The 56,094-nt window shown below is 73.5% G+C and carries 57 protein-coding genes (2 of these 57 running past the window's edge); 16 read left to right on the forward strand and 41 right to left on the reverse strand.

The window, feature by feature from the left end; all coding sequences use genetic code 11:
• The 10 genes from H7X46_RS22060 to H7X46_RS22105 form a co-directional block, all read right to left on the reverse strand.
• Positions 1-104, reverse strand: partial view of an EthD family reductase gene (locus H7X46_RS22060; RefSeq protein WP_186361214.1) — the beginning only. The gene continues 205 nt to the left of window position 1, outside the view; the window shows 104 of its 309 coding nt (coding positions 1-104); its start codon is at positions 102-104; its stop codon lies beyond the left edge, outside the window.
• Between the two features lie 34 nt (positions 105-138).
• Positions 139-1,383 carry an acetyl-CoA acetyltransferase gene (locus tag H7X46_RS22065; protein ID WP_370588903.1) on the reverse strand — a complete coding sequence of 415 codons (1,245 nt, stop codon included), beginning with the start codon at positions 1,381-1,383 and terminating at the stop codon, positions 139-141.
• 73 nt (positions 1,384-1,456) lie between these two features.
• Positions 1,457-2,872, reverse strand: coding sequence for an NADP-dependent oxidoreductase (locus H7X46_RS22070; RefSeq protein ID WP_255426194.1), 1,416 nt, complete (start codon positions 2,870-2,872; stop codon positions 1,457-1,459).
• Entirely contained in the window at positions 2,869-3,723 is an 855-nt protein-coding gene (locus H7X46_RS22075; RefSeq protein WP_186361216.1) for an enoyl-CoA hydratase, read from the reverse strand. The genes H7X46_RS22070 and H7X46_RS22075 overlap by 4 nt, the downstream gene beginning before the upstream one ends.
• A complete protein-coding gene (locus tag H7X46_RS22080) occupies positions 3,720-5,216 on the reverse strand; it encodes an aldehyde dehydrogenase family protein (RefSeq protein WP_186361217.1) in 1,497 nt (498 codons plus the stop codon). The genes H7X46_RS22075 and H7X46_RS22080 overlap by 4 nt, the downstream gene beginning before the upstream one ends.
• Positions 5,217-5,231: 15 nt before the next feature.
• Entirely contained in the window at positions 5,232-6,884 is a 1,653-nt protein-coding gene (locus H7X46_RS22085; protein ID WP_186361218.1) for an AMP-binding protein, read from the reverse strand.
• Between the two features lie 10 nt (positions 6,885-6,894).
• Complete coding sequence (locus H7X46_RS22090; protein WP_186361219.1) at positions 6,895-8,586, reverse strand: thiamine pyrophosphate-requiring protein; 1,692 nt, start codon at positions 8,584-8,586, stop codon at positions 6,895-6,897.
• Between the two features lie 14 nt (positions 8,587-8,600).
• Positions 8,601-9,539: an LLM class F420-dependent oxidoreductase gene (locus H7X46_RS22095; protein WP_186361220.1), complete on the reverse strand. Its 939-nt coding sequence runs from the start codon at positions 9,537-9,539 to the stop codon at positions 8,601-8,603.
• Positions 9,540-9,833: 294 nt separating this feature from the next.
• Positions 9,834-10,475, reverse strand: a complete 642-nt coding sequence (locus tag H7X46_RS22100) for a TetR/AcrR family transcriptional regulator (protein WP_186361221.1) — start codon at positions 10,473-10,475, stop codon at positions 9,834-9,836.
• 102 nt (positions 10,476-10,577) lie between these two features.
• Positions 10,578-11,774, reverse strand: coding sequence for an amidohydrolase family protein (locus H7X46_RS22105; protein WP_186361222.1), 1,197 nt, complete (start codon positions 11,772-11,774; stop codon positions 10,578-10,580).
• A 304-nt stretch (positions 11,775-12,078) separates the two neighbouring features.
• Here H7X46_RS22105 and H7X46_RS22110 point away from each other — a divergent pair, with 304 nt between their 5' ends.
• A complete protein-coding gene (locus H7X46_RS22110; RefSeq protein ID WP_186361223.1) occupies positions 12,079-12,591 on the forward strand; it encodes a VOC family protein in 513 nt (170 codons plus the stop codon).
• A gap of 174 nt (positions 12,592-12,765) precedes the next feature.
• Here H7X46_RS22110 and H7X46_RS22115 read toward each other — a convergent pair whose 3' ends face one another.
• Both H7X46_RS22115 and H7X46_RS22120 read right to left on the reverse strand, forming a co-directional pair.
• Complete coding sequence (locus H7X46_RS22115; protein ID WP_186361224.1) at positions 12,766-13,755, reverse strand: oxidoreductase; 990 nt, start codon at positions 13,753-13,755, stop codon at positions 12,766-12,768.
• On the reverse strand, positions 13,748-14,287 hold the full coding sequence (locus tag H7X46_RS22120) for a hypothetical protein (protein WP_222131386.1): 540 nt from the start codon (positions 14,285-14,287) through the stop codon (positions 13,748-13,750). Before H7X46_RS22120 ends, H7X46_RS22115 begins: the two co-directional genes overlap by 8 nt.
• A 115-nt stretch (positions 14,288-14,402) precedes the next feature.
• On the opposite strand from H7X46_RS22120, the gene H7X46_RS22125 reads away from it, so the two are divergent.
• The 3 genes from H7X46_RS22125 to H7X46_RS22135 all read left to right on the forward strand — a co-directional run bounded on the left by H7X46_RS22125 (position 14,403) and on the right by H7X46_RS22135 (position 16,529).
• Complete coding sequence (locus H7X46_RS22125) at positions 14,403-14,738, forward strand: NIPSNAP family protein (protein ID WP_186361225.1); 336 nt, start codon at positions 14,403-14,405, stop codon at positions 14,736-14,738.
• 71 nt (positions 14,739-14,809) lie between these two features.
• Positions 14,810-15,310, forward strand: coding sequence for a flavin reductase family protein (locus H7X46_RS22130; protein ID WP_186361226.1), 501 nt, complete (start codon positions 14,810-14,812; stop codon positions 15,308-15,310).
• A 28-nt stretch (positions 15,311-15,338) separates the two neighbouring features.
• A complete protein-coding gene (locus H7X46_RS22135) occupies positions 15,339-16,529 on the forward strand; it encodes a hypothetical protein (RefSeq protein WP_186361227.1) in 1,191 nt (396 codons plus the stop codon).
• Between the two features lie 46 nt (positions 16,530-16,575).
• Here the strand turns inward: H7X46_RS22135 and H7X46_RS22140 are convergent, their stop codons facing one another.
• The 10 genes from H7X46_RS22140 to H7X46_RS22185 all read right to left on the reverse strand — a co-directional run bounded on the left by H7X46_RS22140 (position 16,576) and on the right by H7X46_RS22185 (position 27,509).
• Positions 16,576-17,226 carry a dTMP kinase gene (locus H7X46_RS22140; RefSeq protein ID WP_186361228.1) on the reverse strand — a complete coding sequence of 217 codons (651 nt, stop codon included), beginning with the start codon at positions 17,224-17,226 and terminating at the stop codon, positions 16,576-16,578.
• Between the two features lie 11 nt (positions 17,227-17,237).
• Complete coding sequence (locus H7X46_RS22145) at positions 17,238-17,717, reverse strand: NUDIX hydrolase (RefSeq protein WP_186361229.1); 480 nt, start codon at positions 17,715-17,717, stop codon at positions 17,238-17,240.
• Between the two features lie 137 nt (positions 17,718-17,854).
• Positions 17,855-19,357, reverse strand: coding sequence for an adenosylhomocysteinase (gene ahcY, locus H7X46_RS22150; RefSeq protein WP_186361230.1), 1,503 nt, complete (start codon positions 19,355-19,357; stop codon positions 17,855-17,857).
• A gap of 297 nt (positions 19,358-19,654) precedes the next feature.
• Positions 19,655-21,028, reverse strand: coding sequence for a glutamate mutase L (locus H7X46_RS22155; RefSeq protein WP_186361231.1), 1,374 nt, complete (start codon positions 21,026-21,028; stop codon positions 19,655-19,657).
• A gap of 115 nt (positions 21,029-21,143) precedes the next feature.
• Positions 21,144-22,637, reverse strand: coding sequence for an amino acid permease (locus H7X46_RS22160; protein WP_186361232.1), 1,494 nt, complete (start codon positions 22,635-22,637; stop codon positions 21,144-21,146).
• A gap of 360 nt (positions 22,638-22,997) precedes the next feature.
• Positions 22,998-24,212, reverse strand: a complete 1,215-nt coding sequence (gene manA, locus H7X46_RS22165; RefSeq protein WP_186361233.1) for a mannose-6-phosphate isomerase, class I — start codon at positions 24,210-24,212, stop codon at positions 22,998-23,000.
• 29 nt (positions 24,213-24,241) lie between these two features.
• Positions 24,242-25,339 (reverse strand): SIS domain-containing protein, encoded by a 1,098-nt coding sequence (locus H7X46_RS22170; RefSeq protein ID WP_370588904.1) that lies wholly within the window; start codon positions 25,337-25,339, stop codon positions 24,242-24,244.
• Positions 25,336-25,530 carry a Trm112 family protein gene (locus H7X46_RS22175; RefSeq protein WP_186361234.1) on the reverse strand — a complete coding sequence of 65 codons (195 nt, stop codon included), beginning with the start codon at positions 25,528-25,530 and terminating at the stop codon, positions 25,336-25,338. Before H7X46_RS22175 ends, H7X46_RS22170 begins: the two co-directional genes overlap by 4 nt.
• Positions 25,531-25,643: 113 nt before the next feature.
• A complete protein-coding gene (locus H7X46_RS22180; RefSeq protein WP_186361235.1) occupies positions 25,644-27,053 on the reverse strand; it encodes a phosphomannomutase/phosphoglucomutase in 1,410 nt (469 codons plus the stop codon).
• A 102-nt stretch (positions 27,054-27,155) separates the two neighbouring features.
• Positions 27,156-27,509: a DUF3499 domain-containing protein gene (locus H7X46_RS22185; protein WP_186362829.1), complete on the reverse strand. Its 354-nt coding sequence runs from the start codon at positions 27,507-27,509 to the stop codon at positions 27,156-27,158.
• Between the two features lie 133 nt (positions 27,510-27,642).
• Between H7X46_RS22185 and H7X46_RS22190 the strand changes: the two genes are divergently transcribed.
• Entirely contained in the window at positions 27,643-28,116 is a 474-nt protein-coding gene (locus H7X46_RS22190) for a metallopeptidase family protein (RefSeq protein ID WP_186361236.1), read from the forward strand.
• Between the two features lie 241 nt (positions 28,117-28,357).
• On the opposite strand, the gene H7X46_RS22195 is transcribed toward H7X46_RS22190, so the two are convergent.
• Complete coding sequence (locus tag H7X46_RS22195) at positions 28,358-28,621, reverse strand: WhiB family transcriptional regulator (RefSeq protein WP_186362830.1); 264 nt, start codon at positions 28,619-28,621, stop codon at positions 28,358-28,360.
• Between the two features lie 236 nt (positions 28,622-28,857).
• Here H7X46_RS22195 and H7X46_RS22200 point away from each other — a divergent pair, with 236 nt between their 5' ends.
• Complete coding sequence (locus tag H7X46_RS22200) at positions 28,858-29,628, forward strand: site-2 protease family protein (RefSeq protein ID WP_186361237.1); 771 nt, start codon at positions 28,858-28,860, stop codon at positions 29,626-29,628.
• On the opposite strand, the gene H7X46_RS22205 is transcribed toward H7X46_RS22200, so the two are convergent.
• The 6 genes from H7X46_RS22205 to H7X46_RS22230 form a co-directional block, all read right to left on the reverse strand.
• Complete coding sequence (locus tag H7X46_RS22205) at positions 29,597-30,151, reverse strand: NUDIX domain-containing protein (protein WP_186361238.1); 555 nt, start codon at positions 30,149-30,151, stop codon at positions 29,597-29,599. The two genes, H7X46_RS22200 and H7X46_RS22205, sit on opposite strands and share 32 nt — an antisense overlap.
• A 64-nt stretch (positions 30,152-30,215) precedes the next feature.
• A complete protein-coding gene (locus tag H7X46_RS22210) occupies positions 30,216-31,562 on the reverse strand; it encodes a coenzyme F420-0:L-glutamate ligase (RefSeq protein ID WP_186361239.1) in 1,347 nt (448 codons plus the stop codon).
• Complete coding sequence (gene cofD, locus H7X46_RS22215) at positions 31,552-32,574, reverse strand: 2-phospho-L-lactate transferase (RefSeq protein WP_186361240.1); 1,023 nt, start codon at positions 32,572-32,574, stop codon at positions 31,552-31,554. The genes H7X46_RS22210 and cofD overlap by 11 nt, the downstream gene beginning before the upstream one ends.
• 20 nt (positions 32,575-32,594) lie before the next feature.
• Positions 32,595-33,524 carry a DNA-3-methyladenine glycosylase 2 family protein gene (locus H7X46_RS22220; RefSeq protein ID WP_186361241.1) on the reverse strand — a complete coding sequence of 310 codons (930 nt, stop codon included), beginning with the start codon at positions 33,522-33,524 and terminating at the stop codon, positions 32,595-32,597.
• A 4-nt stretch (positions 33,525-33,528) separates the two neighbouring features.
• A complete protein-coding gene (locus H7X46_RS22225; protein WP_186361242.1) occupies positions 33,529-34,599 on the reverse strand; it encodes a sugar phosphate nucleotidyltransferase in 1,071 nt (356 codons plus the stop codon).
• Positions 34,600-34,641: 42 nt separating this feature from the next.
• A complete protein-coding gene (locus tag H7X46_RS22230; protein ID WP_370588905.1) occupies positions 34,642-35,520 on the reverse strand; it encodes a glycosyltransferase in 879 nt (292 codons plus the stop codon).
• A 431-nt stretch (positions 35,521-35,951) separates the two neighbouring features.
• Between H7X46_RS22230 and H7X46_RS22235 the strand changes: the two genes are divergently transcribed.
• From H7X46_RS22235 to ilvA, 3 genes are all read left to right on the forward strand, one after another.
• Positions 35,952-37,460 (forward strand): LCP family protein, encoded by a 1,509-nt coding sequence (locus H7X46_RS22235; protein WP_186361243.1) that lies wholly within the window; start codon positions 35,952-35,954, stop codon positions 37,458-37,460.
• Between the two features lie 32 nt (positions 37,461-37,492).
• Positions 37,493-38,248: a TIGR03089 family protein gene (locus tag H7X46_RS22240; protein ID WP_186361244.1), complete on the forward strand. Its 756-nt coding sequence runs from the start codon at positions 37,493-37,495 to the stop codon at positions 38,246-38,248.
• A 70-nt stretch (positions 38,249-38,318) separates the two neighbouring features.
• On the forward strand, positions 38,319-39,554 hold the full coding sequence (gene ilvA / locus H7X46_RS22245; RefSeq protein ID WP_186362832.1) for a threonine ammonia-lyase IlvA: 1,236 nt from the start codon (positions 38,319-38,321) through the stop codon (positions 39,552-39,554).
• Here the strand turns inward: ilvA and H7X46_RS22250 are convergent.
• Complete coding sequence (locus tag H7X46_RS22250; RefSeq protein WP_186361245.1) at positions 39,544-40,722, reverse strand: benzoate/H(+) symporter BenE family transporter; 1,179 nt, start codon at positions 40,720-40,722, stop codon at positions 39,544-39,546. The two genes, ilvA and H7X46_RS22250, sit on opposite strands and share 11 nt — an antisense overlap.
• A 56-nt stretch (positions 40,723-40,778) precedes the next feature.
• On the opposite strand from H7X46_RS22250, the gene H7X46_RS22255 reads away from it, so the two are divergent.
• Positions 40,779-41,312 carry a helix-turn-helix domain-containing protein gene (locus tag H7X46_RS22255; RefSeq protein WP_370588907.1) on the forward strand — a complete coding sequence of 178 codons (534 nt, stop codon included), beginning with the start codon at positions 40,779-40,781 and terminating at the stop codon, positions 41,310-41,312.
• On the opposite strand, the gene H7X46_RS22260 is transcribed toward H7X46_RS22255, so the two are convergent.
• Positions 41,305-42,459: an acyl-CoA dehydrogenase gene (locus H7X46_RS22260; protein WP_186361247.1), complete on the reverse strand. Its 1,155-nt coding sequence runs from the start codon at positions 42,457-42,459 to the stop codon at positions 41,305-41,307. The genes H7X46_RS22255 and H7X46_RS22260 overlap by 8 nt on opposite strands.
• Positions 42,460-42,519: 60 nt before the next feature.
• Here H7X46_RS22260 and H7X46_RS22265 point away from each other — a divergent pair, with 60 nt between their 5' ends.
• Positions 42,520-43,221, forward strand: a complete 702-nt coding sequence (locus H7X46_RS22265) for a TetR family transcriptional regulator (protein ID WP_186361248.1) — start codon at positions 42,520-42,522, stop codon at positions 43,219-43,221.
• Between the two features lie 898 nt (positions 43,222-44,119).
• Here the strand turns inward: H7X46_RS22265 and purE are convergent.
• Together purE and H7X46_RS22275 are read right to left on the reverse strand one after the other, a co-directional pair.
• Positions 44,120-44,641 (reverse strand): 5-(carboxyamino)imidazole ribonucleotide mutase, encoded by a 522-nt coding sequence (purE, locus tag H7X46_RS22270; protein WP_186361249.1) that lies wholly within the window; start codon positions 44,639-44,641, stop codon positions 44,120-44,122.
• On the reverse strand, positions 44,641-45,861 hold the full coding sequence (locus H7X46_RS22275) for a 5-(carboxyamino)imidazole ribonucleotide synthase (protein ID WP_370588908.1): 1,221 nt from the start codon (positions 45,859-45,861) through the stop codon (positions 44,641-44,643). The genes purE and H7X46_RS22275 overlap by 1 nt, the downstream gene beginning before the upstream one ends.
• A 34-nt stretch (positions 45,862-45,895) precedes the next feature.
• Here H7X46_RS22275 and H7X46_RS22280 point away from each other — a divergent pair, with 34 nt between their 5' ends.
• Positions 45,896-46,417 carry a GtrA family protein gene (locus H7X46_RS22280; RefSeq protein WP_186361250.1) on the forward strand — a complete coding sequence of 174 codons (522 nt, stop codon included), beginning with the start codon at positions 45,896-45,898 and terminating at the stop codon, positions 46,415-46,417.
• Positions 46,418-46,427: 10 nt separating this feature from the next.
• On the opposite strand, the gene H7X46_RS22285 is transcribed toward H7X46_RS22280, so the two are convergent.
• From H7X46_RS22285 to H7X46_RS22295, 3 genes are all read right to left on the reverse strand, one after another.
• Positions 46,428-46,841 (reverse strand): hypothetical protein, encoded by a 414-nt coding sequence (locus tag H7X46_RS22285; RefSeq protein WP_186361251.1) that lies wholly within the window; start codon positions 46,839-46,841, stop codon positions 46,428-46,430.
• Positions 46,842-46,948: 107 nt separating this feature from the next.
• Complete coding sequence (locus tag H7X46_RS22290; RefSeq protein WP_186361252.1) at positions 46,949-48,223, reverse strand: ATP-binding protein; 1,275 nt, start codon at positions 48,221-48,223, stop codon at positions 46,949-46,951.
• 5 nt (positions 48,224-48,228) lie between these two features.
• A complete protein-coding gene (locus H7X46_RS22295; protein WP_186361253.1) occupies positions 48,229-48,885 on the reverse strand; it encodes a response regulator transcription factor in 657 nt (218 codons plus the stop codon).
• Between the two features lie 66 nt (positions 48,886-48,951).
• On the opposite strand from H7X46_RS22295, the gene H7X46_RS22300 reads away from it, so the two are divergent.
• Both H7X46_RS22300 and H7X46_RS22305 read left to right on the forward strand, forming a co-directional pair.
• Positions 48,952-49,767 (forward strand): inositol monophosphatase family protein, encoded by an 816-nt coding sequence (locus tag H7X46_RS22300; RefSeq protein ID WP_186361254.1) that lies wholly within the window; start codon positions 48,952-48,954, stop codon positions 49,765-49,767.
• Entirely contained in the window at positions 49,760-50,233 is a 474-nt protein-coding gene (locus H7X46_RS22305) for a MaoC family dehydratase (protein WP_186361255.1), read from the forward strand. The genes H7X46_RS22300 and H7X46_RS22305 overlap by 8 nt, the downstream gene beginning before the upstream one ends.
• Here H7X46_RS22305 and H7X46_RS22310 read toward each other — a convergent pair.
• From H7X46_RS22310 to H7X46_RS22320, 3 genes are all read right to left on the reverse strand, one after another.
• Positions 50,214-51,143, reverse strand: a complete 930-nt coding sequence (locus H7X46_RS22310; RefSeq protein ID WP_186361256.1) for a hydroxymethylglutaryl-CoA lyase — start codon at positions 51,141-51,143, stop codon at positions 50,214-50,216. The genes H7X46_RS22305 and H7X46_RS22310 overlap by 20 nt on opposite strands.
• A complete protein-coding gene (locus H7X46_RS22315) occupies positions 51,140-51,769 on the reverse strand; it encodes a PH domain-containing protein (RefSeq protein ID WP_186361257.1) in 630 nt (209 codons plus the stop codon). The genes H7X46_RS22310 and H7X46_RS22315 overlap by 4 nt, the downstream gene beginning before the upstream one ends.
• Before the next feature lie 68 nt (positions 51,770-51,837).
• Positions 51,838-52,704: a biotin--[acetyl-CoA-carboxylase] ligase gene (locus H7X46_RS22320; protein WP_186361258.1), complete on the reverse strand. Its 867-nt coding sequence runs from the start codon at positions 52,702-52,704 to the stop codon at positions 51,838-51,840.
• A gap of 140 nt (positions 52,705-52,844) precedes the next feature.
• Here H7X46_RS22320 and H7X46_RS22325 point away from each other — a divergent pair, with 140 nt between their 5' ends.
• The gene (locus H7X46_RS22325; protein ID WP_186361259.1) at positions 52,845-54,494 is read left to right on the forward strand and encodes an acyl-CoA carboxylase subunit beta; all 1,650 of its coding nucleotides are present in this window, start codon (positions 52,845-52,847) and stop codon (positions 54,492-54,494) included.
• Positions 54,491-54,739, forward strand: coding sequence for an acyl-CoA carboxylase subunit epsilon (locus tag H7X46_RS22330; RefSeq protein WP_186361260.1), 249 nt, complete (start codon positions 54,491-54,493; stop codon positions 54,737-54,739). Before H7X46_RS22325 ends, H7X46_RS22330 begins: the two co-directional genes overlap by 4 nt.
• Positions 54,740-54,782: 43 nt before the next feature.
• On the opposite strand, the gene H7X46_RS22335 is transcribed toward H7X46_RS22330, so the two are convergent.
• Entirely contained in the window at positions 54,783-55,310 is a 528-nt protein-coding gene (locus tag H7X46_RS22335) for a zinc ribbon domain-containing protein (RefSeq protein WP_186361261.1), read from the reverse strand.
• 71 nt (positions 55,311-55,381) lie between these two features.
• Positions 55,382-56,094, reverse strand: the 3' portion of a protein-coding gene (locus H7X46_RS22340) for a hydroxyacid-oxoacid transhydrogenase (RefSeq protein ID WP_186361262.1). It continues 583 nt past the right edge of the window; only the last 713 of its 1,296 coding nucleotides appear in the window; its start codon lies off the right edge, out of view — the gene reads right to left on this strand; its stop codon occupies positions 55,382-55,384.

Raw genomic sequence — 56,094 nt, forward strand, 5'->3', positions numbered from 1 at the left:
ACGTGGGGAATGGCCTTGGCAAGCGGCACGTGGACGCCGAGGTAGTGACGTTCGAAGTCCTCCGGCGATTCCGGGTGCCCGAACAGGGCGGTGAGTTTGACCATCGATTTTCCTCGATCTCCTCGGTCCGGTGTGACCTCAGGCCACGCCGTCGGTGTCGACGACGAAGCACGCCGTCGTCGTCATGCTTCCGCCCATGTTCAGCACCGCTCCGCGCTGCGCACCCGGCACCTGGCAGTCACCCGCCGCGTCCTCGACCTGGCGGGCCACGTCGAGCAGCATGCGTACGCCGCTCGCACCGACGGGATGCCCGACTCCCAGCAGCCCGCCGGACGGGTTGATCGGCCACTTGCCGTCACGCGCGATGGCACCGCTGTCGACCGCCCGCCAGCTCTCCCCCGGGTCGGTGAGACCGAAGTGGTCGATCATCAGGTACTCGCTAATGCTGAAACAGTCATGGAGCTCGATCAGGTCGAGGGCCGCCGCATCGGGGATCCGGGCCCGGTCGAAGGCGTCGACGATGGCGCGCCGCAGGTGCGGCGCGACGTACGGCGAGTCGGCGGCGTCGGTGAGCTTGTCCGCGACCGCCATCCGCGAGGTGGTGTGCCCCCAGCCCGAGATGCGCGGGATGCCGTCGCTGCTCCGGCCACGGCGCGCTGCCCACTCCCGTGCGGCTGTCCCGGAGGCCAGGACGACCGCGGCGCCGCCGTCGGTGATCGGGCTGCAGTCCTGGCGGCGCAGCAGGCCGGCCATGGTGGGGTTGGCCTCGTCGTCCTCGGCGAACGCGCGGTCGTCGAAGGTCCAGTTGCGGGTCTGGGCCAGCGGGTTCTGCCGGGCGTTCGCGAGGTTGTTGGCCGCAATGGCGCCGAGATAGCGGTGGTCGAGCCCGTAGCGCCGGTCGTACTCCATGGCCACCGAGTTGAACTGGTGCGGCCACGGGAACTCGACTCCCTCGGTCTCGCGCGGCACCCAGGCACCGGCGGCGAGGAGCCGTTGCGACTCCGCACCGCGGCCGATCCGCATGATCTCCGCGCCCACGACCAGTGCGACGTCGTACCTGCCGGCCTCGATGTCGGCCATCGCCGCGAGAACGGCCATGCTGCCCGAGGCGCAGGCCGCTTCGTGCCGGGACGTCGGCATTCCCGCGAACGCCGGGTCGGCCTCCACCAGCAGCCCGCCCAGGTGTCCCTGGCCGAGATACAGCTCGCCCGCGAAGTTGCCGACGTGGCCGACCTGCACGTCGCCGGCGTCCACCCGGGCCGCGCCGAGCGCGTCCTGCACGACTTCCCGGATCAGGTCGGCGGCGTCGAGCCCCTCCCTGGTCCAGACCCGGCTGAAGTCGGTCTGGGCACCCCCGAGAACGAAAACTCCCTGTCCGGCCACCGTTGCCTCCATGCACCTCGGCCGACGACCGGGTGGGTCGGCCGGCCCGCGCCGGCCGACCCACCCGCCCGTCTCAGAACTCCAGGACCACGCGGCCCCGGATGCCCCCCGACTCGACGAGCCGGTGGGCCTCGGGAGCCTTCTCGGCCGGCAGCGTCCGGCCGACCCGCAGCGTCAGCCGGCCGTCCTCCACGTGCTGGCGGAGACGGTCGAGCTTGGCCTGCTCGCGGGCGTAGGTCGGCACGAACACCGCGCGGAAGTCGATGCCGCGGTCGGCGGGCGCGAGGAAGCCCCGCAGCGTGGCGACCGCGCCATGGTCACGGACCGCGGGGAGCACCGCATCGTCGAGGACGGCCGTGTCGACGACACCGTCCACCCCGCCCGGCGCGGCGTCGAGGATCCGCTGAGCGAAGTCGTCGCCGCGCGGCACGAACACGTCGGCGCCGAGCTCGGTGAGCAAGGGTTCGTCGGAGGGACGAGCCACGGCGACGACGCGAATTCCGTCCAGCTTGGCCAGCTCGACGACGTAGGCACCCACGGCGCCGGCCGCGCCGGTCACCGCCAGGGTGTCACCGGCCTGCAGCTCCAGCAGGTCGATCGCGAGGCGAGCCGTGAGGCCGTTCATCGGGATGGTGGTGGCCTCGACGTAGGTCGAGCCCTTGGGGGTCCGCGCCGTCGACGCGGCGGGGACCACGGCGTACTCGGCGTAGGCCCCCGCCGAGCCGACCGGGTGCACGACGGCCATCACGTCGTCGCCGACCTCCAGGTCGGTCGAGGTCCCCTCGCCGATCTTGTCCAGCACACCCGCGACCTCCATGCCGAGCACGTAGGGGCCGGGCGCGGCAGCCTTCGTCATCGGGCCGCGGAACCCCGCACGGGTCGCGGTGTCGACCGGGTTGACGGTCGCGGCCTTGACCCGGATCCGAACCTCGCCCTTGCCCGGCTCGGGAACCGGAAGTTCCACGATCTCCAGGGCCTCCGGTGCACCGAACTCCTCGACACCGACGGCTTTCATCACGCGCACCGGGTCGGTCTCGTCCGGCACGATCTTCGAGACACCCGGGATGTCGCCGAAGTCGGGACCGAGCTCGCGCGCCATGGACTCCGCGAAGGCGGAATCCATGTAGAGCCGCTCCCCGATGATGAGCTTGTCGACCGGGTCGTACGCGATGACGGCCATGTACTGGCCGGTGACGCGCCGCCCGTCGGGGGAGTTGAACATGACGAACGCCTCGCGGGCCAGGGTGTTCGGCCCGACGGCGTGGACCCGCTTCTCCGCCCACATCGCCTGCTTCAGGCCGCCCGGCAGCATGCGGCGGTAGAGCTCGGTCACCGCCTCCCGCCCGTCGATCTTCCAGCCCAGCGTCGGAAGTTCGTAGTGCGGGTTGGCGGTCAGGGTCGAGATGGTTCCGTCGAAGTCGTAGTTGAGTTCGTACTCCTCGTGCTTGTGGAGGAGTGCCTCCATCTCCTCGAGTGTCAGATCCGTCATTGGATTTCACCCTTTCTTCCGACGGGCGACCGGGCGAGGAAGCCCGGGTCGATGAGCATCCCGTGCACCTGCTGGTTGTGGCTGTGGCAGAGCTGGTGGTACGCGAACGAGGTCTGCATCGCGTTGTGCCGACCCTGGTTGTCCTGGGCGGCGTTGACTGCCTCCTTCGCCAGCTTGAGGGCGAACAGCGGTTTGGCGGCGACGCGGGACGCGAGTTCGAGGGCGACGTCGTCGAGCTCGTCCCGAGGGACGACGTGGTTGACCATGCCGAGCCGGTGCAGGTCCCGTGCCGAGAAGAAGTCGGAGGTGAACAGCATCTCCTTGGCCGTCCGGACACCGACCTCGAACGGGTGGTTGAAGAACTCCGCTCCGGAGACGCCCATGGACACGGTGTTGTCCGCGAAGGACGCATCCTCGGCGGCGACGATCAGGTCGCACGGCCAGACGAGCATGAGACCGCCGGCGATGACCTTGCCCTGCACCGCGGCGATGGTCGGCTTCGGCAGGTTGCGCCACCGCTCGGAGAGCCCGAGGTACATCTCCTTCTCGACGGCCATCTGCCCCTCGGCGCCGTCGCAGCCGAAGCCGCACCAGGTACCGACGCGGCGATGGCCCGCCACGACCTCACGGGCGTCCGCCTCGCGCAGGTCGTGCCCGGACGAGAAGTGCGGCCCGTTCGCGGCGAGGATGATCACGCTCACCGCATCGTCCTGGGCGGCCAGGTCGAAGGCGTCGTTGAGCTCGTGGAGCAGACGCATGCTCTGCGCGTTCCGCGCGTCCGGGCGGTTCAGGACGATCCGGGCGACCCTGTCCGCCGGCCGCTCGTAGAGGATGTGCTCGAACTCGCTCACGGCCGGTCCTGCCCGCCGGATCCGGCCGCCCGGGCGGCGACGGTGGCCGCCGCAGCGGCCGCGGTGGCGGCGACACCCTCGACCCGCTCCCGTGTCAGCGGCGGCACGAAGCCGGGGGCCATCGCGAAGTCCGCGTTCGTGTGGGCGACCGGCCGCCGGTGGGAGAACGTGTCGAACCCGGCCTTGCCATGGTAGCCACCCGAGCCGCTCATCCCCACCCCGCCGAACGGCGCAGCGTGGTTCATGTAGGCCAGGGCGAAGTCGTTGCGCGACACCGAACCCGACGTGGTGTCGCGGAGGAACCGCCGGAAGTCGGCACCGTCCTCGCCGTACCAGTACGACGCGAGCGGGTGCTCTCCCGCTCCGGCGTACGCGATGGCCTCGTCGATCCCGGTGTAGGTGTGCACGACGAGCACCGGCCCGAAGATCTCCTCACGGTGGATCGCGGCACCGGCCGGCACGTCGAGCAGGAGCGTCGGCGGGATGCGGCGGGCGGCCGCGGCCGGCAGCCGGTCCCGTTCGGCGTCGGGCACGATCACGATCTCGGCCGCACCCTTGGCCGTGGCGTCCGCGACCAGCCCGGTAACCCGCCGGTAGTTGGCCTCGTTGATGACCGCCACGACGTCGGGGTTGTCGACGAAGGTCGGGAAGTGCGCGAGCACGGCCTGCCGGTAGGCCTCGACGAAGGCCTCCCTTCCCTGCTCCGGGACGAAGACGTAGTCCGGGCAGAGACACACCTGGCCGCTGTTCACGAGACGGGCGGGTGCGATCCGCGCGGCGGCGTCGGCGACGTCGGCGTCGGGGGCGACGATCGCCGGGTTCTTGCCCCCGAGCTCGAGCGTCACCGGCACCAGGTTCCGGGCCGCAGCGGCGCCGACGATGCGACCGACCGCAGGCGATCCGGTGAAGAAGATGTGGTCGAACCGGAGCTCGCTGAACGCCTCGGCCGTGGCCCGGCCGCCGTTGACGACCGCGACCTCGTCGGCGTCCATCCGCGACGCGACCGCACGGGCGAACACCGTCCCGGTGTGCGGGGTCATGTCCGAGATCTTGATCATCACCCGGTTGCCGGCGGCGAGTGCTTCCACCGCGGGCAGGACCGCGAGCACGACCGGGAAGTTCCACGGGCCGATGACGCCGACGACGCCCTTCGGGCGGATCTCGATCGTGGTCGAGACGGCCCCTCCCAGTGCGGGGGGAACCTCGACCGGCCGCATCCAGTCCTCGAGGTTCTCGCGGGCGAAGGTGATCGCGTCCGTCGCGCCCAGGAGGTCGAGCTCGAGCGAGGTCGTCTCGGGGCGGCCGCCGAAGTCGGCGTCCAGCGCCTTGGCGAGCTCGTCGGCGTGTTCCAGGACGGCGGCCACGAAGCGGTCGATGCGGTTCCGGCGGGTCGCGGCGTCGGGGACCGGGTCGGCGGCCTGGGCGGCCCGTTGGGCATCGAGGAGCCGCTGCAGCTCGTCCGGCGTGACGTCGGTGACGGGTTCGGTGTTCATGTCGCCATTTCCTCCTCAGACGAGCGCGTTCTGCGCCGCGGTCTCCGTGGCCCAGCGGTAGTCGGCCTTGCCGGCAGGGCTCCGGACGACCGCGTCGACGCGGACGATGGCCTTGGGGAGCTTGTAGCGGGCGAGGGTCTTCCCGGCCCGGGCCAGCAGCTCCTCGTCGCTGGGGTCGTGCCCGTCCTCGATCTGGACGACGGCGACGACCTCGGTGCCCCAGCGCTCGCTCGGACGCCCGACGACGACCACGTCGCCGACGCCCGGGTGGTCCGCCAGTGCCGACTCGACCTCCTCGGCGAACACCTTCTCGCCGCCGGTGTTGATCGTCACCGAGTCGCGGCCGAGCAGCTCGATCGTGCCGTCGGCCAGGACCCGGGCCCGGTCACCGGGCAGCACGGTGCGGACGCCCTCGACGGTCGGGAAGGTGCGCTCGGTCTTGTCGCGGTCGCCGAGATAGCCCATGGGGATCGGGCCCTGCCGGCCCAGCCACCCGGTGGCCGGATCGCCGGGCTCGAGCAGGCGCGTCCGGCTCTCGTCCACCACACAGGTGCCCGCGGCTGCCGTGAACACACCGGACGTCGCCGGCGCCTGGCTGGTGCTGATGTTCGACAGCTGGGAGCCGCTCTCGGACGAGCCGGCCACGTCGACGACGACGACGTGCGGCAGGTTCCGCAGGATCCGGTCCTTCACCGGTGCGGTGGTCACGGCTCCACCGAGGCCGACCATCACCAGGGAGCTGCCGTCGTGCCCGCCGCGCTCGAACTCGTCGAGGACCGGGGTCGCGAACGCGTTGCCCACCATGTTGATCAGCTGGACGCCCTCGGCATCGATCGCCGTCCACACCGACTCCGGATCGAGACCGTCGACGACGTCGGGGAACACGACCTTCCCGCCGGTCAGGAAACCGGCCATCGCCAGCCACTGGGCCGCGGCGTGGATCAGCGGTGGCAGCGGCATCACCACGCGCGCAGGGCTGTCGACGACGATGGCGACTCCCTCCTCCAACGAGCCCGCGTCGAGCAGGCCCTCCGGGAGGAACGCCGCGATCGCGCTGTCGAGGATGTCGGCCTGCGTCCACGTCGTGCCCTTCGGCAGGCCCGTGGTGCCGCCGGTGTAGACCAGGTACAGGTCGTCGGGATCGGGCCGGACCGGCGGCGCCTCCGGGTCGGAGCCGGCCAGGGCCTCCTCGTAGTCGAGGGCGCCCGGGAGCAGTGCGTTGCCGGACCCATCGTCCACCTGGAGCAACAGCACCGGCCGCTCGGTCAGCGTGTCGAGGACGCCGGCCAGCGTGGGCGCGAAACACCCGTGGTAGATGACGGCGCGGGTCCCGGCGTCGTCGAGCAGGTGGGTGAGCTCGGCCTCGACGTACCGGTAGTTGCAGTTGAACGAGGCGGCCCGGGCGGCTGCGGCGCCGAGCATGCCCTCGACGTACTCGTTGCCGTTGTGCAGGTACAGCGCGACGTGGCCCTGACCCGAGTCCCAGGGCTCCAGCTCGGCGCGCTCCGTGTCGACGGTGACGCCGTGCGCCAGCAACAGGTTGGCCAGCCGGTTGACGCGAGCGGCGACGTCGCCGTAGCTCAGCCGCCGGTCCCGGAACACGATGCAGTCCCGCTCCGGGACCGCCGCGGCGACACCGGCGAACAGCGCTGCGTGGTTGTAACGCATCAGATCTCCTCTAGCTGCAGCGCACGTCGACGAGGGCCTGGCGACCCTGGTCGCGGACGACACGGAAGGCTTCCTCGAGCGCACCCCTGAGCTCGCGACGGTGGTGGACCGTCACGCCGTGGCCGCCCGACGCGGTGCAATACGACGCGAAGTCCGGCGAGGGCGACAGGTCGGAGAACCGCTCCTCCGCGCTGGTCATCGCGGTGCCGTTCGGATAGACCGAGTACGTCGCCGCGTCCACCGCCCACCACCCGCCGTTGTTGGCGATGACCGTCAGCACCGGCAGGTCGTGCTTCGCGGCCGCGTGATGGCAGGCTGCCGGGTTCGCGAACAGGTAGGCACCGTCGCCCAGCGTCGCCACCACGGTGCGGTCCGGTGCGGCGTACTTCGCGCCCAGAGCGGCGGGCAGACCCCAGCCGAGGCCACCCGCGGACGGCAGGAAGAAGTAGGTGCCGGGCTCGGTCCGGTGGAGCAGCTCGGGCACGCCGACGTACTCGTTGAAGACCAGGTCCTCGTCGTCGAGCAGCTCGCCGAGGACCGCCGAGATGGTCGCCTTGGTGATCGGCTGATCCGATTCCTCGAGCGCCCGGGTCCGCAGCGTGTCGACCGCGTCGCGGCTGGCGGCGGCACGGTCCCGGATCCGCGTGGTGCGGGCGGCCTCGTCCCTGACCGCACGGGTCTCGAGCTGGGCGCGCAGAGCGGTCAGGAACGCGACCGGTGTGGCACTGATGTTCAGGTCCGACCGGTGCGAGCGCATCGGGATGGAACCGTGGATCGGGTCGACGGCGACCTGGGCGATGAACGTCTCGTCACGCGGCGTCCAGTAGTGCTCGATCCAGGGGACGTCGCACTCCAGGAACACGATGAGGTCGGCTTCGGCGAAGACGGGCCCCGGGTCGGTGCCGACGTGGTGCGGGTGGTCGATCGACACCGTCAGGAACCGCGAGAACGAATCGGCGACACCGATGCCGAAGCGGGAGCAGACCTCACCGAGCAGCTCGGCGGACCCCCGCTCGGCACCCGACGCGGTCGAGACGACGACCGGGAACCTCGCGGCGGCGATCCGGTCGGCGAGCTCGGCCACGGCGGCGGGATCGGGTTGGACCGAGGCCGGCACGGCGGTGCGTGGGCGGTCGGCCACGAAGCCGGCGGCCGGCTCGGCGAGGACCTCGCGCGGCAGGGAGAGGTAGACCGGCCCGCGCGGGTGGGACTCGGCCACGCTCACGGCCCGGTCGACCACGTCCTCGACCTGCCGGGCGTCCCGCAGCTCGTAGTCCCACTTGACGAGCTCGCGCACCAGGCCGGCCTGGTCGAACATCTCCTGCGTCCAGTGGATCGGCAGGTCGCGTGCGCCGGTGGCACCGGCCTCCAGGACGGGCGAGCGCCCGGCGGTGACGAGGAGGGGGACGCGGTCGCGTGATGCGTTGGCGACCGCGCACGCCGCGTTGGCCGTACCGACGCTGACGTGGACCATCAACGCCTGCGGCCGGCCCGACACCAGCGCGGCACCGTGGGCCATCCCACCCGCGAGGTTCTCGTGGGCGCACAGGACCGGGGTCGGCAGCGTCGGACCGCCTTCCTCCTTGTTGACGGCGTAGGCCTCGACGATCGGTGCGAAGTCGGTCCCGGCGTTCATGAAGATCGACTCGATGCCGAGCTCGGCGAGCCTGGCGAGATAGGTGGTGGCGACGGTCAGCTGCATCGGAATCCCTCTGTTCAGGGCGTGGACGAGGTGACGGGCTCGGAGCGCGGGCGGAGCGAGGTGGCGATCGAGGCGAGCTCGCGCCACTCCGGCATCGGCAGGCTCTGCCGATCGGCCGACAGCACCTGGAGCGACACGTGGTCGGCCCCGGCGTCGAGGTGCGCCTGCACGCGGTCGGCGATCCGGTCGAGGGACCCCCACGCCACGATCGCGTCGACGAGGCCGTCGCTCCCCTCGCCGGCCAGATCGTCGTCGCCCCAGCCCAGGCGGCGGAGGTTCTCGGTGTAGTTCGGCAACGCGAGGTACATCTGCATGAACCCCCGGGCGATACGCCGGGCCTCCACGGGGTCCGTCTCGAGCACGACGGTCTGGGCAGGCGCCAGCACCGCGTCGCCGCCCAGCACGTCGCGGGCCACCTTCGTGTGCTCGACCGGCACGAAGTAGGTGTGCGCACCCGCGCTCCGCTCTGCGGCGAGCCGCAGCATCCGCGGCCCGAGGGCGGCCAGCACACGGCTCGGCGCCGCCGGTGGGGCCGCCGCCAGGAAGGTGGCGTCGTCCATCCGGTCGAGGTAGTCGACCATCGTCCGGTACGGCCTGTCGTACCGGCCCCGATGAGCGCCCTCGACCACGGACCGGTGGCTCACACCCACCCCGAGCAGGAACCGGCCCGGGAACGCCTCGCTCAGCGTCCGCCAGCCGGCGTTCATCGTGACCGCGGTGCGGGCGTACAGGCTCGCGATCCCGGTCGCGACCGTCATCCGGTTCGTTGCGGACAGCAGGAGGGCGGCGCTCGCGAACGGCTCGCGGCCCACCGCCTCGGGCACCCACAGCGCCCCGAAGCCCAGCTCGTCGAGCTCGGCGGCGGCTTCCCGGGCGCGAGCCATCGGCTGGAGGTCGAGCCGGAAGGTCCAGATGCCCAGCGGACCGAGCTTCGGGGCACTTGCGTCGCTCATGGCAGCAGCCACTCCACGTTCGTCCGGAAGAACTTCAAGGATTTCGTCGTGATCTCCTCGCCGAGCGCCTCCACCGGCAGCCAGCGATTAGATAGATCAATCTAATGGCAAACAGAGGTACCGCACCAGCTACGTCAACGGTTCCTCCGCGGCGGGTATCTGCCTCGACGTCGGCGAGAACGCGGGCAGGCCGGCGCCGGCGAGTTGCGCGCACGCCGGAACAACCGGTCCGGCGACGGGATACCGGCCCGGGTCAGGTCGTGCCGGCCGCGACGGGTACGCCGCAGTCGGTGGTCATCCCTTGCGGGAGCCCTCGCGATCGTCGCCGGCGGTCTCGGCAGCGAGCGCAGCGGCAACGGTGTCCGCCGCCAACCGCCCTGCGGTGGCCACCGGTTTCGTGCTACGGGTGGTGCGCGCGAGCAGGAGGGAGCCCTCGAGCAGGGCGAAGATCTGCACCGCGGTGTCGCGGGCCGTCCCGGCCGTCATTCCGGCCTCGGCGAAGCGCTGCTCGAGAACCGCGAGCCAGGACTCGAATGCGGAGGCAGCCGCGACGCGCATCGGTTCGTCGGTGCTGGCCACCTCGAGGGCGATCGTCGCGATCGGGCACGAGTAGTCGAAATCGCTCTGCTCGAGGAGCTCCGCCGCCAGGACGAACGAGTCGGCGGTGGCCTCGGCGACGTCCTTCGCATCCGGGTACACCGACTCGATCAGCTGACGGTAGCGCTCCCCACCGTGCTCGAGGGCGGCGACGCCGAGCTCCTGCTTGCCGCCGGGGAACCAGTGGTAGAGCGATCCGTACGGCGCCGCGGCGTCGGCGAGAACCGCCTTGACCCCCGTCGCGGCGTAACCGTTGCGGCTGAACAGTGCCGCCGCCGCCTCCACGAGCCTCGTCCGGGTTGCACGCTGGCCCTCGGCCGTCGCCGCGCTCGAAACCATGATCCGCATACTACCCGTAGATCGTTCTATCCCGTTGCCGCAGGCATCCCCACCCCCGGGCGCGGTGGAAGCCGGTGGTGAGCGGCAGCGACGGTGCGATCGTTACGGCAGCAGCCACTCGGCGTTCTTCGTGAAGAACTTGGTGGCCAGTTCCTCCCCGAGCGGCTCCACCTTGGCCGCCATGTTGTCCAGCGCATCCTTGGTCCCCTCGACGTGCGGGTAGTCGCTCGAGAAGCAGAAGACGTCGGCGAGATCCGGATCATCCTTGAAGTAGCGGTCGATCGGCTCGAAGTTGAACGGTGAGACCCGCACGTTCCGCGCGATGTACTCGGACGGCTTGAGCGGGAACCTCGCCGCGGCCGAGCCGGGGAACACACCGACGTACATGTCCATACGCCGAGCGGCGTTGCCGACCCAGTGTGCACCGACCTCCAGCAGGCCCACCCGCAGCCGGGGGAACCTCTCGAACACGCCGCCCAGAACCATGGTGGACAGGTAGTTGTCCACCGCCATGTGCACCGTGGCGAACATGTGGATCGTCGTGTTCGGGATCTCCGGGGACTGGAACAGGTCCATGAACGTCTCGGCCATCGACCATCGCGGGTCCAGGAAGGCGAACTCGGTGCCGATGTGCAGCGTGACCGGGACGTCGGCCTCCTCGAACATGCGCCAGAACGGGTCGAGCTCGGAGTGGGCCGGCGAGAGGCCGCCCGGGGGGTTGTCGGCCTGGACGTAGACGGCCCGGACCCCTGAATCGATCAGCTTGCGCCCGGTCGCGATCATCTCGCTCAGGTTCTCGCTGGTGGGCACGATCCCGACCATCCGGATCCGGCCGTCCGCCAGCACGGGCTCGCTCGTGACCCACTCGTTGTAGGCCCGCAGGAAGCTGGCCGTGAACTCCGGCCTCGACATGCCTTCGAGCATCGAGACGTCGCCGCCGAATCGCATGTCGAAGGCCGTGTCGTTCATGCCGCCCACCATCATCGCGGCGATCGCGGTCGTCGGGAAGACGAGCTGACGGTCGATGCCCATCGTGTCGAGCACCTCGAGCCGGCGGTGCATGTCGATCGCGCTCGGAGCCGGCGGGCCCTTGATCTTCCAGATGTCGCACGGCTCGATCGGGCTCACGTCGCCGACGATGTCGGGCTGGTGCATGTTGGTCGGTGTCGGATCAGGACGCAGCTCGTCCATCACCTCGAACAGCCGGCCCATGATCCGGCCGGGCTTCCCGAGGACGTCTCCGAGGAGGTGACCCGGAATCATCTCGTGACTGTCGATGTCGTTGGCGAGGAGTTCCATCGTGTCCTCTCTAGATAGATTGATCTAGCCAGCTCTAGGCTGGCATGTGCGCCCGATCACGTCAAGCGGCTCCCGGACGTTCCGCGCACGCGCAGCTGGCGTCGCCCCTCCACCGATTGACGCGGTGGGACCCCTCCGGCTACGCTTAACTAGATTGATCTATCTAGGAGCAGGAGCGTCTCCGCTTCTCGACAGCAGAAGTGCCCTCGTCCACGCGCCGCATACGCCGGCGGTGACATCCCGGCCGAGACGCCCTCGGCACGACGGGATCCCACGAACCACGAACCCGGAAAGGCCAGGACCAATGATCAAGGTCGACAGGATCGCGCACGTGGTGATCAAGGTGCGCAACCTCGAGAACTCGCTCGACTTCTACACCCGCGTCCTCGGGCTGAAGGTGATGGGCAGGATCGAGCCGAACGTGGCTTTCCTGTCCACCGGGCGCGACCACCACGAACTGGGGATCGCCGAGATCGGCGACCAGGCTCCCGGCAACTCGTTCTACCGGGTCGGCGTGGAGCACTTCGCCTTCCGACTCCGTGACGAGAACGACCTCCGGGAGGCGTACCAGACCCTCCTCGACGAGAACGTCGAGATCGCGTACACCGTGAACCACGGCGTCGCGAAGAGCGTCTACTTCCTCGATCCCGACGGCAACGAGCTCGAGGTGTACGCGGACAACTCGCCGGAAGAGGTCGCGAGCTTCGACAACCCCTACGGAGGGATGGAGAAGCTGGACTTCGCCCTCGACAAGCCGTCACTCATGGATTCGATCGTCAAGGCTCAGCAGGAGATGGCGTCGGCCGCGACCGGATGACGGGTTCGCCTCCCCTCTCATGGCCCGGGCCGTCATGGCCCGGGCCATGACGATGAGCCGAGTCGATGCGAGTTCGTCGAGCCGTGGTCGAGCGTTCCGTCCCGTCGCCGCCGGCCCCCGTACACGGGGGCCGGCGGCGAGGGACCGACCGCGGAGGAACCCCGCGACGGCCGGTCACAGGTGCACGATGGTGCGCCCCTTGATCGCGCCCGCCAGGATCTGGCCGGCCACCGCCGGGATGCCGTCGAGACCGACCTCGTGGGTGATGCCCTCGGTCAGGTACTTCGGCTTGAGGTCCGAGCCGAGCCGCAGCCACAGGGCGGCACGCACGTCGGCCGGGCACATGACCGAGTCGATGCCGAGCAGGTTGACTCCTCGCAAGATGAACGGCAGCACCGTGGTGCTCAGCTCGGAACCACCGGTGAGGCCGCAGTTCGCCACCGAACCGCCGTAGCGCGTGGTGCTCAGGAGATACCCGAGCGTCCCGCCGCCGACCGGGTCGATGGCGCCGGCCCAGAGCTCGGCGTCGATCGGACCGCCCGGGGCGGAGACGTCCTCGCGCCCCAGGATCTGCGCCGCGCCCAGCTCCCGCAGGAACTCGTGCTCGTCGACCTTGCCCGTGCTGGCAGCCACCTCGTAGCCGAGGCCGCTGAGCATGTTCACCGCCGTACTGCCCACGCCACCGGTGGCACCGGTCACGAGAACCGGGCCGTCGCCCGGTTCGAGGCCGTTCTCCTCCAACCGCTGGATGGCGAGCGCCGCGGTGAAGCCCGCGGTACCCAGCGCCATCGCCTCCCTCAGGGAGAGGTTCGGCGGCAGCGGCTCCAGCCAGTCGCCCGGGAGACGGGCGTACTCGGCGTACCCACCGAAGTGCGCCGTGCCGAGTCCGCGACCGATCGCCACGACCTCCTTGCCCACCTCGAAGCGGGGGTCGCTCGACTCGGCCACGGTGCCGGCGATGTCGATCCCCGGCACCATCGGGTAGGCGGTCACCACCGGGCTCTCCGGCAGGCAGGCCAGGCCGTCCTTGTAGTTGACGCTCGAGTAGCGCACCCGCACGGTCACGTCGCCTGCCGGCAGGTCGTCGAACCCGAGCTGCTCGACCCCGGCACGGAACCCGGCGTCGTCGTTGCGGAGGACGAAGGCGTCGAACGTCTCAGTCATGAGTGGCCACCGGAGAGTTGATGGTCTTGCCGCGGGACTCGGCGACCGCGAACGCGTCGTGCTTGGCGATGATCGGGGCCGAGTCGCCGATCGGGGTGACACCCGGCAGGGTGCGGAAGTCGTCTCCGAGCTGCTCGGCCATCATCCCCGCGAAGACCGGGTCCATGTACATCCGCTCGCCGGAGATCAGCCGCAGGTCGGGGTCGAACGACATCACCACCATGTAGAGGCCCGTCACCCGCTCCCCCGCGGAGGTGGTGAAGGAGACGTACGCCTCGCGGACCAGGGTGTTGGCGGCCACCGCGTGGACGCGCTTCTCGGCGGCCACGTCGCGCACCGTCACGTACGGCATGATCCGCCGGTAGGTCTCGCGGACCGGCTCGGTGCCGTCGATCGCCCAGCCCAGGGTCGCCAGCTCGTAGTGGGGATCTGGCGTCAGGGTCGCCATCGTGCGCTCGACGTCCTGTTCGAGCTCCGCGATCTCGTGCTCGAGCAGGATCTCTTCCATCTCCTGCTTCGTCAGTTGGTTCACGACTTCCTCCAGCCTCATCGCTAGATAGAGCGATCTACTCAGCCGAGGCTAGGGCGGAGACGACCCGTCGTCAACGACTCTTGCCCGCGACCATCGTCTTGGATAGATTGATCTAATGGACACCGACCGCGTTTTCGAACTCCGCAGGTACGACGCCGTCCCCGGCAAGATCGACGCCCTCCTGGACCGGTTCCGCAACCACGCGGCCCCCCTCTTCGAGAAGCACGGGATGGCCAACATCGGCTTCTGGGTGGAACTGGACGAGGACGGCAAGCGCACCGAGACGCTCGTCTACCTCGTGGCGCATGCGAGCCGCGAGGCAGCTCAGGAATCCTGGGCGTCGTTCTGGGACGACCCCGAGTGGGTCGCCGTGCGGACCAACGGCGAGCAGGTCACGGCGAGGGCGACGTCGGCCTTCCTCGACCCGGCCGAGTTCTCCGGCCTGCGCTGAGGCCGATCCACCGTGGGTGGGATAGGGCACATGGACTTGCGACTACACCGATCGAGGAGGCTCGGGGTGTCATGACCGGTGATCTTTCGCCCCTCCAGGAGGCGTTCCGGACCGTGATGGCCGGCGTGTGCACGCCCGTCTCGGTCGTGACGACGGTCGAGCTCTTCGGCCGACCCCACGGTTCCACCGTCAGCGCGTTCACGTCCCTGTCGATGTCACCTCCGATGGTGCTGGTCTCGCTCGACTCGGCGTCGACCCTGCTCGGAATGGTGGAGGCCACCGGTACGTTCGGCATCAACGTCCTGGCGGCCGGCCAGTCCGACGTCGCGCTGCGATTCGCGACCAAGGGCCCGGGGCGGTTCACCGGCGTGTCGTGGACGCGAGCGCACGGCGCGGCGCGGCTGGACGGGATCGCCTCGTGGCTGGCGTGCTCGGTCGCCGACATCGTCGAGGGCGGCGACCACCGCATCCTGCTGGGCGACGTCGTCTCGGCGGCGGCCTCGGACCTCGAGCCGCTGACGTACCACGCCCGCACGTTCGGAACCCACCAACGGCACGGGGTGGCGTCGTGATGCGCGGACCGATCTGCGAGGGATGGCGATGAGCACGGCGACGATCACGGACGCGACGGCCCGGAACGACGACGTGGTGATCGCCGACGCGGTCAGGTCGCCGCTGGGGACCTGCCGGGCCGGGGGCACCATCGCCGGGATGAGCCCCGGCGTCCTGCTCGCCCAGTCGGCGTCGGCGCTCCTCGAGCGGGTCCCGATCGAGCCGGCGGCCGTCACCAAGGTCCTGATGGCCGGCGGCCCCGGCTTCGACAACCTCGCCCGGCAGGCCTGCTCGATCATCGGGGTGTCGGCGCCGCCCCGCGGTGACGCCGCGTGCGCAGCACCGGGATCCATCGTCCGGACCGCTGCACGGGCCATCGGCCGTCGCGACGTCGTCCTGGTGCTCGCGACGGCCGCTCCCTGGCCTCAACCACCACTGCTCACCTCGCGCGGTCTCCGTGAGGCCGAACTGCTGGCGTCCCGGTGGGGGCTCGACCGGGAAGAGCTCGACACCTATGCCCGGCAGTCCAGGCAACGGGCCCGCGAGGTCGCGGACATGGGCGAGTTCGGCCCGGAGATCATCCCCGCGGTCGCCTGGACGACGCGCTCCTGCAAGGTCGTCACGGCGGACGAGACGATCGGCGACGCCGTCGCACCGGGGTTCCCACAGCCCGGCCGCCACCTGCACGCCGGCAACATCAGCCATCCCGCCGTCGGTGCGGCCGTGACGATCCTGATGGGCAGCGAGCGGGCGCTGGAGCTGGGCATCCGGCCACGCGCTCGCATCGTCGCGCTGGCCGAGTCGCACGGACCGGGGCCGGACGGTTGCGGTCCCGTCGACGCGTCACGCCTCGTCTTCGACCACACCGGGCTCGACCCCGACGACCTCGACCACTACGAGATCAGCGAGGTGTACTCGTCGATCCCGCTGGCGTGGTCGCGCGAGTTCAACGCCGACATGAACCGGTTCAACCCTCGTGGTGGCTCGATCGGCCTCGGCCGGCCGGGCCCCGCCGCCGGCCTGCGGTCCCTGGCCACGACGCTGTCGGCCCTGGCGGCCACGGGAGGCCGGCTGGCCATCCAGGCGTCGGAGGGCCGGGGCAACACGGGCTCGGCGTTCCTGATCGAGTACCTGCCGCGCGCCTGCTGCTCCCGAGACGTGCGACGCGCGGACCCCGGCGCATCGGCGACGGCACCCGCGGCGACGGCACGTGGTCGCCACGATCGGGTGGGCGTCTGAGCCCGGATCCGCGCGCCATCCTGTCCGTGTCGTCCGCCGGAGCGGTTCACCTCGAGCCGACGAGAAGCCGGTCCACCAGGACCGGCACCGGGTCCGGGCCGGCGCCGTCGAGCACCGTCCACGGGCTCAGCCAGCCGGCGTCGGCGAGCTGCCGGTAGACGGCGTCGGTGCGGGCCTGCAGGCCGTCGTCGCTCTCGTAGGCGTCGCGCTCGCGGCCGGGCTCGGTCGCCTCCCGGGACCGGGCCCGCTCGGCGGCGAGCTCGCGGGGCGGGGCGAGGAGGAGCTGGTGGTCCGGCACCGGGATGCCGAACCGCTCGACCTCCAGGGCGTGGATCCACGCGACGACCTCGCCGCCGGCGTCCTGGCCGAGCCGGGCGGCGCTGTACGCGGCGTTCGAGGCGACGTAGCGGTCCACGAGCAGGACGTCGTGCGCGGCCAGTGCCGCCCGCAGCCCGGCCGCGGCGCCCCGGCGGTCCAGCGCGAACAGCACGGCCATGGCGTGCACCGACGACGCCAGGTCGCCCATCCGCCCGTACAGGGCGTCCCGGGCGAGCTCGGCGTGCACGTCGTCGTCGTAGCGGGGGAAGGCCGCCGCCGTCACCGAGGCCCCGGCCGCCCGCAGGGCACCGGTCAACCGCCCGGCGAACGTGCGCTTCCCGGCGCCGTCCAGCCCCTCGATGACCACCAGCCGCCCCACGGCCCCGCAGCCTAGAGGGTGCCGATCCGCCGGACGCGCGGCCAGGTCGTCGCGAACCCCGGATGCAGCTCCAGCCCGCCGAGGTGGTCGGTGCGCACCCAGCGCAGCTCGATGCTCTCGGTGCCGCGGACCCGTACCGGCGGCGCCTCCACCGCCCGCACCACGACCGTCGTGTAGGTCCAGCCGCCGTGGTCGTCCACGTAGGAGTCCATGATCTCCACGGCTCCGACGTCGAGCGTGCTCTCCTCGCCGGCCTCGCGCAGCGCGGTCGCCGGGGCGGACTCGCCCCGGTCGCGGGCGCCGCCGGGGATGCCCCACGTCCCGCCGTGGTGGCTCCAGGCCGCGCGGTGCTGCAGCAGGATGCGGTCCACCCCGGGCGGGTCGCCGTCGGCGCGGAACCGGACCAGCAGCCCGGCCGCGCCGAACACGCCCCAGTGCTTGTGCCCCTGCGCGCAGTGCACCCAGCCGTCGCCGGACCCGGTCGCGATCATCGCCTCCCACCCTGCACACGCCGACGGCGCGGCGGCCACCCGGGCCGCCGCGCCGTCGCGCTCTCGAAACCTCAGTACCGATGCGCGCTCCGCACGCTCCGCGCTCAGTACCGATGCGCGCTCCGCACGCTCCGCGCTCAGTACCGGTAGTGCTCCGGCTTGTACGGCCCCTCGACGTCCACGCCGATGTACTCGGCCTGGTCCTTGGTGAGGGTGGTCAGCTCCCCGCCGAGCGCCAGCACGTGCACCCGGGCGACCTTCTCGTCCAGGTGCTTGGGCAGCCGGTACACCTCGTTGTCGTACTCCTCGTGCTTGGTGAACAGCTCGATCTGGGCGATCGTCTGGTTCGCGAAGGAGTTCGACATCACGAACGACGGGTGGCCGGTCGCGTTGCCCAGGTTCATCAGGCGGCCCTCGGAGAGCACCAGGATCGTGTGCCCGTCCGGGAAGACCCACTCGTCGACCTGCGGCTTGATGTTGACCTTGTTGATGCCCGGGATCCGGGCCAGGCCGGCCATGTCGATCTCGTTGTCGAAGTGACCGACGTTGCAGAGGATCGCCTGGTGCTTCATCTTCTGCATGAGCTCGGTGGTGATGATGTCCTTGTTGCCGGTCGTGGTGACGACCACGTCGGCGGTGTGGATCACGTCCTCCACCTTCGCCACCTGGAAGCCCTCGAGCAGGGCCTGCAGGGCGCAGATCGGGTCGATCTCGGAGACGATCACGCGGCAGCCCTGGCCCGCGAGCGCCTCGGCCGAGCCCTTGCCCACGTCGCCGTAGCCGCAGACGACCGCGACCTTGCCGCCGAGCAGCACGTCGGTGGCCCGGTTCAGGCCGTCGATCAGCGAGTGCCGGATGCCGTACTTGTTGTCGAACTTCGACTTGGTGACCGAGTCGTTGACGTTGATCGCCGGGAACAGCAGCTGGCCCTGCTCGGCCAGCTGGTAGAGCCGGTTGACGCCGGTGGTGGTCTCCTCGGTGACCCCGCGGATGTCCGAGGCGATGGTGGTCCAGCGCTTCGGGTCCTCGGCCAGCGAGCGGCGCAGGGTCTCCAGGATGACCCGGTACTCGTCGGGGACCGTCAGGTCGTCGTCGGCGACGGTCGGGACCGCGCCGGCCTTCTCGAACTCGACGCCCTTGTGGACGAGCAGGGTCGCGTCACCGCCGTCGTCAAGGATCATGTTCGGGCCGACGATGTTGCCCTGCTCGTCGCGGAACTTGAACAGCTGCTCGGTGCACCACCAGTAGTCCTCGAGCGTCTCGCCCTTCCAGGCGAACACCGGGACACCCTGCGGGTTCTCCGGGGTGCCGTGCGGGCCGACGACGGTCGCGGCGGCCGCGTAGTCCTGCGTGGAGAAGATGTTGCAGGACACCCAGCGCACCTGCGCGCCCAGGCTGACCAGGGTCTCGATGAGCACCGCGGTCTGCGTGGTCATGTGCAGCGAGCCGGCGATCCGGGCACCGGCGAGCGGCTTCGCCTCGGCGTACTCCCGGCGCAGGTCGATCAGGCCCGGCATCTCGTTCTCGGCCAGCCGGATGTCCTTGCGGCCGTACTCCGCCTCGTTGATGTCGGCGATCGCGAAGTCCAGGCCGTTCACGTTCTGCAGCTTCGGGTGGCCGGTGGTCTCGGATGCGGTCATGGGGTGCGTGCGCCTCCTCGGGCGATCGGGTCGATCTCGTCCGTACGGCCGGGACGACCGGCCGGGAACCTCGAACGGGAAGGGAGCCCCGGCGACGGGGAGGCGGCGCGTGCACGAATCACGGCGACCTCCCTCCTCGTCGGAGACAGGCGCCCTTTCTCGTCCGTGCCGGGCCGGACCCCGAGCGTGGCGGCCGCCACCCCACGGGGTGCACGACCGCTGCAGCGCCTCTCGGTGCCCGGCTCTCTCGCGGGCTCCATCGTTCCCAGGCACCGCGGGGGTGTCAACCGGGCGTGATCATCCCGGCAGGCGCTCGGCGAGCAGCGACCGGGCCGCCCCGTGCCGACCGTGCGCGGCGAGCAGGCCCGCCGGGGCCAGCACCGACTCGCTGTCCACCCGGACCTCCACCTGCGCGAGCGCGGGCAGCAGCACCGGGTCGTGACGCACCGTCCCGGCGACCGCGGCGAGCCCGGCCGGGTCCCGCTGGCGGAACACCCCACCGGTCAGGACGACGAGACCGATCTCACCGTGCGCGTCCGGCGGCGGGGCGGCACCGGGTTCGGTGGCGACCGCGCCGACCGGGACGCCCGCGTCGAGCCGGCCCGTGTACCGCAGGTGCCTGCGCAGCGCGACGACGGCGGCGACCGCGGCCAGCCTGCGGTCCTCCGCCGCGGCACCCCGGTCGGCCGGCACCGCCGGCCCGGACCCCTCCAGCGCGGCGACCGCCGGGCCGAGCAGGTCGGCCTCGACCGGATCCATGATCCCCTCGGTCTGGCCCTCGACGAGGACGCCGCCCGCACCGTCCCGGACCCCGAGGTCACCCTCGACCGTCATGACGGCCGGCCCGCCCGACGGTGTGGCCAGGTGCACGTCCGTCGTCGCCGACCCGACGTCGACCACGACCACCCGGGAGCCGGTGAGCCGGGCCAGCGCCTCGGCCCCGGCGGCCACCGCGGCCGGCGTCCGGGTCGGGGCGAGCGCCGCGAACCGGCCCGGCCCTGGCCGCATGCCGAGCACCTGGCGGGCGTAGAGATCGGCGACGGCGTCGCGCACCGGGCCGGGCACGATCTCGCCGGGCCGCGGCACGAGGTCGGGGCACGTCGTCACCGCGCGCCCGCCTGCCCGGAGCAGGCCGAGCGCGTCGTCACGCAGGTCGTCGGCCACCGCCAGCAGGACCGGCCAGCGGCCCCGGATCCGGGCCAGCCGGCGCGCGTTGTGCAGCAGGACGCCCGGATCGTCACCGGCGGAGCCGCCGAGCAGCAGGACCGCGCCGGGCCGCTGCCCGGCCAGCTCGCGGGCACCGTCGCTCTCCAGCGGCCCGGCGTGCACGCCGACCACCCGGGCCCCGGCCGAGTGGCACACCCGGTGTCCCGCCTCGGTCGAGGTGAGCCGCTCCGCCCCGACGACGGCCAGCCGCAGCGGCCCGCCCGCCGAGGAGCAGGCCAGCACGTCCGGGGCGAGGCCGCCGGCCCGCCGGCCGACCGAGGCGACGGCCGCGGCGACCGCGGCGTCGATGCCCTCCAGCACGTCCGCGGTCGTGGGGTGCTCGGCGAAACCCTCCGGGGTGCCGTCCGGGCGGATCAGCACCGCCTTCGTCCAGGACGAGCCGACGTCCAGGCAGACCGCGGCGGAGTCCGGGGTTCCCGGGCCCGCGGAACGCGGATCGGTCATGGACGGCGAGCCTAGTGCGCCGTGGACCCGATCGGGACGGGCTCGCGCCGCGGACGACGACGGCGGCGCCCCGGAGTCCGGGACGCCGCCGCCGTCGTCGTGGGTCGTGGGTCGGTCAGGCCTTGTCGCCGGTCAGCACCCGGCTGTGCCGGCGGCCGTAGAGGAAGTAGACGGCCGTGCCGATGATCATCCAGAGGATGAACCGCAGCCAGGTGGAGCCCGGCAGGAACAGCGCCACCGCGAAGCACAGGATCGCCGAGAGGATCGGCAGGACCGGCATCAGCGGCACCCGGAACGTGCGGTGCAGGTCGGGCCGGGTCCGCCGGAGCACGATGACGCCGATCGACACCAGCACGAACGCGGCCAGGGTGCCGATGTTGACGAGGTTGGCGAGCTCGGTCAGCTCCAGGAAGCCGCTGAGGGCCGCGGCCACCACACCGGTGATGATCGTCAGCCGGTACGGGGTGCGGAACGTCGGGTGCACCTTGCCCAGCGCCGGCGGCAGCAGGTGGTCGCGGCTCATCGCGAACGCCACCCGGGTCTGGCCGAGCATCAGCGTCATGATCACGACGGTGAGCCCGATCAGGATGCCGAGCGAGATGATGAACTCCGCCGCCGGTACGCCGGTCGCCGCCATCGCGGCCGCCGCGGGCGCCTCCACGCCGAGCTGGTCGTACGGCAGGATCCCGGTGTAGATCAGCGACACGATGATGTAGAGCACGGTCGCGATCGCCAGCGAGGCGATGATCCCGATCGGCATCGTCCGCTGCGGGTTCTTCACCTCCTCGGACAGCGTCGCGACGATGTCGAAGCCCAGGTAGGCGAAGAACACGATCGCCGCACCGGTGAACACGCCGGTCAGGCCGAAGCCGGTGTCGATGCCGAAGATCTGCAGCAGCAGCGGCTGCCCGCCGACGGCCTCGGAGTAGTCGGCCGGCTGCGACGGCGGGATGAACGGCGTCCAGTTCGCGCCGGACACGTAGAAGGCGCCGATGAGGATGATGCCGGCGACGATCAGCAGCTTGAGCGTGGTGATCGTGGCGTTCACCCACGCCGACAGCTTGATCCCGATGATCAGCACGACCATCATCGCCAGCGCGACGAACACCGCGGGCAGGTCGATCACCCCGCCGCTGCCGGGGCCGCCCGAGATGGCCTCGGGCACCTCGAGCCCCAGTCCGCCCAGGACGCTGTCGAAGTACCCGCTCCAGCCCTTGGCGACCGTGGCCGCGCCGAGCGTGAACTCCAGGATCAGGTCCCAGCCGATCATCCAGGCGATGAACTCGCCCATCGAGGCGTAGGAGAACGTGTACGCGCTGCCCGCGACCGGCACCGTCGAGGCGAACTCCGCGTAGCAGAGCGCCGCGAGGGCACACACGATGCCGCTGACCAGGAAGGACAGTGAGACAGCCGGGCCCGAGTACAGGGCCGCCGCCTCACCCGCGAGGACGAAGACACCGGTGCCGATCAGCACGCCGATGCCCATGACCGTGAGCTGTACCGGTCCGAGGGCCTTCTTGAGCTGGAACTCCGGTTCTTCGGTGTCCAGGATTGCTTGCTCCACCGTCTTGGTGCGGAACATGCCGCCACCACGGTTCGTGACCGTCATGGGCGGTGAAGCTACGGCCGCGGTGCGGGCTTCGTCACGCACACGGGGGAAGATTTAGGGTCACGATAAGGTTGCGCATCCGGGCGGGCCGTGCTCGACGACGGCGGGTTGCCGGAGCCCGGCAGCGGACGTGTTCCCGGCCGTGGTCGATCTGTACGGCTGCGCCCGTGAGGGGGCGGGAACGCGCTACTCGACGGGCGCCGCGCGGTCGATCAGCACGACACCGCCCTGGCGCGGGCAGGAAAGGGCTACTCGACGGGCATCGCCCCGTCGATCAACACTCTCGCGCCCCGCCAAGGAGAGAAACGCGCCCCTCGAACCGGGCAGTCGATCCGGCACCCGGCGCGGTCCGGACCGGCCTCAGAGCGCGTCGCCGGCCAGGAACACCGTGGCGCCCGCGTCGCCGGTGGTCAGCACCGCGCCGGTGTCGGTGGCGGCCAGGAACACCGCCGCGCCGCGCGGCAGCTCCACCGTGCTGCCGTGCACCTCCACCGCGGCCTCGCCCGCCGTGCACAGCATGATCCGGGCACCGGTGCCGGGCACGTCGAGCTTGTCCCGGCCGGTGGTGTCGGCCCGGCGCAGCAGGAACTCCTCGACGGGCACCTCGTAGCGCTGCCAGCCGTCGGTGCCCGGGTCGGGGGACGGCCGCCGGACCGGGGGCGGCGGCGCGGCGAAGTCGAGCACCCGCAGCAGCTCCGGGACGTCGACGTGCTTGGGGGTCAGGCCGCCACGCAGCACGTTGTCCGAGTTCGCCATCAGCTCGATGCCGGCCCCGGTCAGGTACGCGTGCAGGTTCCCGGCCGGCAGGTACAGCCCCTCCCCGGGCTTCAGGGTGATCCGGTTGAGCAGCAGCGCGGCGAGCACGCCGGCGTCGTTCGGGTAGCGCTCGGAGAGGTCGAGGACCATCTTCGCCTCGCCCTCCCACGCACCGGGGTCGCCCGCCAGCAGGCGGACCGCTCCCTCCTGCAGGGCCGGGACGAGGCTGTCGAGCATCGACTGGGGCAGCGTGATCCAGGTGGTGAACAGCGCGCGCAGGCCGTCCGGGCCGGGCTGGCCGGCGAGCAGGTCGACGTGCGGCGCCAGCTGCGGCACGTCCAGCGCGCGGAGCAGCGCGACGGTGCGGTTGGGCTCGCGGAACCCGACGAGCGCGACGAAGTCGGTGAGCGCGCAGAGCAGCTCCGGCTTGTGGTTGGCGTCGCGGTAGTTGCGGTCCGGTGCGTCGACGGCGATCCCGGCGGCGTTCTCCCGGGCCCAGCCCTCACGGGCTTGCTCCAGGCTCGGGTGTGCCTGCAGCGACAGCGGCTCCTCGGCGGCGAGGACCTTGAGCAGGAACGGGAGCCTGCCCTCCCAGCGGTCCCGCCCGGGCCCCAGCGCGGCCGCCGGGTCGTCGGCGATGAGCTCGCACAGCGGGCGCGGCGCGCCGCGGCCCTGGACGGTCGACGGTGCCGCCGGGTGCGCGCCCAGCCACAGCTCGGCCTGCGGGTGCGGGGACGGCACCGGTTCGCCGAGGAGGTCGGCGATCACGGTCCGCGACCCCCAGGCGTAGGTCCGGATCGGGTTCTCCAGCAGTTCCACGGGTCTCCCGGGGTCAGTGCACTCAGGTGTCAGGTGGCGAGCGTGGCGCGGGTGGCCAGGCCCAGGTAGACGGCGGCGATGTCGGCCCGTACCGCGAGCACGCCGGCGCGGCGCAGCACGGCGTCCGGGGTGCCGCGGGGCACCTCCTCCACGGGGTGGGCCACGTCGGCGGTCGGCCATTCACGGCCGAGGACGCGCCGGCTGACCAGCTGCGGGTCCTCCTCGCCGGTGCCGAGCAGCACCAGCCGGGGCGGTGGGGCCGCGTCACCCGGGGCCGGGTCGTCGAACGGGTCGTGGAAGACGTCCCGCTCGCGGTCCGCCACGTCGACGGCCACGCGCAGCCCGGCGAGCGTGCCGGCCTGGCCGAGGATCTCGGCGTGCGCGACGACGCCCGCGTGCGTGGCCAGCGCGGCCGCACCGTGCCGGGCGACGGCGGCGGCCGCCGCGTCGACCCCCCACAGCAGCGGGGTCCGCTCGGCCAGCCGCAGCGCGAGCGACTTGGCGGGGTTCACGAACGGCTCGTGGCCGGGCTGGCTGCGCTCGGCCTCGGCGTCGAGGGCCTCGGCCAGCGCGTCGAGGTCGGGGGCCGGTGAGATCAGCTCGAGCTCGGCGACGGTGACGAGCGCGACGGCGAGTGCCTGGGCGAAGCCGAGACCGCCGGGGAGCGGGATCCGCGGCTCCACCAGCCGGGCGCGGCCGGCTCCGGCCTGGGCGACCGGGCCGGTGTCCGGGGTGGACAGGATCACCTCGGCGCCGCGGCGGACCGCGACCGCCACCGAGTCGGCCAGCTCCGGGTCCACCGGATCGCCGGTGTGCGCGACGACGACGTCCAGCGGACCGATCCAGCCGGGCACCCGGTCGGCGTGCACGACCGGGACCGGGCAGCGGTCGCCCAGCAGCGCGGTCACCAGGTCGGCGACGGCGCCCGACACCCCCGGCCGGCGCAGGAACACCAGTGCCCGCGGCCGGTGCCCGCGCAGGCGCTCCAGCCCCGCCTCCGCGCAGGCTTGCACGGCGGACCGGACCTGGGCGCCCGCGGTCGCGGCGGCCCGCAGGACACCGGTGGTGTCCCGGGCGGCCAGCTGGCCCGGATCGGCCAGCAGGGTGTCGTCGAGCACGCCGTTCACCCGTCGTCCCTCGCCGGCCCGGTACCCGGGAGGGCCTCGTCCAGCAACAGGACCGGGATCCCGCCGGTGACCGGGTAGGAGCGTCCGCAGTCGGTGCAGGTGAGCGTGCCGTCCCCGGGCGTCAGGGGCGCGTGCGCGTCGCACGGGCAGGCCAGGATCTCCAGCAGCTGCGGGTCGAGCTGTACGGACACGGTTCTCCTCGTCGTCTGGTCTCGGACGTCGATGCTGCCACCACGCCCCGTCACCGCGCGGCATCCGACCGGGTGCCGGCGATACCCGCCCCGGTCACCGGGGGTACCCACGGTCAGGATCGGACGACCGCGAGCACCTCGTCGACCAGCGCGCGGACCGCCGCGTCGTCGGCCGCCTCCACGTTGAGCCGCAGCAGCGGCTCGGTGTTCGACGCCCGCAGGTTGAACCACGAACCGTCCGCCAGCGTGACGGTGAGGCCGTCGAGCCGGTCCAGCTCGACCCCGTCCCGGGAGCCGAAGACCTCCTCGATCTCGGCGACCGTCGCGGCCTGGTCGGTGACCGTGGAGTTGATCTCACCGGAGGCGGCGTAACGGTCGTAGCCCGCCATCAGCCCCGACAGGGGGCCGCGACCGGCCGCCCGGTGCTCGCCCAGCGCCGCCAGCAGGTGCAGCGCGGCGAGCATCCCGGAGTCGGCCTTCCAGAAGTCCCGGAAGTAGTAGTGCGCCGAGTGCTCGCCGCCGAACACCGCGCCGGTCTCGGCCATCGTCTGCTTGATGAACGAGTGCCCGACCCGGGTGCGGACCGGCCGGCCGCCGTGCTCGGCGACCAGCTCGGGGACCGCCCGGGAGGTGATCAGGTTGTGGATCACGGCGACGTCGGTCTCGCCGGCCGCGCTGGCGCGGTCCAGCTCGCGCGCGGCGACCAGGCCGGTGATCGCGCTGGGGCTGACCGCCTCGCCGCGCTCGTCCACGGCGAAGCACCGGTCGGCGTCGCCGTCGAAGGCCAGGCCCAGGTCGGCGCCCTCCATGACGACGGCCTTCTGCAGGTCCACCAGGTTCGCCGGGTCGAGCGGGTTCGCCTCGTGGTTCGGGAAGGTGCCGTCGAGCTCGAAGTAGAGCGGCACGAGGCGCACGTTCAGGCCGTCGAACACGGTCGGGACGGTGTGCCCGCCCATGCCGTTGCCGGCGTCGACGACGACGGTCAGCTCCGGGCCGCCGTCCAGCGACGACAGGTCGACCAGCGAGCGCAGGTGCCGCGCGTAGGCGGTGAGCAGGTCCTCGGTGCGGACCGTCCCGGTCGCGGCGCCGGCCGGGACGCCCTCGGCGAGGAACCGGGCGGCCTCGTCGCGGATGGTGGCGAGCCCGCTGTCCTGGCCGATCGGGACGGCACCGGCCCGGCAGAGCTTGATGCCGTTGTAGCGGGCCGGGTTGTGGCTGGCGGTGAACATCGCGCCCGGCAGGTCCTGCGACCCGGAGCCGAAGTAGAGCATGTCGGTGCTGGCCAGGCCGATGTCGACGACGTCGAGCCCCTGCCCGGTGACGCCGTCGGCGAAGGCAGCTGCCAGGGCGGGTGAGCTGTCGCGCATGTCGCGTCCGACGATCACCGCCGCCGGGGCCGGGCGGTCGGCCGCGACCAGCCGTGCGGTCGCCGCGCCGAGCGCGCGCGCCGTCGGTTCGTCCAGCTGGTCGCCGACGACACCGCGGATGTCGTAGGCCTTCACGATCGCCGAGAGGTCGGGCACGGCGTCTGACCCTAGCGCAGCGGGTTCACCCGTCCGCGCAGGTCCCGGGGCCGTGACGGTCCGGCACGACCCGTCACGGAGCGTTCAGCCGTGCCAGGCCGGTCAGTCGTCGTCACCGGGGGCCGGCAGGACCCGCAGGTGCCCGCGCCGTCCGGTGCCGCCGGGCCGGGCCACCACCTCGACCGGCCGGTCCACCCGGCCCGCCTCGCGGACGGCGTCGGCGAGCGCGGTCAGGTCCTCGCCGCTGTGCTGGGGCGGGGCGAACTCGCCCTCGAACCGGACGACCTCCCAGCCGCGGGGCGCGGTGAGGTTGTGCGCGTGCGCGGTGCACAGGTCGTAGGAGTGCGGTTCGGGCTGCGTGGCCAGCGGGCCGACGACCGCGGTGGAGTCGGCGTAGACGTAGGTGAGCGTGGCGACGGCGAGCTCGGTGCAGCCCGTCCGTGAACATCTCCGCACACTCAACACACCGGGGACGATAGCCCGTACCCGTCCGTCCTCCGTACTGCGACGCGCACCCGTGGTGGAGCCGTCGTCCGGCCGGGGCCCGTCGCGGCTCGGCTCACCGGGGCATCCGGCCTAGAATGCCCGGGTGTCCACCGCGAACCGCCTGCTGCGCCGTACCCCCCGCCGCCGGGACCGCCGCGGCCGGGGCCTGCGCGGGTTGATGTACCCGGTGACCACACCCGCGTTCCGGACCCGGGCCGAACGCTTCGACGCGAAGGTCCTCGAGGCCCTCGAACCGATCGAGGCCCGCTGGGGGCCGGAGCTGGCCGATGTGGACCTGGCCGTCGACGACGTGCCGGCCGTCGACCGGACGTCGCCGGACGAGGTCGTGTGGGGTGCCGGGGTGCTGGCCGACGTCGGCGTGCCGCTGGCGCACCTGGTGCCGGCCGGGGTCGACTCCGCCGGGCTGCCGACCCGGGCCCGGATCGTGCTCTACCGGCGCCCGCTCGAGGCGCGCGCCCGCAACGGCGAGGACCTCGCCGACCTCGTGCACGAGGTCCTCGTCGAGCAGGTCGCCGAGTACCTCAACATCGAGCCCGACGCCGTCGACGGCGGCTGACGGGCCGGGCCCGCACACGACGACGCCCGGGGCGCCTGTCGGCACCCCGGGCGTCCGTGGCTCGTCCCCCGTCCGGGCTAGTGCCCCGTCACGCAACGTCGGTGCGGAAATCGGTGGATCCAGGGGTTCGCCGGCAAGGCGCCGGCCGGGCCCAGTACCGGGCGTACTCGGCCCGGTCGGCAACGCCGCCGGCGGGCGCCTGGGCCGCCGAGTTCCGTGCCGAACGTTGCGTGACGGGGCACTACACCGCGGCGCGGCGCAGCCGGCGCCGCTCCCGCTCGGACAGCCCGCCCCAGATCCCGAACCGCTCGTCCTGGGCCAGCGCGTAGTCCAGGCACTCGGCCCGCACCTCGCACCCGGCGCAGATGCGCTTGGCCTCCCGCGTGGAGCCGCCCTTCTCCGGGAAGAACGCCTCCGGGTCGGTCTGCGCACACAGCGCGCGCTCCTGCCAGTCCGGCACCTCGTCCCCGGATGCCTCGTCCAGCAGCAGATTCTTCAGATCCAGTACCTGCGCCACCCGGTCGTGATCCTCGGTGACCGGCTGCAGTGCCCCCTCGGCCACCGCCGGCCGCAGCATCCGCATGAATCCCTCGACGTCGTCCACTCGCCCACCTCCCCGCAATGCACCGGCGAATGACACCGCTGTAAGTACAGCGCTGACGTTCGCTCGGTGCAAGCCGGCTCTGCCGAACGAGTGAAGGCCCACGTCGCTGTGTTTAGGCCGTCGGGGAGGATGGGTACGTGCCAGCCCTCACCCGCCGCGTCAGCCCGTGGTTCCTGCTCCTCGTCGGCGTCACCGTGCTCGGGGGCGTGCTCGCCGCGGCCGCGGTACCCGCCCGCTCCGAGGCGATGGCCGTCGCCGGGGTCTTCGTGATCGTGCTGGCCGGCTGGGCCGTGTCGCTCTGCCTGCACGAGTTCGGCCACGCGATCACGGCCTACCGCGGCGGCGACACGTCGGTGGCCGCGAAGGGCTACCTGACCCTCGACGTCCGCCGCTACACCGATCCCGGGCTGTCCCTCGTGCTCCCGCTGATCATTCTGCTGGTCGGTGGGCTGCCGCTTCCCGGCGGGGCCGTGTGGATCAACCAGTGGGCGCTGCGGTCCCGGGCCCGGCGGAGCGCGGTCTCGATGGCCGGGCCGGTGGCCAACCTCGTGCTCGGGATCGTGCTGATCGTCGTCGTGGGCGTGTTCCCCGCCATGCCGACACCGGTCGCGGCCGGGCTGTCGGCGCTGGCCCTGTTCCAGATCGTCGCCTTCGTGCTGAACATGCTCCCGGTGCCCGGGCTGGACGGCTGGGGCGCGCTGGAGCCGTACCTGCCGGTGCCGGCGCAACGGTTCGGTGAGCGGGTCCGGCCGTGGGCCCCGCTGGCGCTGCTGGCGCTGCTGCTGTTCGTGCCGGGGGTCAGCACGCTGTTCTTCGCCGGGACGCAGATCCTCTACACGCTCGCCGGCGGGGACGCCCGGCTGGCCGGGCAGGGGTTCAGAGCACTGTTCTTCTGGCAGAACCTCTAGCCGCGGCCACCATCGCGGCGAGGGTGTCGCCGTCGCCGGGCAGCCCGTCGACCGGCCACCACCGCAGGTCGAGCGACTCGTCGCTGATCCGCGGCTGCGCGCCGGTCGGGGCGCGGACCAGGTAGCGGACGTCGAGGTGCCGGGTCGGGACGCCGAGCGAGCAGGTGACCGGGTGGACGTCGACGTGCAGCGGGTGCTCGCCGATCTCCAGCCCGGCGATGCCGGACTCCTCGGTCGCCTCCCGCAGCGCCGCCGCGCGCAGGCTCTCGTCGCGGGGCTCGCAGTGGCCGCCGAGCTGCACCCAGCGGCCCACCCGGGGGTGCAGGGTGAGCAGCGTGTGCGTGCCGTCGGCGTCGAGGACCAGCGCGGACGCGGTCAGGTGACCGGGCACGCAGGACCGGTCGCACGCGTCGTCCGGGCGGGTGTCGAGGAAGGCCAGCAGGGCGTGCTTGAGCGCACGCTGGTCCTCGCCCTCCGGGTCCCACGCGCCGAGCTCCCGCGCCGCCGTCGCCGCAGCTACCACCGTGCCTCCTCTGCTCTGCTCACCTCTGCGCACCACCCCGGCCCGCGGCTCCGCACGGCCCCCGTCAGAGCTCGATCAGGCCGTCGTGCGGGTCGCGGGGCGCGCGGGGCTCCAGCGGTTCCGCGGGCACCCCGACCGCCACCGCGCCGAGGGCCTCCCAGTCCGCGGGCAGGTCCAGTGCGGCCCGCGCCACGTCCGGCGCGAAGATCGTCGACCCGACCCAGCAGGACGCGAGCCCCTCCGCGGCCAACGCCACCAGCAGCGCCTGGACCGCGGCCCCTCCGGCGACGGTGAACATGTCCCGCTCGGCCGCGTCCCGGGCGTCGCCGTAGGCGTGCATGCCCTCGCGGGACCGGAACGCCAGCACCAGCTCCGGGGCCCGGCGCAGCAGGTCCCCGCGCGCCAGGCGGCGTTCGATCTCGTCGGCCGGGCGGCCGTCGGCGGCGAGGTCGGCCCGCCAGCGTGCCCGCAGCGCGTCCAGCACGGCGGCCCGGCGCTCCGGGTCGCGCAGCCACACGAACCGGAACGGGGTGCTGTGGTGCGGGGCGGGCGCGGTGAGCGCGGTGCCCACGGCGCGGCGCAGGGCCTCCGGGTCGACCGGGTCGGCGGCGAACGAGCGGGTGCTGCGCCGCAGCAGCACCGCCTCCCGGCGGCCTCGCGCGATCGCCTCGTCCGTGCCGAGCCAGAACAGGTCGTCCTCGAGCGGCCGGACGAGGTCGCGGGCGGTGCTGCCGTCGTCGTCGAGGCGCATGCCGCGCACGACGGCCACCGGCACCCCGCCGAGCTTGCCCTTCACCAGGTCCGCGGCCGCGGCGAGCTCGTCGGCGACCGCGATCTCGGTGACGAGCAGGTCGTTGCCCTGGGCGTCGACCGCGCCGCCGTAGCGGTGCAGCACCGGCACCCCGGCCGAGCCGATGGCGACGTCGGTCTGCCCGACCCGCCAGGTCCGGCCCAGGGTGTCGGTGACGACGACGCCGACCGTCACGCCGAGCCGGTCGCGCAGCCCGTCCCGGAGGGCGGCGGCGGAGGCGTCCGGGTCGGCGGGCAGCAGGGCGAGCTCGTCGCGGCGCACGTTCGACCCGTCCACCCCGGCGGCCGCCTGCACGACGCCGAGCTTCCCCGCGACGATCACGGTCTTCCCGCGCCGGGCCAGGATCCGCTCGGTCTCGCCGTCGACCAGGCTGCGGCGCAGCGCGTCGCGTTCCTGCTCGTCGGCCGGGGCCGGGACCAGGCGTCCCTCGACCTTGGAGAACACCTTGCTGGTCACGACGAGGACGTCGCCGTCGGCGAGCCAGGGCAGGTGCTCGGCCAGCGCGGCGGTGAGGTCGTCGCCGGGACGGAACTCGGGCAGCCCGGGGACCGCGACGATCTCCAGGCCGGACGCCGCGTGGTCGGGGAACTCAGTCGACACGCACGCCCGCCAGGTCGAACGCGGCCCGGGCCATGGCGGCGGTGGCCTCGGTGCCGGTCATCAGCAGCGGCACCTCGCGGACGGTCGCGCCGGGCACGGTCGCGGTGTCGCCGGTGTGCACGAGGTAGCCGTCGAGCAGCCCGCCCTCGCCGCGGCCGCCGTAGTGCCGGCCCACCCCCTCCGCGCTGGTCTCGACGCCGATCGCGGTCAGGCACCGGTCGGCCATCCCGCGGACCGGAGCCCCGCCGACGATCGGGGACAGCCCGACGACCGGCGCGGGGGTCGCGGCGAGTGCCTGCGCCACACCGGGGACCGACACGATCGTGCCGATGGACACGACCGGGTTGGACGGGGCGACCAGCACGACGTCGGCGCCGGCGATCGAGGCCCGCGCGTCCGGGAGGATCCCGGCCTGGTCGGCGCCCACCGAGGCGAACCGGTAGGCCTTGGGCTCGGCGCGGTGCCGGATCCACCACTCCTGGAAGTGGACGGCGACCTGCGGCGCGGCCTCGTCGTCGGCCGGCGCGTCCGGGTTGTCGATCACCACGTGGGTCTCGACCCGGTCGTCGGTGGCGGGCAGCAGCCGGACCCCGGGCCGCCAGCGGTGGCAGAGCGCCTCGGTGACCTGGGACAGCGGGTACCCGGCCCGCAGCATGCGGGTGCGGACCAGGTGGGTGGCGACGTCGCGGTCGCCGAGGCCGAACCAGGTGGGCTCGGCCTCGTAGGCCTCCAGCTCCTCCCGGATCGACCAGGTCTCGCCGGACCGGCCCCACCCCTTCGCGGTGTCGATCCCGCCGCCGAGGGTGTACATGCAGGTGTCGAGGTCCGGGCACACCCGCAGGCCGTGCAGCCAGATGTCGTCGCCGACGTTGACCACGGCGTCCACCTGGTGCGGGTGGTCGTCGACATCCCCCTCCCACCCGGGTCCGACCGCGGGCAGGCCGAGGGCGGCCTTGACGCCTTGCAGGAAGCGGGCCCCGCCGACCCCGCCGACCAGAACGGTGACCTTCACAGCCGACGACCCTACGACGCTCAGATGGCGCGGTGGTCGCGCGGGGAGAACCGGGGGCCGAACCGGGGCCGCCGGAACCCGGAGGCCTCGATGTAGCGCACGGCCCGCTGCCGCTGCGGGGCGTACGGGCGCAGCACCTCCAGCAGGCCGGCGTCGTCGAGGTCGTGGCCCAGCAGCGCCCAGCCCACGGTGTTCGGGATGTGGAAGTCGCCGAAGCTGACCGCGTCCGGGTCGCCCCACACCCGCTGGGCGACCTCGGCCGCCGTCCACACCCCGATCCCGGGGACCCGCCGCAGGAGCTCCCGTCCGGCCTCGCCGCCCAGCTCGGCCGCGCGTTCCAGGCGGTGCGCGACGACGGCGGCGTTGAGGATCGCGGACCGCCGCGCGTGGTCGACGCCGGCCCGGTGCCACTCCCAGTCCGGGATCGCCCGGACCTGCTCGGGGGTGGGCGGGACCCGCATGCCGTCCGGGACGATCCCGGCCGGGCCGGGCGCGGGATCACCGAACCGCCACGCGAGCTCGCGGAACGAGCGCCGGGCCTCGGTCCCGGTGACCTTCTGCTCCAGGACGGCCGGCAGCAGCGTGTCCCACACCCGGCCGCTGGCGCCGAGCCGCAGGCCGGGGCGGCGGTGCACCGCGTCGGCGACGACCGGGTGGTGCGCCACGAACCCGGCCGGGTCGTCGTCGGCGCCGAGCAGGGACGGCAGCCGGTCGATCTCCCGGGCCGCGCCGGGGCCCCAGCCGGTGGCGCGGACCGTCCCGTGCGTCCCCCCACCGGAGCGGCGGCGGATCGCGACGGTCGCGGGGCCCTCGGGCGTCGTCGACACCCGCCAGATCACGCCGCCCTCCCCGACGGTCCGCCAGGTCGGGTCGCCGCGGCCGCGGCGCAGCGGGGACAGGACGCCGTACAGGTCGAGCGGGTACGGCGGCCGCCACTCCCGGTCGAGCACCGGCTCACACGTCCGGCGAGAACCGGACCCCGTGCGGCGGCAGCGTGACGTCCGGCCAGACCCGCATGTCGTGCCGCAGCTCGCAGTGCGCGCCGATCACCGCCCGGTCGCCGACGACGGTGTCCCGCACGCTCGCGCCCTCCTCGACGACCGCGCCCGCGCCGATCACCGAGCTCACCACGACCGCGCCGGCGCCGACGACGGCACCGTCGAACAGCATGGAGCCCTCGACCTTCGCTCCGGAGCCGATCCGGGCGCCGTGTCCGACGGTGGTCCCGCCGAACACGAACGCGTCCGCGGCCACCTCGGCGCCGTCGAGGATCATCGCCTCGCCGGTCGGGCCGGGCAGGGCCGCCGACGGTGCGACCCCCCGCACGAGGTCGGCCGAGCCGTGCACCAGGTCGCCCGGGGTTCCCATGTCCCGCCAGTACGCGACGTCGACGTGCCCCTGGACGTGCGCGCCGGAGGCCAGCAGGCCGGGGAACGTCTCGCGTTCCACCGACACCGGGCGGCCCTGCGGGATGGTGTCGATGACCTCGCGCCGGAAGACGTAGCAGCCGGCGTTGATCTGGTCGGTGGGCGGGTCCTCGGTCTTCTCCAGGAACTCGAGCACCCGTCCGGACGCGTCGGTGGGCACGCAGCCGAACGCCCGCGGGTTCTGCACCCGCACCAGGTGCAGCGTGACGTCCGCACCCGAGCCGCGGTGGGTGTCGGCGACGGCCTTCAGGTCGGTGCCGGCGAGCACGTCACCGTTGAAGATCATCACGTGGTCGGCGGAGAGCTTCTGCGCCACGTTGCGGATGCCGCCGCCGGTGCCCAGCGGCTCGGTCTCGGTCACGTAGGTCAGGTCCAGGCCCAGCGCCGACCCGTCCCCGAAGTGCTCCTCGAAGGTCGAGGCCAGGTAGCTGGTGCCCAGCACGGCCCGCCGGATCCCGGCCTCCCGGATCCGGGACAGCAGGTGCGCCAGGAACGGCACCCCCGCGGTCGGCAGCATCGGCTTGGGCGCCGACAGGGTCAGTGGCCGCAGCCGGGTGCCCTTGCCCCCGACCAGCACGACCGCCTCGACGTCCTGCAACGCGGTTCCCCCTCAGGTGTTCACTCGTCGTCTCGCGTCCGGTCAGCCCGCCCGGGCCGCCAGCCCGGAGCGGACGGCCAGACCGGCCCGCAGCGCGGCCCGCAGCGGCGCGCGGAGCGGCCCGGGATTCCGGTCCGCCAGGTAGCGGTAGGCGCTGCGGTGGTGCTCGGCGCGCATCCGCGCCGACACCTCCGGCTTCCCCGTGGACGCCCCGCCCACGTGCACCACCTCGGCCGAGGGTACGTAGACGTTCCGCCAGCCCGCGCGGGCGAGGCGGTCCCCCAGGTCGACGTCCTCGAAGTACATGAAGTAGCGCGGGTCGAACCCGTCGACCGAGTCGAACGCGGCCCGGCGCAGCAGCAGGCACGACCCGGACAGCCACCCGGCCGCCCGCTCGGTGAGGTCCTCGCGGCTGCGGCGGTAGGCGGCCGTCCACGGGTTGTCCGGCCAGACCGGGCCCAGCGCGGCGTGCCCGGCGCCCGCGACCAGCGACGGCAGCTCCCGGGCCGACGGGTAGACCGCACCGGACGGCTCCCGGATCAGCGGCCCGAGCGCCCCGGCCCGCGGGTGCCGGCGACCCGCGTCGAGCAGGGTGTCCAGCGCGCCGCGGCCCCATTCCAGGTCCGGGTTCGCGACGACGACCCAGCCGTAGGCCGCGTCCAGGGCGGCGACCCCGCGGTTCGCGGCGGCGCCGTAGCCGACGTTCTCGCCGATCGGCAGGAAGGTGACCTCCGGGCGCTGTGCGGCGGCCCGCTCCGGCGCCCCGTCGACCGAGCCGTTGTCCGCCAGCACGACGGGCACGTCGGTCCGGGTGGTCGCGCCGGCCAGCGAGTCCAGGAACGTGTCCAGGGTGCGGCCCGGCGAGTAGGTCACCGTCACGACGGCGAGCTCGTCGCCGTAGGGCTGCACGCGTTCCCGCACGGGCTGAACGCTAGCGAGACCGGATCCGCGCCGCTCCGGCGGGGACCGCCGGGGCGGCCCCGATCGCGACCGCGAAGATCACACCGCGTGATCGTGGCCGCGGGGCGCGGGACCGCCCGCAGCGCCGGAAGGCCGGGTGAGCAGCGACGACGCGGTCGGCCGGCACGTCATCCTCAAGTCACCGTGGGGTACGGCCACCGGGCGACGCCGCCGACACGCACACCCCGAGGGCCCGCGCCGGTCGCCGGCATGCTGCACCCTGGACGCGACCGGGCAGCCCCGGTCACTCCGACGCGCGGCCCCCGTCCCGGGTTCCGCACGGCACCCGGCCGGGTGGTGCCGTGCCGGTCCCCGGCCGGTCACGCTGCTGTCGGCGACCGTGCGCGACGACCGGCCCGGCGGGCCCCGACCGACTCCGAGGTGAGGCGAGCATGAGCGACCGCGACCGGCCCGCCGCGGCCGCCCGCGCCGCCGCCCGCCGGTCCGCGCGCCCGCCGGCCCGGGACCGGCCCGCGCCCCGGCCACCGGCCGGGCGGCGCTGGCTGCACCGGTTCCAGGTGGTCGTCGCCGCGCTGTCCGCGCTCACCGTGCTGCTCACCGGGGCGGTCTGGACCCTCTACCGGGACGTGACCGCCGGCATCACCACCACCAACGTGATCTTCGGCGGGTCGTCGGGCGGCGGGCAGAACATCCTGCTGGTCGGCGTCGACAGCCGGACCGACGCGCAGGGCAACCCGCTCCCCGACGAGGTGCTGGCCCAGCTGCGCAGCGGCGCCGAGTCCGGCGTCCTGAACTCCGACACGGTCATCGTCGTGCACGTCCCGGCCGACGGGACGAGCGCGACCGCGTTCTCGATCCCGCGCGACACCGAGGTCCGGATCCCCGGCCTGGGCCGCAACAAGGTCAACGCGGCCTACCCGCAGACGAAGGCGGAGGCCGCCTCCCGGCTGTCGGCCGAGGGCGTGACCGACCCCCGGCGGATCGACCAGGAGTCGTCGCAGGCCGGCCGGCAGGCGCTGATCGGCGCGGTGCAGGACCTCACCGGGCTCGGCATCGACCACTACGCCGAGGTCAACCTGCTCGGCTTCTACAACCTCACCCGCGCGATCGGCGGCGTCGAGGTGTGCCTGAAGGCGCCGGCCCGGGACGCGTTCTCCGGGGCGGACTTCCCGGCCGGCCCGCAGACGATCTCCGGCGGGGACGCGCTCGCGTTCGTCCGGCAGCGGCACGGGCTCGCCGGCGGCGACCTCTCCCGGATCACCCGGCAGCAGGTGTTCCTCGCCGCGGTCGCGAACAAGGTGCTGTCCTCGGGCACGCTGACCGACCCGGCGAAGCTGGGGGCGCTGATCGAGGTCGTGCAGCAGTCGGTGGTCATCGACAGCGGCTGGGACGTCCTCGGGTTCGCCCGGGAGGCGTCCCAGATCGCGGCCGGGAACATGGACTTCCACACCATCCCGACCGGCCCGACCGAGGACACCGGGCACGGCGACGTGCTCAGCGCCGACCCGCGCGCGGTCCAGGAGTTCGTCACCCGGCACACCGACCCGGAGCCCGCACCGCCCGCGGAGGCCGCCGCGGCGCCGGCACCGGCCCCGGTCGTCGCCGACGTCGGCAACGGGTCCGGGACGACCGGTCTGGCCGCCCAGGTCGCCACGATCCTCGGGCAGAACGGGGTCACCCCCGGGGCGATCGGGAACGCCCCGGACCGGACCACCTCGGTCGTCCGCTACAGCCAGGCCGACGGCGACGCCGCGGCCCGCCGGGTGGCCGACGCGCTCGGCGGGATCGGCGTCGAGCAGTCCGACGGGGTCGCGCAGGGACGGGTGCAGGTGCTGATCGGCACCGACTTCGCGGCACCGCAGGCGGGGGGCGCGCCGGAGCAGGCCCCGGCCCCGGCCACCCCACCGATCACCGCGGGCGGGGTGCCCTGCATCGACTGAACGGGCCCGGTGCCGGGTAGCGTCGGCCGGCGATGACGACCGTCTTCGGCTCCGGCCTGTTCCTCACCGACGCCCTGCTCGGGCCCGCGCTCGGCGCGGCCGCGGCCCGGCCGCTGTTCACCCACTACGACGACGCCACCGGCGAGCGGGTGGAGCTGTCCGGCACCACCACCGCGAACTGGACGGCGAAGGCGGCGAACCTGCTGCGCGACGAGTGCGACGTCGAGCCCGGCACCCGGATCGCGGTGCTGCTGCCCGCGCACTGGCAGACGGCGGCGGTGCTGCTGGCCGGCTGGTCCTGCGGGGCGGAGCTGGTGGGCGACCCGGCCGCGGCCGACGTCGTGCTCGTCGACGCCGCCCGGCTGGACACCGCGCTGGCCGCCGGCGCGGCGACGGTCGTGGCGTTCTCGCTGGACGCGTTCGGCCGCGGCCTGACCGGGCTCCCGGCCGGGACGATCGACTTCGCGACCGAGGTGCGGGTGCACGGCGACGAGTTCGTGCCGTGGGATCCGGTCGACGGCGACGCCCCGGCCTGGGACGGCGCGTCCGGCGCGCAGGTGCTCGACGCCGCCCGGGCCCGCGCCCCCGAGCTGGGGATCGCCGCCGGGGACCGGGTGCTGTCGACCGCGGGCTGGGACTCGGCGGAGGGCCTGCGCGACGGGCTGCTCGCGGTGCTGGCCGCCGGGGCGTCGCTGGTGCAGGTGGTGAATCCCTCCGGAGACGCTGCGGCACTGGACCACCGGGCCGAGACCGAGCGCTGCACGGTGCGGCTGTCCTCCCTGGTGTGAGGCCCACCGGGGTGTCGTGAGACGCTGGTCGACCGTGAACCCCAGCCCCACCCCTGCGCCCGGCACCCGGGTGAGCGCCCGGGACGTCGACGACGCGGCGGCCCGGCTCCGCGCCGTGATCGGCCCGACCCCGCTGCAGCTCAACCCGCGGCTCTCCGACGCGCTGCACGGCGAGGTGTGGGTGAAGCGCGAGGACCTGCAGCCGGTCCGCTCCTACAAGATCCGCGGCGCCTACAACCTGATCGCCCAGCTGCCCGCGGCCGACCGCGCCGCCGGGGTGGTGTGCGCGAGCGCCGGCAACCACGCCCAGGGCGTCGCGTTCGCCTGCCAGCGGCTCGGCGTGCGCGGGCGCGTCTACCTGCCCGGGACGACGCCGCGGCAGAAGCGCGACCGGGTCGCCCGGCTGGGCCGCGACGCCGTCGAGATCCGGGTCGTGGGCAACACCTACGACGAGGCCGCCGCCGCGGCCCGCGCGGACGCCGAGTCGACCGGCGCCACCCAGGTCCCGGCGTTCGACGACCCGCGCACCGTCGCCGGCCAGGGCACCATCGCCCGGGAGGTCCTGTCCCAGCTGGCCGACCCGCCGGACGTGCTCGTCGTGCCGGTCGGCGGCGGCGGGCTGCTCGCCGGGGCGATCACCTACCTGCGCGAGCACGCCCCGGCCACCCGGATCGTCGGCGTCGAACCGGCCGGTGCGGCCAGCATGGCCGCCGCGCTCGGCGCGGGCGAGCCGGTGGAGCTGGGCACCCTGGACCCGTTCGTCGACGGTGCCGCCGTGCGCAAGGTCGGCGCCGCCACGTTCGACGTGGTCCGCGACTCGGGCGTGGAGCTGGTCGCGGTGCCCGAGGGTCGCATCTGCGTCGAGATGCTGGCGCTCTACCAGTCCGACGGGATCATCGCCGAGCCCGCCGGGGCGCTGTCCCCGGCCGCGCTGGACCAGCTCGACATCCCGCGCAACGCGCACACCGTGTGCCTGCTGTCCGGCGGGAACAACGACGTCAGCCGGTACGCCGACATCGTCGAGCGGGCCCTGGTCTTCGAGGGCCGCAAGCACTACTTCCTCGTCGAGTTCCCGCAGGAGCCGGGGGCGCTGCGGCGGTTCCTCGACGACGTGCTCGGCCCGGACGACGACATCACGCTGTTCGAGTACATCAAGCGCTCGAACCGGGAGACCGGGCCCGCGCTGGTCGGGCTCGAGCTGGGCTCCCCGGACGACCTCCCCGCGCTGCTCAAGCGGATGGAGGAGGCCCCGCCGCACATCGAGCAGATCCCGCCGGACAGCCCGCTGTTCGGGTTCATCCTGTAGCTCGTGAGGTGCGAAGGGCCAGGTGCAGCACGACGCCGGCGACCAGCCCCCAGAACGCCGCCCCGATCCCCGCGACGGTGATCCCGGCGGCGGAGAGCAGGAACGTCGCCGCGGCGGGCACCCGCGCGACCACCGCGTCCGGCGCGCCGTCCGGTACGGCGAACGCCGCCGCCAGCGCCGCCGCGAACGTCCCGAGCAGCGCCAGCCCGGCGACCGACTCGATCACGCCGGGCGGGGCGGCGGCGATCAGCGCCGCCATCGTCGTCGCGAGCGGGGCCAGCACCAGGCAGGCCCAGCCGTTGGCCTGCGAGGCGATCCAGCGCCGCGCGGGGTCCGGGTGGGCCTCCGGTGACGCGGGCAGCGCCGCCGTGATCGCCGCGAGGTTGATCGCGTGCCCGCCGGCGGGGGCGCCGAGCAGGGTCCCGGCGCCGGTGAGCACCATCGCGTGCCGCCACGGCACCCGGAACCCGGCCGCCGCCAGCACCGCCATGCCGGGCACGTTCTGCGAGGCCATCGTCACCACGTAGAGCGGCAGCGCGACGCCGACGACGGCCGCGACCGAGAACGACGGCGCCGTCACCGTCACCGCGGGCAGGCGCAGCCAGGACCAGCCGTCGGCGAGCCCCACGACGATCGCCAGGGCGAGCCCGAACGCCGCCGGCGACGCCCAGCGCGGCGCGAACCGCTGCAGCGCCACCCACACGACGACGATCGGCGCGACGAGCAACGGCTGCGCCACCAGCGCGCGCACCGGCTCCAGGCACAGCGGCAGCAGCACCCCGGCCAGCATCGCCTGCGCGACCGGCGCCGGGATGGCGCCGACGAGCCGGCCCAGCGGGCGCACCAGCCCGGTGAGCACGATCAGCACACCGGTCACGACGAACGCCCCGACCACGGCCGGCCAGCCGCCGGCGACGGCGCCGGTGGAGGCGAGCAGCGCGGCCCCGGGCGTCGACCAGGCGATGGTCAGCGGGCGGCGGAAGCGACGGCTGAGCCAGACCGTCGCGGCGCCCTGCAACGCGGTGAGCACCACCAGCCCGGACGCCGCCTGGGCCGGGTCGGCACCGGCCGCGGCCAGCCCGGCCAGGACGACGGCGAACGAGCTGGTGACACCGACGACCGCGGCGACGATCCCGACCGACGCCGGCTGCGTCCACGACCGTTCCACAAACAGAACCGTACGGCATGGCGTTCCGTATACGGAACGACCCGTACGCTCGGGCCGTGGAGCAGCAGCCGGACGACGTGCGGGCCGCCGTGGGCGGGCGCCTGCGGGCCGCCCGCGCCGCCCGCGGGCTGTCGGTCGGCGCGCTCGCCGCCCGCGCCGGAATCGGCAAGGGGTCGCTGTCCGAGCTCGAGAACGGCAGCCGCAACCCGACCCTGTCCACCCTCTACGCGCTGGCGAACACCCTCGAGCTCCCCCTGTCGGAGCTGCTCGCCGACCGGCCGGGCACCGAGGTCGCCTCGCCGGGGATCACCGCCCGGCTGCTGGAGACCACGACCGGTGACGAGGGCACCGTCGAGGTCTACGCGCTCACCCTCTCGCCGGGCGCCGTGCACGTCTCCGCCGCGCACGGCCCGCACGTCGTCGAGCACCTGCTGGTCACCCGCGGGGCGGCCCGGGCCGGGCCGGCCGGCGCGGAGACCGACCTGGAGACCGGGGCGGGCACCGCGTGGACCAGCGACGTCGAGCACACCTACCGGGCGCTCGGCGGCCGCCCGGCCTCGGCGGTGCTGGTCGTGCGCACGCCTACTTGAGCAGGTTGCGGGCCATCACCATGCGCTGGATCTGGTTGGTGCCCTCGTAGATTTGCGTGATCTTCGCGTCGCGCATCATCCGCTCCACCGGGAAGTCGCGGGTGTACCCGGCCCCGCCGAGCAGCTGGACGGCGTCCGTGGTCACCTGCATCGCGGTGTCCGAGGCGAAGCACTTGGCGGCCGAGGAGATGAAGCCCAGGTCGGGCTCGTTCCGCTCGGCGCGGGACGCGGCCACGTAGACCAGCTGGCGGGCGGCCTCGACCTTCATCGCCATGTCGGCGAGCATGAACTGCAGGCCCTGGAACTCGGCCAGGTTCTTGCCGAACTGCTTGCGCTCTTTGAGGTACGCGGTCGCGATGTCGAGGGCGCCCTGGGCGATGCCGACGGCCTGGGCACCGATCGTGGGGCGGGTGTGGTCGAGGGTGCGCAGGGCGGTCTTGAACCCCGTGCCCTCGGCGCCGACGATCCGGTCGCCGGGAATGCGGCAGTCCTCGAAGTGGATCTCGCGGGTCGGCGAGCCGTGGATGCCGAGCTTGCGCTCCTTCGAGCCCACGACGAAGCCCGGGTCGTCCTTGTGCACGACGAACGCGGAGATCCCGTTCGCCTTCCTCTCCGGGTCGGTGACGGCCATGACCGTGTACCAGGTGGACTCGCCGGCGTTGGTGATCCAGCACTTGGTGCCGTTGAGGACCCAGTCGTCGCCGTCGCGGCGGGCGCGGGTCCGCATCGAGGCGGCGTCCGAACCGGCCTCCCGCTCGGAGAGCGCGTAGCTGAACATCGCCTCGCCGGCGGCCACCGAGGGCAGGACCTGCTTCTTCAGCTCGTCCGACGCCGACAGCAGCACCGGCGTCAGCCCGAGGCCGTTCACGCCGGGGATCAGAGACGAGGACGCGCAGACCCGGGCGACCTCCTCGATGACGATGCAGCCGGCCAGCTCGTCGGCGCCCTCGCCGCCGTACTCCTCCGGGACGAGCACGGCGTGGAAGCCCGCCCGGGTGAGGGCGGCGCGGGCCTCGACCGGGTAGCGGCCCTGCTCGTCGACGTCGGCCGCGTGCGGAGCGATCTCACGCTCCGCCAGGTCCCGCACCGCCTCGCGCAGGGCCTGGTGCTCGTCGCTGAGCCGGTAGCTGTCGAAATCGCTGTCCATACCGACGATGCTAACGGCACTCCGTGCCACACGCCACCGTGTCTTGCTACCCTCCGTGCCATGTCGAGCAGCACGCGCCGCGGGCGTTCGCCGGAGGGGCGCGCCGAGGTCCGGCGGGACCTGGTCGCGGCGGCGGCGCGGCTGTTCACCGACCGCGGCTACGACGAGACGACCGTCGACGACATCGCGGCCGCCGCCGGTGTGGGCCGGCGGACGTTCTTCCGCTACTTCCGGGGCAAGGAGGACGCGCTGTCCCCGGACCACGAGCGCGGGCTGGCCCGGATCTCGGAGGTGTTCGCCGGCGCGCATCCCGACGAGCCGCTGACCTCACTGGCACTGCGTGCCGCCGAGACCGTGTTCGACCTCTACACCGACGACCCCGAGGTGGCCCGGCTGCGGTTCGCGCTCGTCGGCTCGGTGCCGGCCCTGCGCGACCGGGAGGCGGCCTCGGTGAACCACTACCGGCGGCTGTTCACCCGCGAGCTCACCGGGCGCCTCGAGGAGCGGCCGGACGGCGAGCTGCGGGCCGCGGTGACGGCGGCGGCGCTGGTCGCGGCGCACAACCAGGCGCTGCGCAAGTGGCTGGCCGACGGGGCGCGGGACGCCGACCTTCCCGGCGCCGTCGCGCACTTCCGGAAGGTGGCGACGATGCTCCCGCTCGACGACGAGCGCGGCGCCGAACCGGACCTGGAGGGTGTCACCCGCCGGCTGGAGCAGGCCGCGCGGGCCCTGGAGCGGGAGCGGTCCCGGCAGGCGCCCTGAGGTCGCCCCGCCGGTGACACCGCGTGCCGCGTGCGTGGGAGGCGTGCCGACCACAGCACCGGTCCGCGCTCCAGCCCTGTCGATCAGCACCCTCCCGCCCCGGGGACGGCCGGAACGCGCGCCCCGACGCTCCGGGGGTGATGTCGATCAGCGCAAACCCGCCCCACGTAGGGCGAGAACGTGCAGGTCACCGAACCCGGCACCGTCGATCAGCACGATCCCGCCCCGAGCACGGCGACAACGTGCACCTCACCGGATCCCGCACAGTCGACCAGCACCTTCCCGCCCAGGGCACGGCGACAACGTGCAGGTCACCGAACCCGGCACCGTCGATCAGCACGATCCTCCCCCGGGCAGGGCGAGAACGTGCACCTCACCGAACCCGACACCGTCGATCAGCGCGCTCCCGCCCGGGGAAGGGCCGAAGCGCGCCTCCCGAGCGCCACGCCGGTCTCGATCAGCACAAACCTGCCCCGGATCGGGCGAGAACGTGCACCTCACCGAACCCGGCACCATCGATCAGCACCATCGCGCCCCGGATAGGGCGAGAACGTGCAGGTGACCGACCCCGAGACCATCGGCCAGCACGATGCACCCCTCGCGCTGGAGCGCGCGGATCGGCAGGCACTCCGGACATGCGTGATCCCCGGGCCGCACGAGGGTGCGCACGCCGAACCGGACAAGGTTCGGGCCCGGGGATCACGGGTCGACCGTCTGGAATTCGCCGGCACCACAACCGGCTTCCACGACCGTCTCCGCGCGGTCTCGCCGCTGCGGAAGAACGTGGTGCTAGCGGACGGCCACCTCACGTGTCCTGTAGCTCATCAGCTGGACCACCTCCTTTCCCGTGTGCCGACACGGTACGCACGGTCACGCGGGGTGCGCCAGCGGGATTTCGTCAGCCCCCGTCGCGGACGGTCGTGCGCAGGGTGGCGTCCTTGTCCAGCACCGACCGCTCCAGGTCGGCCTGGAACTCGACCATCGCGGAGCGGACGGCGTCGTCCCCGGCGCCCAGGATCCGCACGGCGAGCAGGCCGGCGTTGCGGGCGTTGCCGACGGCGACGGTCGCGACCGGCACCCCGGCCGGCATCTGCACGATCGACAGCAGCGAGTCCAGGCCGTCGAGGTACTTCAGCGGCACCGGGACACCGATCACCGGCAGCGGTGTCGCCGCCGCGACCATGCCGGGCAGGTGCGCGGCACCGCCTGCCCCGGCGATGATCGCCTGCAGGCCGCGGTCGGCGGCGGAGGCCGCGTAGTCGAGCATCCGCTGCGGGGTCCGGTGCGCGGAGTACACGCCGACCTCCCACGGCAGGCCGAACTCGTCCAGCGCCGCACCGGCGGCGCTCATCACCGGCCAGTCGGAGTCGCTGCCCATGATCACGCCCACCCGGGGGGCGCCGGTGGTGGGACCGGCCATCAGGAGTCCTTTCGGGGGTCGTCCGCGTGCGCCGACCAGCCGTCGGCCCAGGTCGCCGTGGCCAGCCAGCCGGCGGCCAGCTCGGCCCGCTCCCGCACGGCGTCCACCGAGGATCCCAGCACGGTCACGTGCCCGATCTTGCGGGCGGGGCGGCCGTCCTTGGCGTAGAGGTGCACCTTCGCGTCGGGGAACCGGGCGAAGCAGTGGTGCAGCCGCTCGTCCATCGACATCGCCGGTTCCTCGGCGGCCCCGAGGACGTTGGCCATGACGGCGACCGGCGCGACCGGCGCGGTGGCACCGAGCGGGTAGTCGAGCACCGCGCGCAGGTGCTGCTCGAACTGCGAGGTGACCGAGCCCTCGATCGTCCAGTGCCCGGAGTTGTGCGGGCGCATCGCCAGCTCGTTGACGACGACCTCGCCCGGGGCGGTCTCGAAGAGCTCGACGGTCATCAGCCCGACGACGTCGAGCTCCTCGGCGATCCGCAGCGCGAGCTCCTGCACGCGGGCGGCGGCGTCGCCGGACAGGCCCGGCGCGGGCGCGGTGACCCGCGCGCACTGGCCGTCGACCTGCAGCGTCTCCACCACCGGCCAGGCCGCCGCCTGCCCGAACGGCGACCGGGCGATGCTCGCGGCCAGCTCCCGGGTCATCGGGACCGCGGACTCCACCAGCAGCGGGGTGCCGGCGTCGAGGAGGTCCGCGACCAGCGCGTCGGTGTCGGCCCCGCCCGCGCGGAGGAACCAGACGCCGCGGCCGTCGTAGCCGCCGCGGGTGGCCTTGAGCACGACCGGCCATCCGTGCTCGGCGCCGAACGCGGTCACGTCGGCGGGCGACGACACGGCGGCGAAGGCCGGGACCGGAAGCCCCATCTCGGCGAGCCGGGTCCGCATCACCAGCTTGTCCTGGGCGTGCACGAGGGCCGACGGCGCCGGGCGCAGCGGGATCCCGGCCTCGGCCAGCGGGGCGAGGACCTCCTGCGGGACGCCCTCGTGGTCGAAGGTGACCGCCGAGCAGCCGGTGGCGAGCTCGCGCAGGGCGGCCCCGTCGTCCGGGTCACCGACGACGAGGTCGGGGGTCACCCGGGCCGCAGGGTCGTCCTTCGACACGGCGAGCACCCGCAGCGTCTGCCCGAGCGCGACGGCGGCCTGCGCGGTCATCCGCGCGAGCTGGCCCCCGCCGACCATCCCGACGACGGGCATGCCGTTCTTCGAAACCCTCTCCACAGGACGGGAAGCCTAATCTGGCACGATCTCAGGAGTGACGGTGGTGGAGGCGACGCTCGCGCGGATCCCCCAGCCGTACCGCGACCGGGCCATCAAGCACCGGGAACTCATCAAGTTCCTGATGGTCGGCGGGAGCACCTGGGTGATCGACACCGTGGTGTTCCTGGTCCTGAAGACCCTCGTGCTGGACACCAAGCCGGTGACCGCCAAGGTGATCGCGGTGCTGGTGGCGACGATCGTGTCCTACGTCCTGAACCGGGAGTGGTCGTTCCGGACCCGCGGCGGGCGCGAGCGGCACCACGAGGCGGCGCTGTTCTTCCTCATCAGCGGGGTCGGCGTCGGCGTCTACTCGGCACCGCTGTGGGTCTCCCGCTACGTCTTCGAGCTGCAGGAGCCGGTCGTCTCCCTGGTCACCCAGGAGATCGCCGACTTCGTCTCGGGGCAGATCGTCGGCACCCTGGTGGGCATGGCGTTCCGCTGGTGGGCGTTCCGCCGGTTCGTCTGGCCGGACCAGTTCGTGCGCCGGCAGCCGGTCACCCCGCCCGCCGACGGCTGAGACCCGCCGGCTACCGCGGGCCCGGCCCCGGACCGGACCCGCCGGTGCCGCCCAGCCCCCGCGGCCACAGGTCGGTCAGGGACCTCTCCAGGTCGGCCCAGTTGCGGCTCCACTCCACGAGCGGTTCCAGGCTCTCCTCGAACGCGGCGAGCTGCTGGTCGAAGACCTCGAGCTGGGCACGGAAGGCCTGCACCTGCGCCCGCTTGGCGCGGACGTCCTCGACGATCGTCCGCAGCTGCTGCGCCGACAGCGCCCCGGGCATCGGGGGCAGCCGCAGCGCGCCCGGCCGGAACGACCGCGTCGTCGACTCGAGCGCCTCGGCCGGGGCCCGGGTCGCGGCCATCAGCGCGTCGGTGAGGCCCCGCAGGCGCGCGACGAAGGTGTCTCCCCCGGAGTCCTGCTCCCGGTCGTCCTCGGCCGCCATGGTTCCTCCCGGGTCTCGGCTGCCGTCCAGGATGCCGCCTGCAGGGACCCGGCGACACCCGGCGGCACCCGACGGCACCCGGCGGCACGGACCCGGTCCCGCCCGGTTCAGCGCGGGCTGCTCCGGTCCGCCGGCGGGGCGGTCGCGGCGACGTCGTCGGTCCGGGCCGCCGGCAGGTAGATCCGGAACACCGGCGGCCGGGCCCGGGACAGCTCCAGCCGGCCGCCGTCGGCCTCGATCAGCGTCCGGGCCAGCGCCAGCCCGAGCCCGGTCGAGGACTGTGCCGACACCCCGCGGTCGAACACGTGCGCCACCAGGTCCTCCGGCACCCCCGGGCCGGTGTCGGAGACCTCCACCTGCAGCGCGTTCTCCCCGGTGCGGGCGGCGATCGTCACGGTGCCCTCGCCGTGCTGCAGGGCGTTGTCCACCAGCGCGCCGACGGCCTCCCGCAGCCGCGCCTCGGTGACCCGGGCGAACATCCCGTCCGGCACCCGCAGCCGCAGCGAGCGACCGGCCGCGGACAGCGGGGCCCGCCACTCCTCGGCCGTCTCCGCCAGCACCTCGGCCAGGTCCACCGGTTCCGCCCCGACCGCGCGCGCCGCCCGGGCCGACTCCAGCAGGTCATCGAGGACGCCGGTGAGCCGCTCGGTCTGCTCCAGCGCGGCCAGCGCCTCGCGGCGGGCGTCCGGGTCACGGTGGGTGGAGAGCTCGTCGAGCCGCAGCTGCAGCGCGGTGATCCGGCTGCGGAGCTGGTGCGAGACGTCGCCGACCAGCGACCGTTCCCGTTGCAGCAGCTGGGACAGCGCGGTCGCCGACGAGTCGAGCACCTCGGAGACGCGGTCGAGCTCGGCGATGTCGTAGCGGGCCGGGGCCCGGCGGAAGTCGCCCGCGCCGAGCCGGGCCGCGCGGGCGGCCAGGTCCCGCAGCGGGTCGGACAGCCGGCGGGCGGTGTAGATCGCGACCCCGGCGCCCACCGAGACCGAGAACCCGACCAGCAGCACGACCACGCCGACGACCTGGGTCTGCTGGCCGCGCATGACGGCGGTCGGCTGGGCGAGCGTGATCGTCCCGCCGGGGCCGAACGGCAGCGACTCCGAGACCGGGTCGACGACCTCCGGCTCGCCGTACACCCGCGGCGGCCGGTCGGGGAGCTCGATCGTGAGCCGGCTGTTCGGTGGGATCGCGGCCTGCACGAACGCCGGCGAGGGCAGCTCCGTGCCGGCGTCCTCCAGGGTCCCGGTCAGCTGCTCGAGCCGCTGGGTCAGCTCGGCGCGGGTGAAGTCCTCGACGAGCTGCCAGGTCGCCAGCGCCAGCGGGCCGCCGAGGAACAGCGCCGTCACCGCGACGGTGAGCAGCGTGGAGACCAGGATCCGGCGGCGCATCGTCGTCAGGTGTGGTTGTAGCGGAACCCGACGCCGCGCACGGTGGCGATGCGTTTCTCCCCGCCGATCTTGCGGCGCAGCCAGGACATGTGCATGTCGAGGGTCTTCGACGACTTCATGTCGGCGTCACCCCACACCTCGTCCAGGATCTCCTCGCGGGTCACGACCTGGCCGGCGCGGCTCATCAGCACCCGCAGCAGCTCGAACTCCTTGTTCGCGAGGGTGACCTCGTCGCCGTCGAGCAGCACGCGGCGGCCGGACAGCTCCATCCGCAGCCCGCCGACCTCGACGACGTCCTGGGTGCGGCGCCGCAGCAGCGCCCGGACCCGGGCGAGCAGCTCGGCCAGCCGGAACGGCTTCGAGACGTAGTCGTCGGCGCCCGCGTCGAGGCCGACGACGAAGTCGACCTCGTCGGTGCGGGCGGTGAGCATCAGCACCGGCAGGTCGGCCTGGGTGGCGCGGACCCGCCGGCACACCTCGAGACCGTCCATGCCGGGCAGCCCGAGATCGAGCACGAGCAGGTCCACCGGGTCCGCGGTGACGCGCTCGAGCGCGCCGACACCGTCGGCGACGACCTCGACGTCGTATCCCTCGCGTTGCAGGGCGCGGGACAGCGGCTCGGCGATCGCCGCGTCGTCCTCGGCCAGAACCACGGTGGTCATCTCGACGAGCATAGGACCGGCGGGTGCGTGGGGCGGCGCCGACGCGGGCTGGCATGCTCGCCGGACGTGAGCCCCGAGCAGAACGCCCCGGCCGACCCGCGCGATCTCGATCTCGCCCTGCGGCTGGCGGACCTCGCCGACGCGATCACGCTGCCCCGGTTCCGCGCGTCCGACCTGCGCGTCACCCGCAAACCGGACCGCACCCCGGTGACCGACGCCGACACCGCCGCCGAGGACGCGATCCGCGCCGCCCTCGGCCACGAACGCCCGCAGGACCCGATCCTCGGCGAGGAACGCGGTGGCGACGTCGAGGTGCGCGGCCGCGGCTGGGTGGTCGACCCGATCGACGGCACCAAGAACTTCTCCCGGGGCGTGCCGGCCTGGGCGACCCTGATCGCGCTGGTCGTCGACGGCGTCCCGACGGTCGGCGTGGTGAGCGCGCCCGCGCTGCACCGCCGCTGGTGGGGTTCGGCCGGCGCCGGGGCCTGGGCACGCGACCTGCCGTCCGGGACGCCGCGCCGGATCGCGGTGTCCGGGGTCGAGTCGGTCGGGGACGCCTACGTCTCCACCACCGACACCGACACGTTCCGCAGCGAGCCCGGGCCGGTCGGCCGCGACGGCTGGCTCGCGCTCACCGAGGCCTGCTGGGAGTCGCGGGCGTTCGGCGACTTCTGGCAGCACGTCCTGGTCGCCGAGGGGGTGATCGACGTGGCCGTGGAGCCCGTGGCGAACCCGTGGGACCTGGCCGCGCCGGCCGCCGTCGTCGCGGAGGCGGGCGGGCGGCTGACCGACCTCGCCGGGCACCCGACGTACGCCGGCGGGCACGCCCTGACCAGCAACGGCCTGCTGCACGACGGCGTGCTGGAGGTGCTCGGTGGCTGAGATCCACTTCGAGGACCTGGTCCCGGGCGCGGTGTTCGACCTCGGCCGCACGGTCGTCGACGCCGACGAGATGATCGCCTTCGCCCGCCGGTTCGACCCGCAGCCGTTCCACCTCGACGCCGAGGCCGGGAAGGCGGTGTTCGGGGGCATCGCGGCGTCCGGCTGGTTCACCGCGGCCCTGTGGATGCGGGCCTACGTCGACCACCTGCTCAGCCGGTCGGCGTCGCTCGGCTCCCCCGGCGGTGACGAGGTCGCCTGGCCCGCTCCGGTGTTCGCCGGGGACGAGCTGCGCGCGGCGATGGAGGTGCTGGACACCCGGGTGTCGCGCAGCCGCCCGGAGCTCGGGCTGGTCACGCTGCGCGGCACGATGACCCGGGTGGCCGACGACCGGCTGGTCTACCGGTCCCGGTTCACCGGCATGTTCGGCCTGCGCCACCCCGCCCCGGTCACCCGCGCAGCGCGGTGACGACCCGCGACGGCGACGGGCGGCCGAGGCAACCGGCCATCCAGACGCTCGTGTCGACCAGCTTCCGCAGGTCGGCGCCGTGCTCGATGCCCAGCCCGTCGAGCATCCAGACGAGGTCCTCGGTGGCGAGGTTGCCGGTGGCCGACCCGGCGTAGGGGCAGCCGCCGAGGCCGCCCGCGCTGGCGTCGACGGTCGTCACGCCGCGGCGCAGCGCCGCCAGGGTGTTCGACAGCGCCTGGCCGTAGGTGTCGTGGAAGTGCACCGCGACCTTGTCGACGCCGACCCCGCGCCCGGCGCAGGCGTCCAGCACCGCGCCGACGTGCGCCGGGGTCGCGACGCCGATCGTGTCGCCCAGCGAGAGCTGGTCGCAGCCCATCTCCATCAGCCGCGCCCCGACCGCCGCCGCCTGGGCCGGGTCGACGCCGCCCTCCCACGGGTCGCCGAAGACCATCGACACGTACGCGCGCACCCGCAGCCCCTCGCGGACCGCCCGGGTCACGGTGGGCTCGAACATCGCGAACTGCTCGTCGAGGCTCCGGTTGAGGTTGCGCTTCGCGAACGTCTCGGTGGCCGAGGCGAACACGGCGACGTGGTCGCAGCCGGCCGCGATCGCCCGGTCGAGGCCGCGCTCGTTCGGGGTGAGCACCGGGTAGTCGAGGCCGGCGCGCCGGTCCAGGACGGCGAGCAGCTCGGCGGCGTCGGCCAGCTGCGGCACCCAGCGGGGGTGCACGAAGCTGGTCGCCTCGAGGGTGCGCAGGCCTGCGTCGGCGAGCCGGTCCAGGAACTCGGCCTTGACCTCGACCGGGACCACGTTCTTCTCGTTCTGCAGGCCGTCCCGCGGGCCGACCTCGTAGATCTCGACGCGCTCCGGCAGGTCGGGGTCGCGCACCGTCATCGGCAAGCCACTCATGACGCGGTCCTCTCCGGCACCGCCCGCTCCGGCGACCCGGTGCCTCCTCGCTGCGGTCGCCCCTCGATCCTCCCCCGGACCGCCCCGTCGGCGTGCCTCCGCAGGGATGTGCGCTGCGTCTCCCGCTCGGCGGCGCGCCGGGCCTCGGCGACCCGCCCGATCTCGCGGTGCAGCCGGGCCTGCACCCGGTCGACCTGCGGGACGTCGTCGAACCGCAGCAGCTCCCCGGCGACCTCCAGCAGCAGCGTGCCGCAGCCGAGCAGCCGCTCGACCGGCCGCGCACGGACCCGGACGGCGTCGATGCGCTCGATCGGGACGTCCAGGCCGTCCCGGGCGACGACCCCCTCCCGGACCAGGAACCGCAGGTTCGTGACCACCAGGTGCGAGCACCGCCAGCGGACGATCGGCAGCACCGTCCACCGGGCCGCGGCCAGCGCGGCGAGCACCGCGAGCAGCACCCAGGCGTAGGGGGCCCAGGCCTGCAGCCGGACGACGGCGGCCGCGAACCCGGCCAGGGCCGCCACCAGCAGCAGGACCACCGCCGGCCGCAGGCAGAGCCGCCAGTGCGGGCGTCCGTGCAGCGCGACACGCTCGTCGTCGTCGAGCGCGTCGTCCGGGAACGCCATACCACCACGGTAGGCGCGTCCGCGGCCGGACCACCGCCCGACGCGCGGGCGAAAAGTGCAGGTCAGCGCTACGGGTGATCGGCGGCGCGGAGGTGGATGATGTCGCCGGCCGCCACCGCCACCCGCTCACCGCCGTCCGGGTGAACCAGCAGTCGTCCCTGCGGGTCCACGTCCTCGGCCATCCCGACGAGCTGGTCCCCGCCCGGGCGCTCCACCCGGACCCGGGCACCGAGGCTGGCGCAGCGGGAGCGGTAGTCGTGGCGCAGGCCGCAGGCGTCGGCGTCGCCGCCGGACTCGCGCCACTGCGCCTCCCTCCGGTAGAGGTGGGTGAGCAGCGCCACCACGACCTCGGCCCGGGTGGCGGTGAGCCCGTGCGCGGCCAGCGCGGTCGCGCCCCACGGCAGCTCGTGCGGGGGCGTGGACACGTTCAGCCCGATCCCCAGCACCACGCCGGGACCGCCGCCGGAGACCGCGGTCATCTCGGCGAGGATGCCGGCCGCCTTGCCCAGCGGCGAGCCCGCGAGCAGGTCGTTCGGCCACTTCAGCGCCACCGGGAGGTCCGGGGCGAGCGAGGCGACCGCGTCGACCACGGCGACGCCGGCGAGCATCGGCAGCCAGCCCAGCCGGTCCGCCGGGACGCCCTCCGGGCGCCACAGCACCGACATCGTGAGCGCCGCCCCGCGCCGGGACGTCCAGGTCCGGTCGAGCCGGCCCCGGCCGCGGACCTGCTCCTCGGCGATCAGCACCGACCGGTCCGGCGCCCCGCGGGCGGCCTCGGCGAGCAGGTCGGCGTTGGTGGAGCCGGTGGAGGCGACGACGTCGAGCGCCGTCCAGCCGCCTGCCGGCCGGAGCACCTCGGTGCGCAGGGCGTACACGTCCAGCGGGGCGTCGTCCTCGTCCCGCCCGTCCGGCTCGGAGCTGGTCCCGGTCGTCATCACCGCGCACCGTAACGGCACCCGGCCGGAGCCCGGCCCGCGGACCGGCCGCGGATCGGTAACGACTCCGTGCCCGGACGGTGCGCTGCGGCGGACGTCACGGCCGCCGAGGGGCTACTCGCGGGTTAGAGTCCGGGTCCATGAGCGCCGCAACGGAGCCGATGGCGACCCCGGACGGTGAGGACGCCCCGGGCCAGCAGCCCGACATCCACACCACCGCGGGCAAGCTCGCCGACCTGTACCAGCGTTTCGACGACGCGATCCACGCCGGTTCGGCGGCGGCCGTCGAGCGCCAGCACGCGAAGGGCCGGCAGACCGCCCGGGAGCGCATCGAGGCGCTCCTGGACCCCGGGTCCTTCGTCGAGCTGGACGCGCTGACCCGGCACCGCTCGACGAACTTCGGGATGCAGGAGAAGCGGCCCTTCGGCGACGGCGTCGTCACCGGCACCGGCACCATCGACGGCCGCCCGGTCGCGCTGTTCTCGCAGGACGCGACGGTCTTCGGCGGGGCGCTCGGCGAGGTGTACGGCGAGAAGATCGTCAAGGTCATGGACGTGGCCGCCAAGATCGGCTGCCCGGTGATCGGGATCAACGACGGCGGCGGCGCCCGGATCCAGGAGGGCGTGGTCGCCCTCGGCCTCTACGGCGAGATCTTCCTGCGCAACGTGCAGAGCTCCGGGGTGGTCCCGCAGATCTCGCTGATCATGGGCCCGTGCGCGGGCGGCGCCGTCTACTCGCCCGCGATCACCGACTTCACGGTGATGGTCGACGAGACGAGCCACATGTTCATCACCGGTCCGGACGTCATCAAGACGGTCACCGGTGAGGACGTCGACATGGAGGAGCTCGGCGGCGGCCGGGCGCACAACTCGAAGTCGGGCGTGGCGCACTACCTGGCCGGCGACGAGTCGGACGCGCTCGACTACGTCAAGCAGCTGCTGAGCTTCCTGCCGTCGAACAACCTGTCCGAGCCGCCGGCGTTCCCGCCCTCGGAGCCGGTGGCCGGCTCGATCACCGACGGCATCACCGACACCGACCGCGAGCTCGACACGATCATCCCGGACTCGCCGAACACCCCGTACGACATCCGCGAGGTCATCAACCGGGTGGTCGACGACGAGGACTTCCTCGAGGTCCAGGAGCTGTGGGCGCCGAACATCGTGATCGGCTACGCCCGGGTCGAGGGCCGCAGCGTCGGCATCGTCGCGAACCAGCCGACCCAGTTTGCCGGCTGCCTCGACATCGACGCCTCGGAGAAGGCCGCCCGGTTCGTGCGGACCTGCGACGCGTTCAACATCCCGGTGCTGACCTTCGTCGACGTCCCCGGGTTCCTGCCCGGCACCGACCAGGAGTGGAACGGCATCATCCGCCGCGGCGCGAAGCTGATCTACGCCTACGCCGAGGCCACCGTCCCGAAGGTCACCGTGATCACCCGGAAGGCCTACGGCGGCGCGTACGACGTCATGGGGTCCAAGCACCTGGGCGCCGACGTGAACATCGCCTGGCCGACCGCGCAGATCGCGGTCACCGGCGCGCAGGGCGCGGTGTCGATCCTCTACCGCAAGGAGCTGAAGGGCCTCGAGGGTGACGAGCTCGCGGCCCGGCGCGCCGAGCTGCAGCAGGAGTACGAGGACACCCTCTGCAACCCCTACATCGCCGCCGACCGGGGCTACATCGACGCGGTGGTGCCGCCGTCGCACACCCGCGGCTACGTCGGCCGGGCGCTGCGGATGCTGGCCACCAAGCGGGAGCAGGGCCCCACCCGCAAGCACGGGAACATCCCGCTGTGACGGCCGCCGACGAGAAACGGGCCACCCCGGAGCAGCGGCGGGCGCTGTTCCGGGTCGTGCGGGGCACCCCGGACGACCACGAGCTCGCCGCGCTCACCGTCGCCGTCGCGGCGATGGCGAGCGCCGGGAGTGACGAGCCGGCCCCGCCGGCGGAGCCGGACCTGTGGTCGCACCCGGCGGCCCAGCTCCGGGCCTCGCTGCACGCCGGCCCCGGTGCCTGGCGGGCCTCCGGCCTGCCGCGCTGACCCCGCCCTCAGCCCTCAGCCCCCGGTCCTCGGTCGCGGGCAGTCAGTCCTCGGTCGCGGTGCCGGCCCCGCCCGTCGCGGGCCCGGTGCCGTGGCTGTGGCCGTGACCGTGTCCATGGCCGTGGCTGTGCCCGTGGCCGTGCCCATGGCCGTGGCCGTGTCCGTGGCCGTGCTTCGCCGCGACGCCCGCACCCGGCATCGGCGCGGTGCCACCCAGCTGGATGTCACCGGCCCGCAGCGGCGCGTCGTGGTACTTGCCCTCGTGCGCCAGGATCGGCCGCTGGTCCCCGGCGATCTCCGGGTACTTCTCCTCCAGCCGGCGTCGCCGCTCCCAGGTCCGGCGCATCGAGTCGATGTACTCGGCGTTGCCGTCGTAGACACCGCGCCAGGTCTGGGGCATCTCGTCCTTCGACAGGCCGGGGCTGGCCTGACCGCCGAGCGCGAACCCGGCCGGGACCTTGCTGGTCGCCCCGTCCCCGCACACCGGGCACGGCGGGGTGTGGGGGTCCGCCATCGAGGCGAGGTGTTCGAAACGGGCTCCGCACCCGCACCGGAAGACGTAGATCGGCATCGCGCTGCTCTCGATCGGGGCGGCCGGCGGCCCGGGGGCCCGGGGGCCCGGGGGCCCGCCGGCCGCGGCGGTCACCAGTTCTGCACGGACTTCGTGAGGATGTCGGCGATGTCGTCCTCGGTCGGCATCCGCGGGCACGTGGCCAGCAGCCGCTGCTGCTTCATCGTCCCGGGGACGAGATCCGGCACGTCGGCCTCGGTGTAGCCGACGCCGCCGATCCCGTTGGGGATGCCGATGTCGCGCATCAACCGGGTCAGGACCCCCGGCAGCTGCTCGCGCGGGTCGTTCATCCGATCCGCCCGCGGGTCCAGCAGCTCCGCGGCCCGCAGGTGCCGCTCCGGTGCGGACTCGAACGAGAACCGGAAGGCCTCCGGCGCCGTCAGCGACACGGACTCCCCGTGCGGGACCATCGGCTCGTCCACCCGGTAACCCTGCGGCCGGTAGTCCTTGACCATCCCGGCGATCGGGTACGCGTTGGCGTGCGGGATGTGCACCCCGGAGTTGCCGAAGCCCATGCCCGCGAACGTCGCGGCCATCATCATGTCCGAGCGGGCCTCGACGTCCTCGGCGCCGCGCTCGACCGCGGTGCGGAAGGACCTGGCGAGCAGCGCCATCGCCTTCTCGCACCACAGGTCCGACACCGGGTTGGAGCCACAGTAGGTGACCCGCTCCTCGGGCCTGCGGCGGTCGAAGGTCGTGTAGTAGCGCGCCGTGTAGCTCTCCACCGCGTGGCAGGTGATGTCCATCCCGGACGCCGCGGTGACCTGCGGCGGCAGCGTCATCG

This window comes from Pseudonocardia sp. C8 (assembly GCF_014267175.1).
Taxonomy (GTDB): domain Bacteria; phylum Actinomycetota; class Actinomycetes; order Mycobacteriales; family Pseudonocardiaceae; genus Pseudonocardia.

What these genes read in the sequence shown, in the direction of transcription:
- H7X46_RS22070 (WP_255426194.1), bottom strand. Translation starts at nt 2,872, where the DNA reads ATGACGGATCTGACACTCGAGGAGATGGAGGCACTCCTCCACAAGCAC.
- H7X46_RS22080 (WP_186361217.1), bottom strand. Translation starts at nt 5,216, where the DNA reads ATGAACACCGAACCCGTCACCGACGTCACGCCGGACGAGCTGCAGCGG.
- H7X46_RS22085 (WP_186361218.1), bottom strand. Translation starts at nt 6,884, where the DNA reads ATGCGTTACAACCACGCAGCGCTGTTCGCCGGTGTCGCCGCGGCGGTC.
- H7X46_RS22090 (WP_186361219.1), bottom strand. Translation starts at nt 8,586, where the DNA reads ATGCAGCTGACCGTCGCCACCACCTATCTCGCCAGGCTCGCCGAGCTC.
- H7X46_RS22095 (WP_186361220.1), bottom strand. Translation starts at nt 9,539, where the DNA reads ATGAGCGACGCAAGTGCCCCGAAGCTCGGTCCGCTGGGCATCTGGACC.
- H7X46_RS22100 (WP_186361221.1), bottom strand. Translation starts at nt 10,475, where the DNA reads ATGGTTTCGAGCGCGGCGACGGCCGAGGGCCAGCGTGCAACCCGGACG.
- H7X46_RS22105 (WP_186361222.1), bottom strand. Translation starts at nt 11,774, where the DNA reads ATGGAACTCCTCGCCAACGACATCGACAGTCACGAGATGATTCCGGGT.
- H7X46_RS22110 (WP_186361223.1), top strand. Translation starts at nt 12,079, where the DNA reads ATGATCAAGGTCGACAGGATCGCGCACGTGGTGATCAAGGTGCGCAAC.
- H7X46_RS22115 (WP_186361224.1), bottom strand. Translation starts at nt 13,755, where the DNA reads ATGACTGAGACGTTCGACGCCTTCGTCCTCCGCAACGACGACGCCGGG.
- H7X46_RS22125 (WP_186361225.1), top strand. Translation starts at nt 14,403, where the DNA reads ATGGACACCGACCGCGTTTTCGAACTCCGCAGGTACGACGCCGTCCCC.
- H7X46_RS22130 (WP_186361226.1), top strand. Translation starts at nt 14,810, where the DNA reads ATGACCGGTGATCTTTCGCCCCTCCAGGAGGCGTTCCGGACCGTGATG.
- H7X46_RS22135 (WP_186361227.1), top strand. Translation starts at nt 15,339, where the DNA reads ATGAGCACGGCGACGATCACGGACGCGACGGCCCGGAACGACGACGTG.
- H7X46_RS22145 (WP_186361229.1), bottom strand. Translation starts at nt 17,717, where the DNA reads ATGATCGCGACCGGGTCCGGCGACGGCTGGGTGCACTGCGCGCAGGGG.
- ahcY (WP_186361230.1), bottom strand. Translation starts at nt 19,357, where the DNA reads ATGACCGCATCCGAGACCACCGGCCACCCGAAGCTGCAGAACGTGAAC.
- H7X46_RS22155 (WP_186361231.1), bottom strand. Translation starts at nt 21,028, where the DNA reads ATGACCGATCCGCGTTCCGCGGGCCCGGGAACCCCGGACTCCGCCGCG.
- H7X46_RS22160 (WP_186361232.1), bottom strand. Translation starts at nt 22,637, where the DNA reads ATGACGGTCACGAACCGTGGTGGCGGCATGTTCCGCACCAAGACGGTG.
- H7X46_RS22235 (WP_186361243.1), top strand. Translation starts at nt 35,952, where the DNA reads ATGAGCGACCGCGACCGGCCCGCCGCGGCCGCCCGCGCCGCCGCCCGC.
- H7X46_RS22240 (WP_186361244.1), top strand. Translation starts at nt 37,493, where the DNA reads ATGACGACCGTCTTCGGCTCCGGCCTGTTCCTCACCGACGCCCTGCTC.
- H7X46_RS22260 (WP_186361247.1), bottom strand. Translation starts at nt 42,459, where the DNA reads ATGGACAGCGATTTCGACAGCTACCGGCTCAGCGACGAGCACCAGGCC.
- H7X46_RS22265 (WP_186361248.1), top strand. Translation starts at nt 42,520, where the DNA reads ATGTCGAGCAGCACGCGCCGCGGGCGTTCGCCGGAGGGGCGCGCCGAG.
- purE (WP_186361249.1), bottom strand. Translation starts at nt 44,641, where the DNA reads ATGGCCGGTCCCACCACCGGCGCCCCCCGGGTGGGCGTGATCATGGGC.
- H7X46_RS22285 (WP_186361251.1), bottom strand. Translation starts at nt 46,841, where the DNA reads ATGGCGGCCGAGGACGACCGGGAGCAGGACTCCGGGGGAGACACCTTC.
- H7X46_RS22290 (WP_186361252.1), bottom strand. Translation starts at nt 48,223, where the DNA reads ATGCGCCGCCGGATCCTGGTCTCCACGCTGCTCACCGTCGCGGTGACG.
- H7X46_RS22295 (WP_186361253.1), bottom strand. Translation starts at nt 48,885, where the DNA reads ATGACCACCGTGGTTCTGGCCGAGGACGACGCGGCGATCGCCGAGCCG.
- H7X46_RS22310 (WP_186361256.1), bottom strand. Translation starts at nt 51,143, where the DNA reads ATGAGTGGCTTGCCGATGACGGTGCGCGACCCCGACCTGCCGGAGCGC.
- H7X46_RS22315 (WP_186361257.1), bottom strand. Translation starts at nt 51,769, where the DNA reads ATGGCGTTCCCGGACGACGCGCTCGACGACGACGAGCGTGTCGCGCTG.
- H7X46_RS22320 (WP_186361258.1), bottom strand. Translation starts at nt 52,704, where the DNA reads ATGACGACCGGGACCAGCTCCGAGCCGGACGGGCGGGACGAGGACGAC.
- H7X46_RS22325 (WP_186361259.1), top strand. Translation starts at nt 52,845, where the DNA reads ATGAGCGCCGCAACGGAGCCGATGGCGACCCCGGACGGTGAGGACGCC.
- H7X46_RS22335 (WP_186361261.1), bottom strand. Translation starts at nt 55,310, where the DNA reads ATGCCGATCTACGTCTTCCGGTGCGGGTGCGGAGCCCGTTTCGAACAC.